We start from the raw sequence: 57671 nt of genomic DNA on the forward strand, positions 1-57671 counted from the left end.
GCCACACGCCTTGCCTATATGACCGATGAGGCCAAGGAAGGCCGTGATGCCTTTTTGGAAAAACGCAGGCCGGACTTTGATAAGAAGTGGTTGCCCTAGCCGTTTAACGCTACCCTAAAGCTCGGGATACAGCTACGAACTATGGTTAGCTGTCGTAAAAAATTATATATATTTGAGGTACTCCGCACATTCCTGTTACGGGATAACACCGACAAACAACCATTGTTATTCTAATTGATCAATGGGATAAGGATGACAAAATAGATTATATAATGAGTTGTGGCTAATTAAACGAATGAAAAGCATTTTAACGTACATATTGATTTTCTGCATTCTATTTGGTTGTAAAAAAGATGACGAATCGAGTACGTTTGAAAACACAAACGCACATATCGAATATTTCGGATTTACAATTGTCGACACATTTTGGGATGATCCAACCGATTCCGAAGTCAAAACCAATTACGCTGATGAAATCCATAACTTCAGTAACATAGCAGATATTTTAGTTGTGAATCCAAATGACAATATTGTTCAAAGGGCTCAAACCTTTGCAGATTTGGATTTAAAAGCAATTTTACACCTAAATGAATTGTTCTTTGAATTAATAGACAATAACAGTCCTTCAGAATCAAATTATGATTTAAGGACAGATTATCAGGAAAGATGGAATGAATTTAAAACTATAAATCAATCTATTATAAATAACAATTATGTTGGAACATTTTACATAGGTGAAGAACCAACTTGGAATGGAATAACTTTCACAGAATTAAATGCTGTAGCTCAACTACTGCAAACAGAATTTCCGAACATACCTACAATGATAATTGAAGCTTATCCATCTTTGAATGACTTACAAGTTCCAAAAACTATTGATTGGATTGGATTTGACCGCTATTTCGTTGAAAACCCTAATACAAATGTTCAATTTCAACAAGATTGGAATACATTAAAGTCAAAGCTGTCAAACCCAAATCAAAAGATTATGGTTATTCTAGACAGTCATTACATAAATTGGGCACACGGAGACTTTGGAAATATAGAGTTGACACGAATGAATATTGTTGCCCAAAACTATTATGAATTAGCAAAAAGTGATGAAAAAGTTATTGGAGTTTTAGGATACTTTTGGCCAAACGGATTTGACATTCCAGAATCAATTGGAGCTAGAGGAATGCCCCAAAACGTAAAAATGGAATACGAAAGAATTGGAAGAGAAATAACTGGTAAAAATAACTAGCCACAACAACGTATGTAGCTCATAGCTAATTAGTTGATTAATCAAAGTTAAGGCATATTTTGAAAGTCGCCAAATTTTTAAATTTGACGATTTCCAATAAAAAAGATAAATAGTAAAATTTAAAAATCTGGCTCGTGCTTAATCCGAAAACAATTTCATAATTTACACGCTACGAGCCATATACAAAACCGTTGGCATTAATTTAAGAAAAATGACCAAAGCGATAATAATTGTACTTCTGACCTCTTTGATTCTAGGCTGTACCGACATAAATCAGCAAGAAAATACAAATGCAAAATTAGAAGATTTACGCGCAGAAAACGATAGCTTGAAAAAAATAGTGGCGGATATAAATAACAAATATGTTTTTGACAGTATTAGTATAAGAGATATTCCCAGTTACATGAATACCTACGAATTGAACTCTAAAGTGAGTGGCGAAATTGTATTTGCAGGTTATAATATTAATAAAAATACAAATGTTATTTTGGTCGATAGTCTTTCTTTTAATCCAAAAAAGCTATACAACCCAGACACTCTGAGATTAAATAATGGCGGATTTCTTTATGAGACTGAACTAAGTGCTGACCGAATTTCTCTCAAAGGCATTATTGAAATGAAAAACGATTACGGAAAAGAATATGAAGGAATTTATAATACCGCAATCGGAGCGAAGAAAAACTAACGGCAACAATGCATCCTATGAAAAGCACTAGCACTGTTCTTTAATTAAAATCCCTAACTTTATAAAAAATTTGGTACAGCAATACGTAGTGGCGCCGGTGTCTTTCTCTTGCCAAAAAAGCTCGTAGGAGACAGGCGGTAGATTCGTACGCTGCCCTTCGACAGGCTCAGGAACCACGCTTTACACAAACCGAAGCTGCCGCCCTAGGCCCGCCGTATCATATGCAAACCCGTTGGCAGTAATTTTGAAAAAATGAAATGGAATAAACTAAGGAAAAGGATTGAAGATAACTTTGCTGAAAGTCTGAACAGCAAAGTTAAAATATACTTTACCAAATATACTTCTGATTATGATGCTGGCGATATGGCTAACAGAGCGTGGATAACCGTTGACGGAAAAGAAGTTGTAAATTTTTCAACTCTAGAGGCGTTTAATATAACTGGATGTGTTTACAATGCTACGACACCAACTGATATATGGAAAATCGACAAAAGTGAATTGAAAAGAGAAAATGGAAAATTGATAGCAAAAGGCGAATTTTCAGCTTTTGATTTTACAGAATGTTGCTTTGAGTTTTTGAATATGAGTATTGATGATGCCTTTAATCACGAAAGTGCTATTCTAAATTTTCTTGCCGTATTGGATAAAAGATTTGGTAAGAGAAGATTAAAAAAAACTGATTCTGAGGATTTTCATCCATTGGCTGAGTATTTTTTCAATCTGAGACTTGTAGCTGAGAATATAAAAACTACTGGCAACATCGCATAAAACAAACAAAACAACAGCCAACAAAATCAAGTCTGTAAATCAGGCAACCATTAGTTCCTCTGTCTCTTTTTCTTCCAGCTTTTCTTCAGCGAGTTGCTTTCGTATTTGTTTTACGGTAAGGGTGCTGCCATCGTGGCTCCACCCCGGAGGACCGAACACGTACATGAATTTGTGGTACCAGTTCTTGGATTTTTTCATATCCTGCCAAATATTCTGGTACTCGTGCATGAGGATGGTGTATAGGTTGTAGGAGTTGGGAGGGGTAGATACACCGTACTGTATTTCAATGGTATCATCCAGTTCTTTCCAAGTGCCAAAAATCTTATCGAAAATATTTAAAAATCCTCCGTGGTTTTTATCTATATACTCAATATTGCAAGCGTGGTGCACTTGGTGCATGGTGTGGGTATTGACAAACTTCTCGAGAAACCCCATGTTTTTGATGTACTTGGTATGTAACTGAAACTGCCAAAGTGCCTCAATCCCTAGACAAACCACCAACATTTCCGGCGGAAATCCAATGATGACGATCCATACATAGAAAAAGGGTTTGTACAGTAGGGTAAACCATCCGTTTCGTACCGCTGTGCCCAAATTAAAATTATGGGAGGAATGGTGCACAATATGCGCTGCCCAGAGAAAACGTACCATATGGTTCTGGCGGTGGAACCAATAATAGGTAAAGTCGTCCAGTAGCATACAAATAATCCATACGTACCAGGTATAGCCAAAGGACTCGTACCCCATAATGTTGGTACGCACCCCGTCCACGAGTGGATTAAAAATTTCGTACGCAAAGGTAAACACCACTATTACAGAAATTGTTTTAAGCAATGCTCCCAAAATAACCGAACCTATGCCAAGGGACACACTCGCTACCAAATCTTTCCATATATAAAGTTTCTTGTCATCAAATACTTTACTGTAGGTGAGTTCTAGAGCGATAAATGCCAAAAAACAAGGGACTCCATATACTAATGGGTTCGTAAAATCCATTTTTAAGAATTGTAATTATTAATTGCCGATACTGAAGATTGCAATATATAGCTTATAGGGGCAATACATAAAGTAACGTAAATTTCTTTTTTAACGATCCCAGAAAACAATAGTACCGAAGCAATTATAAAGAGGATACTTCCCTAACCACAAAAAACCCATCGTTTCCCTGTGATTGGTACAAGGGCATAAAAATATAGGCGTCCCACACGCTGTTTATTTGTCTTCCGTTTAAAAGTGCTAAGTGTTCCCCTTTTTTAATGGGCTGAAAATTCTCAAAACCTGGGCACATTTCAAACACATCACTTTCTTTCAACCCAAACCTGTGTACAATCTCCAGTGTTTTTTGGGGAGGGGTGCTGTTCATCAATTTTAGGACACTTGCAGGGATATCCCGTAGATCGTCAAAATTTAGCTCACAGGCTTCTTGTAGTGCTGTCCAGATTACCCCTTCGTGGTAGGTTTTACTGCTCTTGCTTTCGTGCTGTCCGGCTTCTACCGTAAACCCGGTAATTCCCTGCTCGCTCAGGTAGCCATCGATGGTTCCTTCTACCATGTCTGAAAATCCCCGAATCACATGGATAGGGAATTTATGCGCAAAGAAATCGTTATCCCCCTTGTCCTGAACGGAAATATACGGCAAGCTCTCTGAAGATGTGGTGTGGCAATCAATAAAATAGCGGTTTGTGTAGGGGATGGTCTCAAAATCTTCCAACAACTCGATCAGTTGGTGCATCTCTTTTTTTTCCTGTGTATCGGTCGCTTCTGTTTTAAGGTTTTCAGTAGTCCACGTTCTGTTAAGGTCTTCATCTATAAAGCGTACGTTATTTTTATAGGCGGCTACATTTCCCACAATACCCACAAGGGTTCCTGCCATTGGCGGGTTTTCTTTTTTCAGGGTTTTAAATATTTCTTCCAATGCTAATACACCACTGGGTTCGTTTCCGTGAACAGCCGCGGTGACCAAAAGCAGGGTGCCTTTGGTGTGGCCTGTATAGGTGCCTATAATTCTATCGTTATGCTTTGCTTGTTCAGTATCCATGTTTTTAATCCATAGTTGCCAGTTCCTTGTTGGTCAAGGTATCGCCATATAATTTTTTGTATTCCACTTTCCGTTCAATGGCCTTGATTACGGTGGTGGTAAAGTTGGGTAGCCCAATGGCTTCGCAATAATCCAATCCACCCGGGCTTAACACGTTAATTTCAATGAGTTTATCATCTACCACATCCAACCCTACAAAGAAGAGCCCGTCTGCAATGAGTTTAGGCGCGGTTACCGCTACGATACGCTCCATCTCCTTGGTAAGTTTTGCTTTTTTTGCCTTAGCACCCAGGGCAAGGTTGCTTCTAAATTCAGTTTTGTCACTGTTCACACGGCGTATCACTGCTTTTTCCCCATCTTCTTCCAGTACCTTCCCGTTCATAAGGATAATGCGAACATCCCCTTTGGAAACCTCGGGTAGAAATTCTTGGGCAATCACGTAGCCTTTTTCTGAAATGGTCTCAAAAATCTGGTTCAGGTTCTTTCGGTCCTTATCGATTAGATACACATCCTGTCCACCGGAACCTTCCAAGGGCTTCAACACCATTTTTTTTCCGGAATCTTCCCAAAACTTGTTAAGGTCTTCCATGCTTCGGGTAATCAAGCTATCGGGCTTGATGGTGGAGGGTAGTTCCTCAAAATATAACTTGTCTATAAAGGCGTGGGACATGGCAAAGGCATCATTCAATACCAGCACGCCTTCTTGCTGGATCATCCTGGCGAATGCAATCCCGCTGTGTTCTGCCCAGTGCCTATCGTCGGTCTCTTCGGTAGGGTTGTTCCTTAAGAACAGAACATCCAGATCGTCACTGGTGATCACCTTTCGCTTGCGGTTATCCTCTTGTACTTGTGTCCAGAATTCTTCGGCAGTCTTATATTCCAGTTTCTTTTTTACTCGCTTACAACGCATGCTCATGGGTGCATCGTGATGGAACACAAAATCTCCAACCCCCATAACATACAGTGTATGTCCACGCTCGTGAGCCTTTTTCATCAAAACTACCGAGGTTCCAACGGGTTCCGAAGCAATGTCGCTAATTACAAAACATATTTTCATACTATATCATTTTAGAAAGGGCGAGGCCTTTTCTCACTTTGTTTATTCGTCTGTCAAATTTTTTATTTTCAAAATATCGGGGTCGTAGTTTGGATGGCTTAACGAGACCACGATCGGTAAGGTCCTTGATCACATCTACGTGTTTAAGCGCAAACTTCCCTGCCAACAAGGGTTCCAATTGGCCACCCTGGGCAAGGTAATCCCTTAGTTTTACAAGTCCTTTTAAGTAAATAATATCCTTTAAAAAACCTCCTCCCTGAAACATCCTTGAGGTGATGTTAAAGGCGCGTTCTTTTGTAAAGTCGTATTTGGAATATAGCTTAAAGAACGTTTGGTGGAAATCTGCCCCGTCCAGTACTGCGGCACCGGCCACAACACGTCCTGCAAGGATACGCAACCGGTTTCCGGAGAGCGCACCACACAAATATTCTGAAAGTACTGCAATTCCCTCCTGCAGCGCATCGTAGTTTGCCAAGCCAGAAGCCAACTGACTCAAAGGCTGTTGTGAACCGTTGTAATAGGTGAGGGCGTGGGTACCAATCTCGTGCTGTATCAAGGCGGTAGCTTCTTTTTTGGTCATGGTGTAATCTGACGGCAGGTACAGTTCGCCTTTGCTTACCATCATTACGTTTACATCGTCCCGTATGTGTACTTTGCATGTAAAGTTTTCATCTTGCCCTCGGAAATAATCGAATTCCTTTTTGGCGAGTGTGCCAAACTGTTCGGTGGTAAGTCGTGCTTCTTTTTCCTTTTCGTGGTCTTCTTGTATGTTTTGCAGGATAAGTTCGGCCTCTGCCAGCACATTGTTTTCCAGTCCTTTGTACAGGCGTACGCTGCTGTAAAAAAAGTTTTTGGAGCCACGTTCCTTCAGCATGGTAAGTTCGTGGTCTATCTCTTCACGTTTTTCATCGAAAAGATACGAGATGGCGGGGTCGTCAATTTCGTCTATACGTAGGTTGTACAGTTTCCGCTTTAAGATATCGGGGTCTACGGGAAGTAGGCGGTAGTGGTACCTGTCCAGTTTCTTGAAATGCGAATTGAAAAACTGCTCCCGCAGGCTCTGTATGTTTACAGGGGCAACGAGCAGCAAAAACTGGTAACTCGTTTCAATCTTGGTAAGCTGCTTGTCTATCTTGAAGACCTCCTCGTGGATGTCACGTTTTCCCAGCGCGTTATAGTTGGCAATGTTGGAAGTTGTCTGTACACGCACAAATTCAAAAATGGCGCGTTGCAATGCTTTGATGAACTGGTCCCGAAAGCTTCGGAAATAGACAGGATACACATTCCCTGAGCTATCACGGTACACGGGTGGTACCTCCAGACCAATCAGGGTGCCTCCCTGTTCCTTGATGTTCTCAATATTGAAGATACGCTCGTCTTTTTCAGATTCGCGTTGTTTGGTTTGCTCGATACGTGCCCGGAGCTTTACGTTATACTCCCTGCTGTTTATCTTGAGGAGCTGTTCCTTCAGGATAGATAGTGAGACGGGCAGTTTGTGGGAAGGTCCTTTTATCACAAACTCGGTACTGTCCTGTGGGCCGCTATAGATTTCAACAACGATAAAGGACCCAAATTTTTCTGACATAAGCGCCGTGAGGTCGAACACAAACTTTTTGAAATATTCAAAATTAGATTGTCCCACCACCAAGTAGGAAGCCCCGCCACGCACTAACCGCCGGGTTGCCATGTCATTGGGCTGATCTCGATAAATGAGCAAGGAGGGGACATCGTGCTCCAAAAAAAGATAGCCGCCACTGGGCAGAGAAGTAACCGTGCGCTCACCCTCTTTTAATTGAGGGATAATATCCCCTAATCGTGGAAGTGATTCTTTGGAAATGGTCTGGGCGCTCATCTTTTAAGTAATATTTTAGGTTGAGATTTTAAAATACTTAAAAGTGATTACATGTACAGTGGTTTTTACGTATGTTTAACAGGAACGGTAAGGGTTTATGAAATTATTTTGAATTTTTAAACTGCAGCCATAGGAAAGCATAAAAATAGGACCGGCAGCAGGATTGAAGGGTTCTTTTGCTCATTAATAGGTCTTATAAGCTCGTATAAACCACATAGGAGAACTTTTTACCAATCCCATTGTGTTAAGAAATGTTACTTTTAAGGGGTTGTATCGGCTACTCGTTTAATTTTGTTGTGTAGGTTCCTAAAAATTCAATTACTAAAGTGGTTTCAGAATTACAGTTCATTAGAGATTATATTGAAGAAATAGCCCATATTTCAGATGGGGACTGGGATAATTTTTCTTCCCGTTTGCTGAAAAAAGAATACAAGAAGAAAACAGTTTTCCTGAAAGTAGGAGAAACCGAAAAATACATCAGCTTCGTTCAAAAAGGAGTCATCCGGTTCTATATTCCGAAGGAGTTTAAGGAAAACGAGGTTACCTTCGGGTTTTGCTTTAAAAACCAGTTTGTAAGTGCGTACGATTCATTCTTAACACAAAAACCCTCTTTGTACGAGCTGGAAACCCTTGCCGATACTACCTTGTACAGTATTTCGTATAAGGACCTGCAAGAGGTGTATAGAACAACGCAGATAGGAAATTTAATTGGCAGGCTCACAGCAGAGCGACTTTTTTATATCAAGTCCAAGCGAGAACAATCGCTGTTAAATGAAACGCCGGAGCAGCGCTATTTGAACCTGTTCAAGGAACGCCCGGAATTGATTCATGTGATTCCGCTTAAATATGTGAGCTCCTATATAGGCGTCACTCCCCAAGCATTGAGCCGAATTAGAAAACGAATTACTTAACCCAGGTTCATTGTTTGGCTACATTATTGCAACTAACTTTGTAAAAAAAAAGTTAGCATGACAATTATCATCTTTATAGTCATACTGTGGTATGGTGGTTTGTTTTTCCAGACCTTCTTTCTCCACAGGTATGCAGCACACCAGACATTTACCATGTCCAAGGTTGCCGAAAAAATTACCTTTATCCTAACCTGGTTCTTTCAGGGCTCCAATTATTTGAGTGCCTATGGCTACGGGGTGATGCACCGGATGCACCACGCCTATGCCGATACCAAGGACGATCCGCATTCCCCAAAATACGATGCCAGTGTGTTCTCCATGATGTGGCGCACCAAGACCATTTATAGCGATATAAACAAACAGAAGATTTTTGTAGAACCTAAATTTACCAAAAACGTCCCCCAATGGAAACGTTTCGATGCCTTTGCCAGTTCTTGGGTGTCGCGTATTGCTTGGGGAGCTGCATACGTTATCTTCTTTCTGTATTTCGCTACAGCTTGGTGGCAATGGTTGTTCTTGCCCATCGCCCTGTTTATGGCGCCCATCCATGGGGTGATCATTAATTGGTACGCACACATTTACGGGTATGTAAACTTTAGCTCGAAGGATACCTCCAAGAACCTGTTGCCGTTCGATTTCTTGATGATGGGCGAGGGGTACCACAACAACCACCACAAATATGCGAGCCGTTCTAATTTTGGTGGGGTGCGCTGGCACGAAGTAGATATTACCTACCAGATAATGCGTGTGCTGAATGCAATGGGCATTATTACCATGAAACGAACCCCAATTCCAGTACGAAGGGATTGACACCTCACAAACGAAAAAAAGCCTACATACATATGCAGGCTTTTTTTTATCATCTCAGTATCTAGCTTTCTCTAAGAAAGTACTTGAAACTCCTGTACCGCTTTTTCTATTTGCGTGTCTCCGGTAAGGATCTCGAAGGCTTGGTTTCTGGCCACATTGTTGTCCAGACTCTTTACCAGCGTTCGTGCTACGTCCCAACGTGGGATTTCGCCCTGTTCGTTCAGCTTTTTCTCCAGCTTTATTTTCCCGATCCCTTCGTTATTGGTCAACGAGCCGGGTCTTACAATGGTAAAATCTACCCCGCTGATGTCCAAATACTGGTCTGCATTGTGCTTGGCCTGCAGGTATTCCTGTATCTGGGTGGCTTCCTCGGGTTTGTCGGCTCCCATGGAGCTTAGCATCACGAATTTCTTTACCCGTTGTTTTTTGGAGGCGTCAATAAGTTTTTTGGCGCCTTCCTGGTCTACGTTGTGTACATCCTTTCCGCCAGATCCTGCGGCAAAGACCACCTTATCGATACCTTGGGTGGTGTTGGATACATCCTGGGTAAGATCGCCCCAAACGGTTTGTATCCCTTGTTGCTCAAACTGCGATTTTTGTTCCTCTTTTCGAACCATCGCAACGGGCTCATACTGTTGTGAGTCCTTTAGTAGGTTTACTACTTTTTGTCCTGTGGTGCCAGTGGCACCTGCTACTAATATCTTTTCCATACCACTAATGTACAGCAATGAGTAGGGAAGATAAAGGCTGTTAACGGTCTTTAACTTGCGAAATAATACTTTTTAGGGCAGTGTTAACATTAGGGAGGGTTTCGCTGCGGTAGCGTTGTATGAAGACTGGTTTTGAAGAACTGTGTTAGGGGTTTTTATGGGATGCGTTGTTATAAGTAGTTCTATCAATCGTACCTGTTAGTAAACCAATAAAAAATAATCAGCGCAATTACAGCAGAAACTAACAAGAATACGATTTCTACAGTTCGACTCCTTTTAGCTTTTTTACGAATTTCTCCTTTAATTTTTTCCAACTCAACAGGATCAACTTCGTCAAAGTAAATTTTGTCATCTTTTTTTGAACGCTTAATTCCATCGCCTTTTATTCGACCGTCTTTTCGTCTACGAAAATCCTCTTGCCGAGTTTTGTGCGCATTAAGTCTTCCTCCATCTACTGGCATTATTTTTTAATTACTTATAACGGTTGTGTATAAGAATAGTAGGGCTGAAAACAGACGCAAACCATTCGGATGAGCACAAGCCGAATTTTTAAATTTTACTTATTATTTTTTCTTTCTCAATAAGCCAAATTTAAAAATTTGGCGACCTCGCAAATGCGCCCGAACCATTCGGTTTTGCTACAATTGCCCTATTGTTTTTATACGATGTTGTAGCCAGTTTTTTCTCAGCCAAAATACCAATTTATAAATTCCAAATAGAATTATTGATAAAATTAAAATCAAACCCTCTGCTATTGGGGCGAGTCTTGAATATTCAGCACCTTCTATACCTGCCACATCATAAAAGTATTTTTGCTGTTTAACAATTTTACCTTTCTCAATCAAAAATTCATAAATGGGGTAATGGTCATTACTTAATTGCCCGCTCTTTACTGTTACAAAGAAATATTTATCGTCATATTCAAAAAGAGGATTTTCTATATTCTCTATATTTTCAGAGATTAAGTAGTCCACCTCCGGATTTGTTGCAAACTCGATGACTTGAATACTTAAGTTATTACCATATTCTTCATATCCGTTTTCGGGTTTTTCTAAGAATGAAGATTTAACGATTAGGTCATTGATTTCACGTAATTCCTTGTCAGTTAATTTTAGCTTTTGGTTGTTTACTATTTTTTTGTACGATGGTAAATTACCAATGTAGCCCAATGCCTCGAACTGCATAAAAGGTCTTTCAAAGTCTTTGTAATATAAATCCAAAAAATAGCCAAATTTTTTAAATTCTACGGTATCTCTTGAAATCTGGTATTTGTTTTTGTCAAATGTTTTTGACGCTCTCGTTATCGATAGTATTTCAGTCGAATTCTTTAACTCGGAAAATACCGATGGCCTTTTTATGATATAGCCCCAATAATTTTTGTTGAAGCCGTATCCTATAATTGACGATATGATTAAAAGTGGTAAAAAAAATTTCCCTAAATCATTTATGAATTTTGATTTGATTGCAAATGCAAATAAAATGCCTAAAATAATTGGTAAAATCAGCGTTAGAAAAATCCACGTCAAGTCATTTGAGAAATGATAGTGGAAGAAATTGTATAAGTCCGATGTGCCAATAACTAATAGTAATATCAGTCTTACTATGGAATAAAAGATGGATGCTTTGAATAATTTTTTTAAGAGTTTCAATTTATTCTTGAAATTTTTCTAAAATTGGCTACAACTCGTTATATCATAACATGTATCACGGCTATCCCGATAATTCTTTACCATAATCGCAAATAATTACCACGGTTATCTGTAAAACTATTAAAACCCAATAAACCACACCACAGGAAAAACCCTGTTTTTTGGGTTTGTGGGCGGGGTGTGGGATTTAGCTACGCTGAACTCTAAAGGTTTCTCCCTGCGGTTCGGAATGACAGGAGGCTTGGAGTTATAAGGGAATAGTGCTTACATTGGGAATGACGCTTGTTTAAATAAAACATACGCCACTCCCTATTCCTAAAAATGTATCCTTTTAAAGCTCAAAGCTCAAAGCTCAAAGCTCAAAGCTCAAAGCTCAAAGCTCAGAGCTCAAAGCTCAAAGCTCAAAGCCTAAAGCCCACAACACACAACATCAATACGCTTCCTCGTGTACATTCGCCACGGCACGGCCGCTGGGGTCGTTCATGTTCTTAAAGCTCTCGTCCCAATCCAGTGCTACTTGGCTGCTACAGGCTACACTTGGTACACTTGGTACGGTAAGGGCTGCGGCATCGCTTGGGAAGTGTTCCTCAAAAATGGTGCGGTAGTGAAACTCTTCCTTGCTCGTAGGCGTTTGGATAGGGAAGCGGTATTGGGCGTTGGCCATTTGCTCATCGGTTACTTCGCGGGCCACCATTTCCTTTAGGGTATCTATCCAACTGTAGCCCACACCATCGCTAAATTGTTCTTTTTGTCGCCAGGCCACGCTCTCCGGTAGCATATCGCCAAAGGCTTCGCGCAGGACCCATTTTTCCATGGCCTGTTTTTCCTTAGAGCCTTTTTTACCGGCAATGATCATTTTGTCCTTTGGGTTCAAACGCATGGCCACGTCCATAAACTCTTTGTCCAAGAAGGGTACACGGCCCTCAATGCCCCAAGAGGCAAGGGACTTATTGGCGCGAAGGCAGTCGTACATATGCAGTTTGTCCAGTTTGCGTACGTTCTCTTCGTGAAACTCCTTTGCGCTGGGTGCCTTGTGGAAATAGAGATAACCGCCAAAGATCTCATCTGCTCCCTCGCCGGAGAGCACCATCTTAATCCCCATGGCCTTAATGGCACGTGCCAAGAGAAACATGGGCGTGGAGGCGCGTATGGTGGTGATGTCGTACGTTTCTACGTGGTATATCACGTCACGTATGGCATCCAGTCCTTCCTGTATGGTAAAGTGTACCTCGTGGTGCACCGTGCCAATATGGTCTGCCACTTTCTGGGCGGCGGCCAAATCTGGCGAACCTTTTAAACCGATAGCAAAGGAGTGGAGTTGCGGGTACCAGGCGCCCTCGGTATCTCCGGTCTCTATGCGTTTGTCGGCGTACTTTTTCGCTAGGGCAGAGGTAATAGAGGAGTCCAGCCCACCGGAGAGCAACACGCCGTAGGGTACATCGCTCATTAACTGGCGGTGTACGGCCGCATCCAATGCGTTGCGCAAATCGTCTATGCTGGTTACATTGTCCTGTACGCTATCCCATTCCATCCAGTCGCGTTTCCACCAGCGTTTTAGTTCGCCATCGCTACTGTGTAGGTAATGCCCGGGAGGAAAGAGCTCGATTTTGGTACAGAAGCCCTCCAGGGCCTTTAGTTCGCTCGCTACGTAAAAGGTGCCGTCCTTGTCCCAACCCATATAGAGCGGGATAATGCCCATATGGTCACGGGCAATGAGGTATTCGTTCTTCTCTACATCGTACAGCGCAAAACCGAAAATGCCGTTGAGTTCATCCAAAAAGTCGGCGCCTTTTTCCTTATAGAGCGCAAGTATTACTTCGCAGTCGCTTTTGGTCTGGAAACTATATGTTCCCTCAAATTGCTTCCGTAGCTCCATGTGGTTGTAGATTTCGCCATTGGCGGCAAGCACCAACTTTTTGTCTTCAGAAAACAAGGGTTGTTTGCCCGAGGTAGGGTCTACAATAGCCAAGCGCTCATGGGCGAGGATGGCCTTTTTGTTATTGTAGATACCGCTCCAGTCCGGGCCGCGGTGTCTTAGGCATTTTGCCATGGTTAATAATTGTGGCCTTAGCTCCTCGGCTGGCCTTTTTAGATCGAATGCACATACAATTCCACACATGATTTTGGTTGTTTAGTTGATTGGTTAATTAGTTTAGTATTAACGATGGCCTTACCATCTATTTTTTGTTTTACACCCTTTCCTCTGGAGAGGGGCTGGGGGTGAGGACAAAAAAACCGCCAAGCTTTTAAGAAACTTGGCGGTTGCATATCGGGTACAAGTTTCTGTTACGTCTTGGCGTTGTTATTATTGTTATTATTATTGTTTGCTAAGATGAACATGTGCTTGTGTTATTTCTTAATTCTTTTCAATATTCTGAAAAATAGTTTGACTTTGCAAATAAAATTTCAGAATTGTGCGAAAATTCGGATGAATGTTCCAACTATTCGTTGAATTACGCTTTTACGCTTCCCGCTCGCAAAGCTCCTTCAATCTTTTTAAGGCCTTGGGCCAGGTTTCCTTGAAATAGTCTTCGTATTTTTTGGTTGTATCGGCACGTACTTTTAGTCGTGTACCATTTTCTATTGCTTCAAAGTGGTATTCCTCAAGCGCACCACTAAAGGACTCTGTACTATCGTCTTCAGTAACCACGCGACCGTTTTTAATGTAATCTTGGTGCTCTATACGTACAAGTTCATTGGGCTTGTGGTCCCGAATACGGCTGGACATGCCATTTAGGGTACCATCATCGTCTTTAGCGAGAAATTGAATGGTAGCCCCTTTTTCCCAAGAGCCTTGAAACCACGAATTAGGGTGGAATGCCGAAATCCAATCCTTGAAATGCTCTGTATCCAACATTGTGGTATGTACTGTTGCCACGGGTGCTTTGATCTCTATTTCGAAATGTAGCGTTTTCATTTTAGTCTCGCGTTAGAAATTAGAAACTTTGTTTTAATACTTGAAAACCAGTAATTCCTCTGGCAGGTTTTTCTTTGGGATACTAATGGCATCTACAGTGTAATATGCGTTTTGTATTCGTGTTTGATCTCTCAATTTTACTTTGTATAGCTGTCGCTTTGGGTTGTATAAGGTGATAAAATCGGCATGCTGAATCTCGAATTTATCATATTCTGCCCTTGTTTTCATTAAAATGTTGGAAGGGATTTCATCATCCTGTAAAAACTTGGAGTGGAAGAAGAGCATCCCGTTGGGAAGATAGGTGGCAAACTGGTTACTGGTGCCTCCATCGAAACTGAACTTGGACATATACCGCTCTGGAACAGAATCGGTTGCTGTTAATCCGCGGTCTACGTGCCATTCCCTTACATAACTGTTGGGGAAGTTCAGCTCTTGTGAGTCCCGTACATTTTGTGGAACCTCATTGGTTGAAATGGCGCTGGTCTCACGAGGTAGATCCTGTGAAAAACAACTAATAGAAAAAAGTGTAAATACTAGTAAAGTAATTTGTTTCATAGTGTTGTATTTAAGAAGTTTTCTCTAAGATACAACAACAATGGGCTGTTTGCTAGTATTTTAATACTACCTTAACTTTGGAAAATCGCTTGGGTTTGCTTCATGCATGATGGCATATACCTTTTCAAAAACGTCTTCTGCTGAAGGTTTGCTGAAATAATCCCCATCGGTTCCATACGCGGGACGGTGTGGTCTTGCCGTGAGCGTTTGTGGCTTGCTGTCCAAATACTGATAGCCGTTTTGGTTGTCCAAAATTTCCGAAAGTATGTATGCCGAAGCTCCTCCGGGTACATCCTCGTCTATCACGAGCAGGCGGTTGGTTTTCTTCACGCTCTCCACCATTTGTTTGTCCAGGTCTAGTGGGAGTAGCGACTGTACGTCAATAATCTCGGCGTCTATACCTACTTGCTGTAGTTCTTTTGCGGCCTCCTCAATAATTCGTAAAGTACTTCCGTAGGAGACCAAAGTGATATCGCTACCTTCCTTGATGGTTTCCACCACTCCAATAGGTGTCTTGAATTCGCCCAAATTGCTCGGCATTTTTTCTTTTAATCGATACCCGTTCAAACATTCTACGATAAGCGCAGGTTCATCGGTCTCCAACAGCGTATTGTAAAAACCGGCTGCCTTGGTCATATTTCGGGGCACCAAAATGTACATCCCGCGCAGTAAATGGATCAGTCCGCCCATTTGCGAACCGCTGTGCCATATTCCTTCCAGGCGGTGCCCACGTGTACGCACGATCAATGGTGCTTTTTGGGTGCCGTTGGTTCGGTAGCGAACGGTTACCAGGTCGTCGCTCATAATCTGTAAACAGTACAGGATATAATCGAGGTACTGTATTTCAGCAATAGGGCGCAGGCCACGCATAGCCATCCCAATACCTTGTCCCAAAATGGTTGCTTCACGAATTCCGGCATCACTTACCCGCAATTCGCCATATTTCTCCTGCATCCCTTCCAGACCTTGGTTTACGTCGCCAATCTCTCCAGCATCCTCTCCAAATATCAAGGCTTCCGGATATTTGTTGAAAATAGCATCAAAATTATCACGCAGTACCACACGGCCGTCTACTTCTTCGGTGCTATCATGGTATTTTGGTTTTACTTCTGAAATGGTCTTGGCATTTTTTTCCGCTTCGGAATAGAGATGTGCAGAGTATTTAGGCTGGATGGTCTCAAAATACGTATTGATCCAGTCCTGCAGTTGTCGTTTTTCCGAAGAATCCTCAGTAACCACATACCGTAATGCCTTACGGGTAGCTGCTGCTATGTTTCTACGGAGCGGTTCTTTTTCGGCAGCCAGTTCGTTCGCTATCTTTTCGATGAAATTTTTGTTGGCCGAAGCTTCAGTAACTTTTTTAAGTAGCGCTACGGCTTCTTGCTGTTCACGTTTTTGTGGCTCCAAGAAAGCATTCCATGCGGCTTTCTTCCCGTCACGAACTTGCTTTTTGATATCTTTTTCAATTGCTGAGAGGTCTTCATCGGTAGCAATATTATTCTCAAGCATCCATTGGCGCATCTGCACATTGCAATCGTATTCGGCTTCCCACTCCAGACGCTCCTTGCTTTTGTAGCGCTCGTGCGAACCACTGGTAGAGTGTCCTTGGGGCTGGGTGAGTTCCAATACGTGTATCAATACGGGAACGTGCTCCTCACGGGCAATCTTGGAAGCTTTTTGGTATGCCTCTATCAATTCTGGGTAGTTCCAGCCGTTTACTTTTATGATTTCGTAACCGTTCTCGTCCTCGGTACGTTGGAAGCCCTTTAAAATTTCTGAAATATTTTCTTTAGTGGTCTGGTGGCGTGCGTGTACCGAAATACCGTACTCGTCGTCCCAAACGCTAATTACCATAGGTACTTGCAATACACCGGCAGCGTTTATGGTTTCCCAGAACAGTCCTTCACTGGTACTGGCGTTACCAATGGTGCCCCAAGCTACCTCGTTACCGTTTATGGAAAAGTTGGTCTTGTTTCCAATGCCCTTCACATTTCTGAAGATCTTGGAGGCCTGTGCCAATCCCAGCAAGCGTGGCATCTGGCCAGCGGTGGGGGAAATATCGGCACTACTGTTTTTTTGTGCGGTTAGGTTTTTCCAGCTTCCATCCTCGTTCAAACTATGGGTTGCAAAGTGTCCGCCCATTTGGCGACCTGCACTCATGGGATCTGCTTCCAGTTCGGTGTGTGCGTAGAGTCCTGCGAAAAATTGTTGGATGGTAAGTTTGCCAATGGCCATCATAAAAGTCTGGTCGCGATAGTAACCACTACGCCAGTCTCCATTTTTAAAGGCCTTTGCCCAAGCAAGTTGGGGTACTTCCTTACCATCGCCAAAAATCCCGAACTTGGCTTTTCCGGTGAGTACCTCGCGACGTCCCAATAGACTACATTCGCGGCTGGTGACGGCAATTTTATAGTCGTTTAAAACTTCGGCCTTAAAATCGTCAAAAGATAATTCGCTGTTGGTCTGTGGGTTTGTTTGCATTGGGTAAAATATATGGTAAAGATCTTTTGCAAAAGTAGCTAAAAACCGCCAATGAAACAATGTTAAAGTATTAATGAATCTTCAACAAAAAGGTTCAGGGCGCATTATTTTTTTGAAAATTTCAACAATTTCAGCAAAACGATGCGAATCAATAAAATAAAAGGTAGCCCGTGTAGCAACACATCAAACCAATCTTTTGGTTTCATGCCGTTGGCTCCCCCGGCGATCCATCTTAATTTCCCCCAAAGGTGCGGCTCGGGGAAAAACGGGGCAAGGCCTAGCGTAAGACATACTAGGAGTATTAGTTTCCAATTGTTCCAGAAGTCCATTGTAAAAGATGTTGTTTAATACCAGCGTCTTGTGAACAACCCCAACAGTGTTTTGGGGCTCAGGGTAACTATAAAGCGAATCCGCTCTTCGTAATTGGGCAGTCCGGGCTCCCATCCCAAGTTGGAGTAGAGGGGGAGATAGATTTCAAAATAATCCATTAAAAGACTTATGCGTATGCCACTATCGTATACAAACCTGGGGTGCTGCCCACGGTTATCTATAAGGCCAACGTCTCCATAGGCGTAGATCCATTTCCAAATATTGGTGCTGGCATTAATGGTAGCCATCCATGTGTTAGAGAATGCGGGTTCCAGCTTACTCTTAAAACCTCCCTCGGCAATGATGAGCTGTTGGCTAAAGAGTCCTGTGTCTTCACTACGGCCATAGTAGTTATAGTCGAACATATAATCTGTGGGCCTATCCAGTGCAAAACTGAAAAAGTTGCTATCGCCATTGGTATCGTTGAACAAAAATGCCCCCGCAAAAGCCCTGACGTTAAGCTGGCGGTTGTTAAGGAATAGCTTTCGGTACTCAAAAGTAGCGTACAGCTTGCTGAATTTTTTTGAGACCTCATAATCTACAGTACCCCTAAAATAATTGATCAGATTAGGATTGGAATACACATACTGCGCATTGAACACACTGTAGTTGGGATCTTGGTCCGGATCGTTAGGGTTCTCGTCCCTAAATACATTTACGTTCCTTAGGTTTATATATTGCTTCTCATTGTCCCGCAGGTCGTCCGGTCTAAAGGCAAATACCATAAAGGGGGTGACCCTTTTGTAAAAAAGATCTACATCGTAGGAATAGTAGTTGCCTGAAATCCCGTACCGCATGGCATAAGGACTGTTTTCTGGCAATCGTTGGGTATAGGAGATAGAACCGCTTCCAATTATTGTTTTGGACTCGAAGCCAAATTGTGGTTCCAGCTTGTAGTGTATTCCTTTTGGCAGAACTGTTTTGTTGTATAGTTTCATCCCAACACTTATACCGTCGTAGAGGTTGTACTCAAAAATGGGCATAAAGAACAGTTGGTTGTATTTTGGATCCTCCACATCCTGGAATAGCCTGAATTGCAAGGGACGGTTTAGCAGTCCTTTTACAGCTTTGTAGTTGTTCCTGAGGTTGAACTCGGGTATTACCGCTTCATAATTGAGGGCCAATTTCCTCACATTTTGGGCCGGTAGGGTGATGGTTACGGTGCTGTCTATAGGAGCGGTCCATTTTTTGAACAGCACCTCTTTTTTGTTGAGCCCGTATACCGAAACTGGCATTGCATTGTCCTTCAGGTTTTTAATAGTGACCTCTAGGGAGTCGTCCTTCTTTTTAACCTTTTTTATCTTAAAATCTATAGTGGTCCGTTTGGCTACATATTCATCAAAAAACCAATGTACTGGCAAGGAGGTGTTTTGCTCGATTGTTTCCTCAAATGCTAAAGGTGTTATGGGCTTCAACAGGTTTTCAGCATAAAATTGTTGAATAGATTTCTCTAGTGCAGGTTTTTCGAGATAATCTGCTAGGTAGTGCAGTCCGTCACCTGCATAGTAATCTGAAGCTATGTTTTTGTTGAATTTTACCAAACTGTCCTTGGGCGTTGCCAGCGATTGGTGTAAATTGTTTCGAGCCATGTTCAGGTACAGCAACGGGTATTGGTCGTTAAACTCGAGATCGGCTGCGTGTGCCCATCGTATAATCCACCAGTTGCTCAAGCTCCCTATAATCTTCATATTGGGGTAGTAGGTATCAACATAATCTGTCATGAGGTAGATTTGAAGCGCACCAATCAACCAATGGTCCTCTCTCGGGTTAAGGGCCAATGTATTTTCAAGATAGTTACGGGTTATGGTCTTGAGCTGTTCCATATCATACTCAAAACCATCGGGGAAAGGGCTTATAAAATCTGGCAACTGGTTAAGGCCATACACGGGGGATTTTTTATAGGCTTCTTCGGTTGTCATCATCTTCGGAAATGGATAGGCTCCCAATTTTTTATCCAGAAAATGTACAATCCTATCCACTGCCAGCGCCTTCATGGGTGGGGTGACCTTGTTGTCCTTTAAGTTTGTTACAAGGGTAAGTTTGTCTGTTTCAATAGTTTCGAAAGTGGATTTTTTTTCAATATGAATGATGGCGTTCATTCTGTCTTCTCCCTTCAGCAAAACGGTTTTTGTTTCGTTAGAAGTAGTTTCTGAAACAGTCTCTTCGAAATTTGAGTTCACCGAATACCCTTTTGGGAATGTAAAGTGTATATTGAAATTGGTTGGTCGAAGAAAGAGATCGTCCGAATTTTTGTTGCTATAAGCTTTCCAACCACCATCGTATACAGCAGGGGATATAAACCAATACCGCAGTTTAAAATTACCGTTGTCGTCTACGCCGTAGCGGGTAAATTTATCGTCTGGCAATGTAACCGTGTACGCTATAGAGACGGAAACCTCCTCGTTGGGCGCAAGGGGAGTAGCCAGCGGAAATTTCAATATATCTACCGAAGCGCCTCGTTGCCAAGCTATATTCTCGGTTATGTTCCCCTCTTGGGATAGGGAGATTTGATGGATGTTCGTTCTTCCCCTTTCTTCTTTCTTTTCGAAATGGAAAGAGCTATCAAAGTTTTCTGCAAAACGTTTGGCCAGGGGCGTTGTCTTGGTGGAAAAACTGTTGGCCCAATCGTTAAAATAGAGCGTGTCCAGTGTGTTTTGGGATGTATTTCTATACAGGACTTCTTGCTGTATAGCGATACTTTCTTGCTGGGTATCGAGACTGGCATAAATAGTAATGTCATGCTGCGCGACCAAAGGGGCAGCTGCCAAAAAGAACAGAAAATAAAGTAACCAGCGCTGTATCAAGAATTCTTTAGGAATTTTAAGGTTTCTATGGTTGGCAGGTTGGTTTTAATATAGTACACCCCATTGGCGAGTGCTGCAATAGGTACGATAATTTCTTGGGCAGGGTTTCCATCCCACTGTAGTACCTTTTGTCCCAGCGTGTTGTAAATGGCAAAGCTGAAACCTGCATCGAGTGGCGCTGTGGAATGTATTTCCAGCTGCTTGCTTACCACAGTACTCTTTAGGGACAACAAAGGGCCAGGGGTGGCAAATTGTGTATTCCCCAGCACAATTTCTTGGTCGGTTTGCAACTGTAGTACCACGGGTAAATGGTCACTCATACTGAAAAGTCTATTGCGGATAATCTGGCCGAACTCTCCTGTACAATTTTCATTACTAATGCTTAAATCGTAGCAATTACCATTGTTTCCGAAGGCTTTATAGGTGTTCTCCACGTACTGAAGCTTGGGATTGGTAAGCATATTTTCTGAAAGCAAGATAAAATCGAACCTATCGTCCATACCGCCTCCAGCACCTGCTCCAAAGGTTCCTGCATCTTCACGGGTACTTTGTGTGTGCGTGGCCTGAAACGTATCGTTGTTGTGCCAATTCCCGGGCGTGTCAATAGGATCCTTTAGCACGATTGGGTTTGTGTTGTCCAGTAACTCGATATAAGCAGGCTCGTTTGAGTCGTATAGGTTTAAGTCTCCTGCAAACACCACAAATGCGTCTGGGGGAAGGGAGAGTAGGTCGTTGGTGAATTCGTTCACCATGTCCAGGCGAATGGCTTCGTTGCTGGCGCCATCACTGGATTTAAGGTGTGCCACGTAGAGATACAGAACTACAGGGTCGGTAGCCCCATTTACGGTATTCAGTTTAAGTTCATATTTGTTGATATCCCGTACCGAGGTCAATATGGTGGATGTATTTTCAAGTGTGAACTTGTCCCTCCTATAATAAAGCATTTGCTGAAGGGGCGACGTACTGGATTGATTGGTAAGATAGGGCGCCCTGTTGAAGGAAAGTGTTTCAAAATTTAAAGTCTCATTCAATAGTGTATCTGCGCCAGCTTCAGATTCCAACTCACATATCATAAAGATATCTGGTGGGAATTCTGCCACGATATCCCTTAAAATGATGAATCTGTTCCCAGGACTTGCCGAAGGAAATTCCAGCAGATTGTAAAACATTACATTAAGGTTTTCCTGCGCAATACCGGACAGGGAAACACTTAAAAAGAAGAAGGCAAGTACTAGTTTTTTCATATTTGGGATGTTATGCAGCTTGTTTAAAAGTTGGGGCTGTGATTGAATTTTTCATAAAAGTCGTTGAGCACTTGCAATACCTCATCCTCGGTATCTACAATGTGCACCAGGTCCAGGTCTTCTTTGCTTATGTTATTATTTGCTTCGAGCAGGGTAGAAGTGATCCAGTCCCAGAGTCCACTCCAAAAATCTGTATCTACAAGAATGATGGGGAACTTATCTATTTTGTGTGTTTGTATTAAGGTAAGAGCTTCAAAAAACTCGTCCAATGTTCCAAAACCACCGGGCATTACTACAAATCCTTGCGAATATTTTACGAACATTACCTTACGAACAAAAAAGTAATCGAAATCTATGCTCTTGTCACTATCAATGTAGGCATTGTCGTGCTGCTCGAAAGGTAAGGTTATATTGAGCCCAACCGATGTTCCGCCTGCTAAGTGCGCTCCTTTGTTACCGGCTTCCATAATCCCTGGGCCACCACCGGTTATAACTCCGTAGCCGTTTTCGGTAATTTTTTTGGCAATACTCTCTGCCAGTTTGTACTTGGCATCATCTGGCTTGGTACGTGCCGAACCAAATATGGAAACGCAAGGCCCAATGCGGCTCATCTTTTCGTAACCGTTCACAAACTCGCCCATAATTTTAAATATGGCCCATGAATCGTTCGTTTTTACTTCGTTCCAGTTTTTGTGCTGTGTTTCGTTTCTCATGTTATTTTAGTCTGTAGTCTTTTGTCCTTCACGGATAGATTGCAATATATACTATTCAGCATTAGTATCTACCATCTACCTTTGTTTCTGCTCTTTTCTGTCTAACCAGAAGGCCTTTAAATTTATTCATTATTTTTCCTCTAACCTCTAACCTCTAACCTCTAACCTCTAACCTCTAACCTCTAACCTCTAACCTCTAACCTCAAACCTCAAACCTCTAACCTCTAACCTCTAACCTCTAACCTCAAACCTCTAACCTCAAACCTCAATGTAACTCTTTTTCAAGAAATTTTGCCGTGAAGCCTTTCTTGTTTGCTATAATTTCTTCGGGAGTGCCCGTTGCCATTACCTTTCCACCTTTTTTTCCTCCTTCCGGGCCTATGTCTATAATATAATCAACGGTCTTGATCACGTCCAGATTGTGTTCAATGATAAGTACCGTGTTTCCTTTGGCGACCAATTTGTTTAGGACTATCAACAATACGCGGATGTCCTCAAAATGAAGACCCGTTGTGGGTTCGTCCAATATGTAAAACGTATTGCCGGTATCTCTTTTTGAAAGTTCCGTAGCTAGTTTGATACGTTGTGCTTCTCCTCCCGAAAGTGTTGTAGATTGTTGCCCTAAGGTAATGTAGCCCAATCCTACATCTTGAATGGTCTTCAATTTTCGGTATATCTTGGGGATATTCTCGAAAAATGGAACGGCCTCATTAATGGTCATCTCCAGAACATCGTAAATAGAGTTTCCTTTATAGCGTATCTCGAGCGTCTCCCTGTTAAAACGCTTTCCTTGGCAGGTCTCACATTCTACATATACGTCTGGGAGGAAATTCATTTCAATCACGCGCAAACCACCACCCTTACAAGCTTCGCATCTTCCTCCGGTAACATTAAAACTGAAACGCCCTGGTTTGTAACCACGTATCTGTGCTTCGGGAATCTTGGCGAACAGACTGCGTATTTCAGAAAAAACACCCGTATACGTTGCAGGGTTACTACGGGGTGTCCTACCAATGGGCGATTGGTTTATGTCTATTACCTTGTCTATATGTTTAAGCCCAATTATTTTTTTGTAGGGCATCGGTTTTTTTACACCATTGAAAAAATGTGCGTTCAAGATAGGGTAGAGGGTCTCATTGATAAGTGTAGATTTTCCACTTCCCGAAACTCCCGTTACGCCCACCATAGTTCCCAATGGGATAGTGATGTTTACGTCTTTTAGATTGTTTCCCGTGGCTCCCGTGAGGGTTAAAAATTTTCCATTACCTTTTCTCCGCTCTTTGGGGATGACTATTTCCTTTGTGCCGTTTAAATACTCTGCCGTTAATGTATGGTGGTTTAAAATTTCAGTAGGGCTGCCCTCGCTTACTATTTCTCCACCGTGTCTTCCTGCGCCAGGGCCAATGTCTATCACATAATCTGCACTCTCTATCATATCCTTGTCATGCTCCACCACAATAACCGAATTGCCAATGTCCCGCAACGAAATAAGCGACTGTATCAATTTTTCGTTGTCGCGCTGGTGCAGGCCAATGCTAGGTTCGTCCAAAATATAGAGAACGCCTACGAGTTGCGAACCTATTTGCGTAGCAAGACGTATACGCTGTGCCTCACCGCCAGAGAGTGATTTGGAGCTGCGGTCCAGGGCAAGGTAGGTCAAGCCTACATCTATCAAAAACTGAAGTCTAGAACGTACCTCTTTCAATATTTCTGAGGCAATCTTTAATTGGTTGTCACCTAAATCTTTTTCAATATCCTTGAACCATTCTGCAAGCTCGATAACGTCCATTTGGGCAAGCTGGGCGATGTTTTTTCCGTTCACCTTAAAATATAGCGATTCCTTACGTAGCCTAGAGCCACTACATTCGGAGCACGGTACCTTATCCATATACTCCTTGGCCCAACGTTCCAGCGATTTGGATTCGTTTGCCTCGTAGGTATTTTGAAGGAAGGTGGCTACCCCTTCAAACTCAATTTTATAATTTCTTGTAATGCCCAGTGTTTTCGATTCTACATCGAATTTTTCATGGCCCCCGTGAAAGATCATCTCCTTTGCTGCGGCAGGGATATCCTTAAAAGGATCTGTCAACTTAAAATTAAAACGCTGTGCGATTAACTCCAATTGCTTAAAGACCCAGTTGTTCTTTTGTGGCCCGTGTGGAGCCAAAGCTCCTTGTTTAATGGAAAGCGAATCGTCCGGAACCACTTTTGTAAGGTTTACTTCGTACAATTTTCCCAAGCCTCTACAGTTTGGACACATGCCTTTTGGAGAATTGAAAGAAAAATTGTTCGGCTCTGGGCTTGGGTAGGAAATCCCAGAGGTAGGACACATGAGCGAACGACTAAAAAACCGTACCTCGTTGGTCTCATTGTCCAACACCATCAATACATCGTCCCCGTGGTACATGGCGGTAATGATTGTTTCGGAAAGGCGCTTGTCATTATCGCTTTCTTCGGTAATCTTTAGCCTGTCTACAACAATTTCAATATCGTGCGTCTTGTAACGGTCTATGCGCATCCCCTTTATAATATCGAGCACCTCGCCATCTACCCTTACTTTTAGGAAGCCTTGTTTTGCGATATTTTCAAAAAGCTCACGGTAGTGCCCTTTTCGGGAACGTACCACCGGTGCCAAAACACTCACCTTTTTCCCTTTAAACTCCTCAATAATGAGCTCCTTTATTTGCTCATCGCTGTAACTCACCATTTTTTCACCCGTATTGTAACTATAGGCATCGCTGGCACGGGCATAAAGCAAACGGAGAAAATCGTAGATTTCGGTGATGGTCCCTACGGTGGAGCGCGGACTCTTACTCGTAGTTTTTTGCTCTATGGCAATCACGGGAGAGAGGCCTTCAATTTTATCTACATCGGGGCGTTCCAGATTTCCGAGGAATTGACGTGCATAGGCAGAAAAAGTTTCAATATATCGGCGTTGTCCCTCGGCATAAATGGTATCGAAGGCCAGGGAGGACTTTCCGCTGCCCGAAAGCCCCGTAATCACTACCAGCTTGTCTCTTGGAATGGTAACATCTATGTCTTTTAAATTATGGACACGAGCACCCAAAACCTCAATACAATCGTCATTTTTTTCCATAGTTTGCAAAGGTACTTAATTGAATTGGAAATAAGTAACAGGGTAGTAGTTGGTATTTTGAAATTTACTCGATTATCGAGATTTAAATGTTCCAAGACTTGCCTCGAAACCAAACGTTATTTTTTAATCGATGCCTAGCAGGCTTGCCCTGAACAATTTACGTTAATTTGTAGTTGGTGAGGTAGGTTTGGGACGAAGGCTGCACAATCATTCCGCGGACTTAAAATTTTGTATGTCCTCTTTTGAAATGCTACCGTCTATGGTAAGTTTATGGGAACTATCGTCACTGGTCAATACAAAGTCGCTCAAGCTACCATAGTGTTGTTGAATTAGATCTACAATTTTGGCCATGGATCTTTCATCGCCATCCATGGTAAGTTTTGCCTCTTGCTTATAGGTTTGGATGGTAAGTGGGATATCGATACACTCAATTTCTGAAGTATGCTGTAGTTCCTTTTTCTTCAGTACAACAAATTTAAAGTTTACATCAGCTTCTGTAAGGATTTTTTTTAGGGTTACTTCAGAGAGTTTCAGTTCTTCCCTATTGCTGTTTAATTGGAATGTCATAAAATTTATACTGTAATTAAACTTTTTCGCTAGCCCTGTAAAGATAATTAAGACTTGAAAGAAACCTTGGGTTTGACAAATAGCTTAGGTAAAATTTAACTTTTATATATAAATGATAAGCTTTTTAATCTAAAAAAGAGCGACCTAAATGTAGAAATGAAAATTAAAAGGTAACATCCATTTCACCATTTCGTATTTGCACTTCTACATTTCCATTGGTATCCGTAAAATTATACTGAAAATTGGCAACAATTCTACTGTCTGTATGAATAGTAGTATTTGTGTCTACATTACAAGAATTTGCTTGAGAGCAATAGTATTGATTTTCCAAAAAGAAAAATGTTTCCTGAAAAGTACCTGTTTCACCAACTTGCTGAGTAACCCTAATGTTATAACCTGAATTGTCAGGAAAATCTGCTGTAACTTGCCTTATAGAGCTGTTTGTGGGGCTTAATGATGTCTGTATATTTGTTAGCGAAACAGTCTCACCATTGATATCAAAAGTTATAAAAGACTCTTCCATTTGCCCCATATCATCGTCTGTAGGATTATTATTAGAAGAATCATCGTCCGATGAACAGGAAGAAATTACTGCAATTAAGAAAGAAAAATAGAAAATACGTTTTATAATAGATTGAATTACCATTTAATGAAAATTTTATATTTCTGTAGCAAATTTAAATAATCACTATGAAATCTCCCTGTTCAAGAACTGGAAAAATGTCGTGGAGATAAAGAAAATGGTACTCACGACTATAGAGAAGCTTACCACAAGGGTAATTATGGGCAGCCCCAACAACAAATACAGTAGCGGCAACAGGACACCAAACAAAGACATTGCAAGGAAAATTGCGTAAAGATATTTCATGATTCCCGGTAAGCCTTTACCCGCATTGTCCTGAAACTGGAACAGTTTTGGAAAAACCTGTTTATTCATATATTCCCCTAATCTGGCAAGAAAAACATCGTTGAAGGAAGAATCCTCAAAATGTTGGCTGTCTATGGAGTTTGCCAAGACTATAATTTTTTCCTGGTGTCTTTCAAAAACAGCATCTAGATCTAAAAAATCTTTGAATATGGCGAATTTGTAGCCAAAATAATACCAAAGGCCAGATCCGCATTTGTGCTCTAACCATTTTGACACGATCTCCTTGGGATATGCATTTGGGTAGCTAATATTTTCTGGAACCTTCTTTTCCTTGGGATTGAGGAGTAGTAAAGATTTCAGCTCTAGGTATAGATTTTCGGTATCCTCAAAATTGTTGTTTTCCTGCAGAAATTCTATTGCCAGTTTGGATTTCCCTTTGTAAAATTCCTTTACGTCAAAAAATGTGAGTCCTTCAAATTCATCATCTATGTATTCTTTGAGTCCGGGTGGCCACATTTTGGAACGGTACAGTATATCTACTATATTCCTGAAATGATGCATTTTTTGGGTAACTCCATCTAAATGGTTTACAGCATTGCTTCTAACGGATTTTAGCCGGAGCGTTGCACTGGCAAGGTATACCACGAGCAAAACTGCCACAAAACCACTTATGCCTATAAAAAGTGTTGCCAGATTGGTGAGCTGGTCTACAAACGCTGGGACGGTTGTTTTTTGCTGAAGGAGAAAAATTAGCGCAATACACAGAACCCCGCTAAATACCAATGGTATCACGGCATACAAATTTTGCACGGGCGACTTTTTCTTCATGTTACATAAGCTGCACAGTGGGGAGACTGCTTCTTGATATTCAGCAAGGTAGCTATTTTAGCTTTAAAAATAACTTAGATTCAAAATTGACCAAAATGAAAATAGGACCCTATCTTTTTTCACTCAATAAGTAGCTGAAATCAATATCAAAAATAAGTTTTTCAATCTGATTTTGTAGTAAAATACTTACATTTCGATAAGTGGTATCGTAAATACGGTTAACGGTATGTTTTACTCAGAAAATAGGGACATCAATAGCCCGCTGCTGCATCATCTCCCCTTGGATCTGCCCCTCCTTCCAGTGTTCCATCTGGTAGCACAAGAATAGCATCTACCTTTCCAATAGTGGGGTCTGCTTCCAAATTTTCGGGATAGCCTTTCGTGGTAAGATTTTCTTTTAATGCGGAAGGGAACCTGCCCTCCTCGTACCTAACCGCATCTGGCAGCCATTGGTGATGGAATCTTGGTACATTCACTGCTTCCTGCATATGCATATCAAATTCCCTTACATTAAGAATAGTTTGCAATACCGAAGTAATGATAGTTGCCCCGCCTGGAGTACCTACTACCATCCAAAGCTTTCCGTCGCGCTCAACAATGGTAGGTGTCATCGAGCTCAGCATACGTTTTCTAGGTGCAATGGCATTGGCTTTTCCGCCCACCAGCCCATACATGTTGGGTTGGCCGGGTTTTGCACTAAAATCGTCCATTTCGTTATTTAGGAAAAAGCCCAAATCCTTTACAAACAACTTGCTGCCATACCCCGAATTGAGTGTAGTGGTAGCCGACACTGCATTTCCATAACTATCTACAATGGAGTAGTGGGTGGTTTCCTCACTCTCAAACCCAGGTATGATACCGTAACCTATTGTTTGGGAGCTGTTTGCCTTTTCAAAACTGAAAGATTCCATCCGTTTGTTGAGATAGTTTGGGGACAAGAGCGAATCTACAGGTACTTCCACAAAATCTGGATCGCCTAGATAGTAGCTTCTATCTGCATACGCACGGCGTTCAGCTTCTGAGAGGAGTTGAATGTACTGTTCAGAATTATGCCCATATTCAGAAAGCGGAAATGGTTCCAGCATCGTTAAAATTTGCCCTAATGCCACACCACCACTGGAAGGTGGCGCCATAGAAATTACCCTTAAATCTTTATAGTTTAAAACTAGTGGTTCCCGAAATTCCGCCTCGTATGTTTTAAGATCTTCTAACGTAATGATACCTTCCCGTTGTTGTATAAAATCGACCAACGTTTCGGCAACGTTGCCTTGGTAAAAGCCTGACAATCCTTTTTGGGAGATGGTTTGTAATGTATTTGCCAACGCTTTGTTCCTAATGGTATCGCCTTCAACATACATTTTTGTGACTATGGAGGTCTCGCCACTTACTTCTTCAAAAATGGTGGCGTATTTGTGAAAACGTTCTGCCTGTTGTTTTGTGACCCTAAACCCTCTGTTGGCCAATTCAATCACAGGCTCTAAGATGATCTCCATGGGTAGCGAGCCCAATTTTTCGTGTACAGCGAACATACCTGCCACCGTCCCGGGCACCCCAACGGCCAACGCCCCTTGCTTGCTTTCTTGCGACCTGTAGGTTCCGTCCTCATCCAGGTACATATTTCTGGAAGCTTTTATAGGGGCTTTCTCGCGGTAGTCGAAACTTCCCAACTCGCCATATTGTGTTCGGTATACCATAAATCCACCACCACCTAGGTTGCCGGCGTAGGGATATACTACGGCCAGGGCCATTTCGGTAGCGATCATGGCATCAAAGGCGTTTCCACCTTTCTTGAGTATTTCTACACCAATCTTGGAGGCTTCCTCCCGTGCAGAGACCACCATAGCCTGTTGGGTCACTAGGCCTACTTTAGGGTACTCTTTTTCTTTGACTTCAATTGTTCCAGTACGGGTAGGGGACTCCTTACAGGAAAGGAATAGAAAGGAGGGTAGTAAAAAGAGGAGAAATTTCAGCTTCATAATTCCGATAGTTTTTGATGGGAAGCGGTGATAAGTTCAGCAAAAAAGGAGGTGAATTCGGCTTCAAATTCGGTATAGAATTCTTCAAGTTCCAACACGGCAAAATTCATCTTGGATCTCTTTTTTGTCCGGATGTTCATTTGGGTTAAAATGGTGCTTATTCCTTGGATGCTGGCGTAGCTCAACAACCAGTTATCTGAAATCATATACGGCATCATACGTTGGATACGGGTGGGCAATAGTTCAAAATTGGCACGCAGCATTTCGTAAAAATCATCTACATACTCCTCCAAGGGTTGCGGGTGGTACACATTCCAGTTTTTGGCCAAAAAATGGTCGTACAAGATATCCACGATCACACCGCTATAATGACCGTATTTTTTATGAAGCCTTGCGGTGCTTAGTCTCACGGTAGGGTGGGCATCGGTAAAACTATCTATAAACCTGTGCAACACTATTCCTTTCTGGATCTTTTTCGGGTACTTTAAATACTGTTTTCCCTTAATGCCGTCCGCAATAAAATTGCCTATGGTAATGCCTTCGTCCTCCCCGGAAAGGTAAATGTGTGCCAAAAAATTCATCAGGACAATTTACAAAATCGCTACACAATTTTGGCAATATAAAGTATCTTTGCCGTTGAAATCAATAAGGGACTGCACAACCGCTGTAAACGTTCAGTTTCAATATAGTTACACTTACATAAAACACTTTTCATGACCTTAATAAAATCTATTTCTGGAATACGAGGAACCATTGGCGGTCCACAAGGGGATAATCTAACCCCTGTTGATGCGGTATTATATGCTTCAGCATACGGAACTTGGGTACAACAGCAGCGCAATAAGGAATCACACAAGGTAGTTGTGGGGCGCGATGCACGTATAAGTGGCGAAATGGTACAGCAACTGGTCATGAACACCCTTGTGGGAATGGGAATACACGTGGTAGATCTTGGTCTTTCCACAACGCCCACTGTTGAAATGGCCGTTACGATGGAACACGCAGACGGGGGAATAATCCTTACCGCAAGCCACAATCCCAAACAGTGGAATGCCTTGAAACTCTTGAACAGTAAAGGCGAATTTTTAAATGCTGAAGCCGGACAAGAAATTCTTGACATTGCCGAAAGTGGTGCCATGACATTTGCCGAAGTGGACAATCTTGGAAAGATTACCCGCAACGATGCGTACATAGATCTGCATATTGATGAAATTCTCGCTCTTGATTTGGTGAATGTTCCAGTCATAAAAAAGGCAAACTTTAAGGTAGCGGTAGATGCCGTGAACAGTACGGGAGGGATTGCAGTACCGTTATTGCTGGAAGCGCTGGACGTAGAACCCGTAAAATTGTATTGCGAGCCTACAGGCCATTTTCCCCATAACCCAGAGCCTTTGAAAGAGCATTTGGGCGATTTGATGGAGTTGGTCGTGAAACAGCACGCAGATTTTGGTATCGTGGTGGATCCCGATGTGGATCGTCTTGCTTTTGTAGATGAAAAGGGCGAAATGTTTGGCGAAGAATACACCTTGGTTGCCGTAGCAGATTATATTTTGCGAAAAAACCCTGGCACTACCGTTAGCAATATGAGCTCTTCAAGGGCATTGCGTGATGTTACCGAAACACATGGGGGCACCTATACCGCAAGTGCTGTGGGAGAAGTGAACGTAGTACAGCAAATGAAAGACACCAACGCCGTGATAGGCGGTGAGGGCAATGGTGGTATTATTTACCCAGAACTGCACTACGGAAGGGACAGTTTGGTAGGTATAGCATTGTTCCTAAGCTTTCTCGCCGAAGAGAAAATAGCTGTGAGTGAACTGCGAAAGCGATACACCAGTTATTTTATGAGCAAGAAAAAAATTGAACTCACGCCACAATTGGATGTAGATGCTATTTTAAAAGAAATGGAAAGTCGCTACGCAAATGAACAAATAAACACCTTGGACGGCGTAAAAATAGATTTTGCTGAAAACTGGGTCCACCTACGAAAATCCAATACGGAACCCATTATTAGAATCTACACTGAGGCCAAGAGCCAAGAAGAAGCAGATGCCCTTGCCGATAGGTTTATTGGCGAGCTGAAGGAAATTGCAGGTTGATAGATCAAGTCCCAAATTTTAAAAAGCACCAATTTATTCGTAATCCTTTACCTTATCCCTGTACTTCCAGCGTTTGTGGGTCCATAGGTAGTAGGCAGGTTCGGCTTTTATCTGGTCTTCAACCATGGTGAGAAACTTGTCCGTAATCTCGTAATCTGGGTAGTCTTTAGGGTTTTTGGTAATGAGTTTTACATCGGCAGCGTAATGGCCACGTTTCACTTTGCGAACGTCAAGATAGATGACCGCCATATCGAATTTTTTGGCCAGCATTTCCCCACCAGTGAGTACTGGCACCTTAATGCCCATAAATTCCTGAAAGTGCTTTGCTTTCCAGTGTTTTGCTGTTTGGTCTGCAATAAATGCAAATATGCTCAACTCACCCCTTGAAATGGCAGCGCCCATTTTGTGCACCGTTTCCTTGGTATTGATGAGTTGGGAATTGTAACGGGCACGAATTTTTTTTACCAGCTTGTCAAAATATTCGTTCTCAATTCTTTTATATACTGCATAGCCTCTATGGTTCACAAATCGTTGTAGTACCACACTCCATTCCCAGCTGGCGTAATGTCCCATGAACATCATAATGTTTCGGTTTTCTTTTTCCAGTTCAAGGACCGTATTGATATTGGATATGGTGAAGCGTTTTTTCATCTCCTTTTCAGTTATGGAGAGGGACTTAATAGATTCCAACACCATATCGCACAGGTGTACATAAAACTCTTTCCGTATATCGTTGCGTTCTTTTTCAGAAATATGGGGAAGTGCCAGTTTTAGGTTTTCGGCCACTACTTTTTTTCGGTAGCCCACAAGATAGTAAACAAAGGAAAAGAGGATATCTGAAACTCCATACAGTGCCCAGAAGGGTAATTTGGAAATGATCCAGATAATTGGGTAGACTAAAATATAAACTAGACGTTGCATAGCGATTGTTACCGCAAAACTAACTAAATTTATTCCTTCCAATTAAAAATTTTTACATACATAATGCAGAACATAGATATTGTAACCATTGTTATTATTGCCGCAAACGTAATTATCTCTATGAAAGGGTTTAACGATTTTTCTTTTTTTGAAAAATATAAATTCAATATTGCCGGTATACGCCGCGGAGAGCAGATTAGGATGTTTACCTCAGGATTTTTGCATGTAGATTTTACCCATCTCTTGTTCAATATGCTCACACTTTACTTTTTTGCGCACGTTGTAATAGACGCTTTGGGAACCATTCAGTTTGTTTTAATCTATATTGCAGCGCTTTTGGTGGGGAACCTGCTGTCTTTCTATTTCCATAAGGATGAGTACCACTATAGCGCAGTAGGAGCCAGTGGTGCAGTAACGGGTATATTATATGCGGCTATATTGTTTTATCCAGATATGGGGCTGTACCTGTTCTTTATACCTATAGCCATTCCGGCATGGATCTTTGGACTTATCTATTTGTTATATTCTATCTATGGAATGAAGAGCAGACGTGGAAACATAGGCCACGATGCCCACTTTGGTGGTGCCATTGCTGGTTATGCACTCACGCTTGGTTTTGCCCCATTCCTTTTCCAAACCAATCTATGGATCGTTCTGGTACTGGCACTGCCAATTGTGCTTTTGTTCGTGTTGCATAAATTCGGGAAAATATAAAGACCTGCCCAAGCGGACAGGTCTTAAAAAACTTTTTTATGTGTGAAAGGCTACTCCAACAAGGAAGCAATCTTGTTCTCCAGAGCCGCTCCACGAAGGTTTTTGTCTATAATTACACCATTCTCGTCCAGCAAGAATGTAGCTGGTATAGAACGAACATTGTATTGTCTTGCAATGGGATCTTGCCAGAATTTTAGGTTGGATACATGGTACCAGTCCATATTATCATCGGCGATGGCTTGTTTCCAACGGGCTTCTTGTCCTTGGCGGTCCAAGGAAACACTAATAATATTAAGACCTTTGTCGTGGTACTTTTCGTAAACCTTTACCACATTGGGGTTTTCTCTTCGGCAAGGCTTGCACCAAGATGCCCAAAAATCTATAATGGTGTATTTCCCAAGGGCGTCGCTAAGGGCAAGTTGTTCACCATTGGGCGTGGGGGCCGAAAAATCAGGAGCTTTGGCACCAATGTCGGTAGCGCTCATAGATTCTATGGCCTTACTTATCTTAGAAGCAGTGGCAGATTCTTTCATCTTTGGGTCAAGCCCATCCAGTGCAGCTTTTGCTTCGGTTGCCGTCATTTGTTTTTTGTTCAACATTTCAGAAATAAGCATCACAGAGAAAACGGAGTTTCCATTTTCAGCAATGAAATTTTTCTTATAGGCATTTTCATCTTCAGTAATCTTGCTGCTTTCCTGTTGTAGTTGGGCTACTCTAATACCATCCTGTTGTTGTTGTGCAGTTCGGTATTCCTTCATTAGCTCTTGCCTGCGTTCGCCAAAGTCTGTAACCGTTTGCACAAACTCACGGTAGGAGTCGTTTTGCGGGCTTCCCGTAACGTAGGAAGACTGTATGCTATCCTTGTAGATGGTAACCTGTAAATCTTCATTTTCGGGAAAATAGGCTACAGTACCACTTTTGCCTACCTGAAGGTAGTTAATAGTGGCCATATCGTTTTTAGGATACGTAGCCGTAAAACTACCGTTGGTAATTGTAATGGTATCTATAACGCTGGGCTGGTTACTTATGGGGTTGATTTGGTTTACCAGGATTTGGGTACCATCGTCAAAACCTTGGGCTGTACCAGAAATTTTAAAGGAATCAGATTCGTTTTGGCAAGCAACCAAAAGGGCGGTTGCACATATAAAAAGTATTTTTCTCATAATGCTTGATAATTTCAACAAAAGTAAAGGTATTTTTTACTGAAAAAAAACGATTGGGCATAATTGTTAATTGTGTGATAATTGTACATTTCGTCATAAAAAATTGTATATTTTTACTAGATAAATACTTGACAGTTAAAATGAAAGATATAGGAAGGGATTTTCCGCTGGACATAAACATAAGTTTTAAGGTTTTGTTTGAAACCTACGAGGCTAATTTATCCACTGGCAGTGAGTTACAGAAGAAGCGTGCCAAGGAGGTATTGGCCGTTGCCAAAAAATACCCCATACTCTCCGAAGGCTTTACTACCGAAAAGCAGATAAACAAATTGCGCAAGCAGATAGATTTTGTATTGGAAGATCTCTTTGCATCGGTCCTGCAGACCAACGAAATAAAAATTGCTGGAGCACCTTTCCAGTCAACACCATTTAAGACCACCGCACGCTATGACGCCATTAAGGCCAATGCAGATAGTTCCTATGAACTGCAACTGACCGATATGACTGACGAAGAGTTTTATATCCTTGGCTGTAGCTTGATATTGAAAGGCTATTACGGGTATAATATAGATTTTAGAAGGCCCTATTTTTATAACATTCCAGACGCCAATGGTATTACAAGATGGTACAAGGTACTGTACAATGCAGATTTTGGCTTTATTGAAAAAACTGACGCATCAGTAGACATTACCCAAAAGGACGTGTCCGAACTTTTGGAAAACTACAACAATATAGAGCTCTGGAAGGAGAAATTCCCTCCAAATTCTTGGAGATACTCCGGTTTTGTTATTGCGAATATGTACGATGCCACTGGAGATGTATCCTTATCCAACTTTAAGACCAGTCTTTTGGCAAATGAAAGCAAGAAAGACGAAAACTTTATAGACGAGTTTGAGGGTATCTTGAAGTCGCTCTTCAGCATCCAAGACTTAAAAGTGGGCTTTAGTATGTTCAATATTGAAGAAGATACCTTTGAGCAGCCAGATACTTTGGAGAAAAGCTATATCCTGCAAGGAAAAAAGAAAGAAAAATGTACTACGGCCTTATGTGAGGCCTCTTACTATACACTTTTCAAGAAGAAACAGTTTTATTGCATTGCAGATGTAGAGCGGCACGCAAATTTGTATCCAGACAACCAGCTATATAAAAAATTGCACAAACAACAAGTTGCAAGTGCCATTATAGTTCCCATTGTGGATAATGAGATGTTATACGGTGTGCTTGAGATTGTATCCACTATCCCAGAAGCACTCAACTCTATTAACGCAAACAAGCTGCATGATGTGCTGCCAAATTTGGTAGACTCGGTAAAACGGGCCAAAGAGCGCAAGGAGAACGAGATCGAGTTGATGATACAGGAGGAGTGTACCGCAATACACAGCAGCGTACATTGGAAGTTTAAGCAAGAGGCAGAACGTGTAATCAATGCACAGGCCACTGGAAACCAGGCTTATTTTAGGGAAATTGTTTTCGATAATGTCTACCCACTTTACGGGCAAATAGATATTAAGGGCTCTTCAGAAGCAAGGAACGCAGCAACTAAGAAAGATTTATCGCTTCAATTGGAGTACGTTCAAAAGATCATTAAAAAGATCTCTTCAGTAGAACAACTGCCTATTTACGAGCAGCTGGAATTCAGGATTTTAGATTTTCTTGAAGATTTCAACGAGGAAGAACTCAAGGTAAACAGCGAGAGACAAGTATTACAATTTCTGAAATATGAAATTGTTCCATTGTTCAAACACCTTTCAAAAAAGAGTGCTGCCCTTAAAGATATGATTGCCGAATACTATGAAATGGTTGAAAATAGCTCTGGATTGGTATACATGCACCGAAAGGATTACGATGAATCTGTAACCCTTATCAACAAGCGTATGGCTTCGATTATAGACCGAAAGCAGCGTGAGGCACAAGCAATGTACCCCCATTATTTTGAGCGTTTTAAAACCGATGGGGTAGAGCATAGCCTCTATATTGGCGAGGCGATTACAAAGGGGAAAAATTTTCATAAGATTTACCTCTATAACTTACGCCTTTGGCAATTACAGTTAATGTGCGAGATGGAAAACGCCTTCTACAAACTGAAGAAGAACCTACCCATAAAACTAGATGCTGCCTCTATGATCTTAGCGTTCAACTCTTCCCTTTCACTACGCTTCAGAATGGACGAGAAACGTTTTGATGTAGATGGCACCTATAATGCCCGGTACGAAGTAGTAAAGAAAAGGGTAGATAAGGCAAATATTAAAGGCACAGAGGAAAGAATTACCCAATCCGGGAAGCTATCTATTATCTATTCCCAAAAAGAAGATGAGAAGGAGTATCTGAAATATATTTCGTTTTTACAGCACAAAAATATGCTCGACAAAGATGTTGAACTTGTTGAGGTAGAAGATCTCCAGGGGGTTACCGGCTTAAGGGCCATTAGGGTTTCGGTGTTGTACGAGACTGGTTCCAAAAATGACCAGAAGGAATATTATACCTATCAAGACCTTATGTCCCAGCTTGAAACATAAGATCTCTATATAGTAGATTGTTACTGCTGTGTTGGCGGTACAATGTTGTTTGTTACCTCTTCCACTCCAACAGGATCGAACACAGCAAACGATACCCCAAAAGCGATAATAGAAATAATAATCCCTATTACAAAAATAGTATAGGTCCATCGTAGGATCCGGTATTTTCTATCCAGCACTTTTCCTAAGAAATACAAGTCTTTTGTCAGGGAAGAATATACGTAGTTACGGTCTTTGAGAAGCTCATCGATTGCCCATTGATATTGCGATAGCTCCATACGGTGAAAATTCCCGAAAAAGGTCAGGTTTACGCTTTTATTCTTTACGTCTTCCTTGGTAAATTCACCTCGTGTAACATTGGGTCTGGTCGCAATCACCGCCAAAACCATGGTAATAGTACTGGAGACCACAAATATAGCCGAAGGTATAACCAAATACGGGTTGGAGTCCAGCTTGGACAATAAATTGGACAGCACCAATGAGATGATAATGGCGTTGACCGATAAAAGGATATTTGCCTTTGTATCGGCAATATCACTAAGCTTTATGTGGTTTCTAAGTGCGGTCCTGTAAAAGGTTTGTATGCCGCGCTCTGGGCTCAAATCTTTGTATTTTGCCTTTAGTTGCGCCTTTAGTTCTTCTTTTTTTAATTTCTTCTTGTCTTTTTTACGGTCCTTGAGCAAATCGGCGAGATTGTTCTCTTTTTCTTTTTGCCAATTCTTGAGCGCATAATCACTATAATATTGGTGTTTTTCAGAAAGGACCTTAATGTTCTCATCCCTCCATTCGCGAGGGGTATATTCTTCTATATCCTGTAATAGATATTCTTGTCTTAAAAACTCGCTGGCTTCTTTAAAGTACTCTTTTCCAAAGTGTGAAGCGTCTGCATCACGAATCATTTCTTCAAGCTTTCCTTTAGGGTCGTCCTTAAATTTTGTGGCCATGATACAATTTTCAACCCCTTCAATAATATCCTTTTCTACATTTTCCTTGGCTAGGAACTCCTTTGCAATCTTTACGCTTTCCTCCTCATGGCCATCTCTTGTATGTATGTAGCCAGTGTCGTGTAATAAAGCGGCTAAACGAAGTATCAATGCATCCTTTTCGGAAACTTCAGTGTTTTCAATAATTTCGTTGATGCTTTTAAAAACCCTCTTGGAATGGGTATAATTATGGTAGGTAAAGGAATTGGGTAGTTTATCTTTAAAAAGATTTAAGATAAAATTGTCTGCCTTTTCAATAATTTCACTCATAAGTTAATTTTGATATTCCAAATTACTAAAAAAAAATACTATTAGTACGTGAAAGCACCGCTAAATTAACAGCAATATAACGTTTTAAAATAGCTGATACTCGTAATTTAGCGCAAATGAACTTTTTTATGAAGCTAAGGGTATTTCCATTTTATTTCCTCTTTATTTTATTTTTCTATAGCTGTGCTACCTACAGCCCCCAATACAGAGATACCGAAATTACCTACACATACCCCTCAGATAAATCCATTGAGCAAACATTCTATCTTATTGGCGATGCAGGGAAATCACCCATAGGCGGAATGAGCGATGCACTTACAGCATTCAAGAATTATATAAAAGACAAGGATACCGAAGGAAACTACGCCATATTCTTGGGAGATAATATCTACCCAGACGGCCTACCACCAGAAAACTCTCCAGACAGGGATAGAGCTGCATATATGCTGGATGCCCAAGTAGCCTCCATGGTCAATTTTAAGGGGAATATATTCTTTATCCCGGGGAACCACGATTGGTACAACAACGGTCTGGAAGGTTTATTACGGGAACAAGAATACTTGAAACAAAAAATGTCCGGCACCGAAGTATTAAAACCCTCCAACGGCTGTCCTTTGGAAAGTATTTCTGTGTCTCCTAATATTCAACTAATAATGATAGACTCCCAATGGTATCTTGAAGATTGGAACCTGCACCCCAACATCAACGAAAACTGTGAGATAAAGTCTAGAGAGAAATTCTTTATAGAACTAGAGTTGGAATTAGAAAAAAACAAGAACAAGAACATCGTGTTCGCAATGCACCATCCTATGTTTACCAATGGTACGCACGGTGGCTTTTTTGGGGCCAACAAACATTTGTACCCTACACAAAAAAAAATACCCTTACCGGGCTTATCTTCTCTTGTGGCCCAAATACGCGCCCAGGGTGGAGTCTCTGTTCAAGATAGGTACAACGAGCTCTCCAACAAATTTATGAACCGATTGGCAACGGTGGCCAGAAATTTTGATAATTTGGTATTTGCCTCGGGCCACGAGCATACATTGCAACACATTGAGCAAGGTGGGCTGGTCCAGATATTGTCAGGCTCAGGTGCTAAAGCTGGTTTTGCGGCATTGGGAAAGGACGGTTTGTTCAGTTATGGGGGACAGGGATTTGCGGTGTACGATGTGTTTACCGATGGGTCTACCTACGTACGCTATTTTGGTGTGGGCCAAGAAAAGCACCCCAAGCTCCTTTTTGAAAAACAAATATTTAAAGCCAAGGATAGTTTTAACTTGGCAACCTTGCCACGACAGTTCCCTGAGACCATAACCACCCCTATCTACAAACAGGACAGCATTAACGAGGCGCTTTTTTTCAAAACAATTTGGGGTAAAAAATATAAGGATGCCTATGCAACTCCCATTTCAGCCAAAGTGGCAAATCTCGACTCCCTCTATGGTGGGCTTACAGTGGTACGGGAGAACAACACAAAAGACTATAAAAACTTAATACTTAGGGACAGGGCCGGAAACCTGTACAACTTGCGCGCGCTTCAAAAGCAGGCTTTAAAAGTTTTGGATAGGCGTGACATCGTAAAAAACGAGAATCCGGAAAACCAAGATGTAGATGAAGATCAAAACACAGATTTTACAACCCCCGAAACATATGGCTCTGAATTTTACACAGCATCACACCCCTATGCTACACTGGCTATTCCAACGCTTGCAGATAGCATCAATATCTTTCAGAACAGACCCAATTTAATTTACGTTCCAAAACAGAGAGCATTAAAAAATTACAATGCAGATTTTGGGGACGAATTGTACTATATCTCTGTGGCACCTTCAGAAAACAATGAGGGAGACCGTATCTTTCAGTATGCCCGCGATATTGAGACCACGGACGATATCTTGTTGAAATTACGAAAGGCGAACAATGTAAAGATAGACGAAGAGACCTATATCAAGGCAAGGCTGTTCGATATGCTAATTGGAGATTGGGACCGTGAGCCGGACCATTGGAGATGGGCCTTGTACTACACCAAGGGCAATGACAGTGTGTACGTGCCCATTGCGCGAAACCGTAACGATGCCTTTGCCAGTCTGGACGGAGATATACTGGATGTTGCCAGATCTATCTTCGGAAGTAGTCATCAGCGCCATATATATACTGAAAATTTAACCGATTTTAAATGGTTCAACGCAGAAGGGATCATCTTGGATAGGGCCTTGTTACAAAAGTCCAATAGCTCTCAATGGAAGTTTGTAGCAGAAAAAATACAATCACAGCTAACAGATGAAGTGATCGACATTGCCTTCGATAATGTACCCATAGCAACGAGGGACGAATCCTTGGAAGAAACCATAACCACCCTAAAGGCAAGACGAGATAACCTAGTTACAATTGCCCAAGCCTATTACAAATACCTTAATGAGTTACGTACGATCAAAGGAACAGACGGGGCCAATTATTTTGAAATAACCCGAAACGGGGACGGCAGTACAATTGTTAAGGAATTTGATTATATAAATACAACTAAAGGCACACTTCAGAAAGAAGTGACCTATTACGAAGACCAAACCAAGCAAGTTTGGGTCTATGGCTTGGGTGGCGATGATTATTTTGAGGTAAACGGTACTGGGAAAGGACACACATTGGTTAGGATGGTAGGCGGTCACGGCCATGATACCTATACCATAAAAAACAGCCACCGTACCCGGGTGTACGACCACAAGAGTAAACCCAATACCGTGGCTGAAAAAAACGGTGCCGTGGTTCGTTTAACAGACCTGTATACTTTAAACACCTATGACTATAGGAAACAAGTGGGCAGTGAAAACAATTTTACCGCTACCGCTGGATACAACCCAGACTACGATGCGCGTGTGGGCCTGCAATATACTTACGAGATAAATGGGTTTAGCCGTAATCCCTTCTCCAAACGACACCGCTTAAACGCAAATTATTATTTTGGCACCACGAGTTTCGATCTTGCCTACCAGGGTGAGATAGCAAACCTTTATAAAACATTCAATCTTAGTTTTGGCGGTAGGGTAACCAGCCCCAACTATGTATTCAATTATTTTGGCTACGGAAACGAAACTAAAAATCCACAAGAAGCGCTTGGCTTCGATGCCAATAGGGTAGAGGTACAGACATTTAGCGGAAACATTGGGTTGTTGCGTAACTCCTATTTTGGTAGCTTTTTTAAACTGCAAACCAGGCTGGAAGCTATTACGGTAAACAGTACTATTACAGGAATTGAAAACCCCGAGAACGCAGCACTTCCAGAAGATACAAAATACTATGGAACCCTTGAAGGAATTTATAGCTACCGAAGCTTCGATAATGCACGCAATCCCTCTCGTGGGATGTTGTTCGATTTAAACTTGGGCATCACCGAAAATTTTGAGGAAATGGAACGTGTTTTCGGATTTTTGCATACAAGGTTAGGGTTTTATAACAGCTTGACATCCAACGAAAAATTAGTCCTGCGCACCAATGTACAGGGGCAGTTCAATTTTGGGAACAGGTTCGATTTTTACCAAGCTGTAACATTGGGAGGGTCCAACGGGCTACGTGGTTTTAGGCAGGACCGTTTTGCAGGTAAATCCAGCTTGGTGGGCAGTGCAGATGTAAGATACAGTTTTGGTGAGTTTAGGATAGAATTATTCCCTATGCAAGTTGGGGTTTATGGTGGAGCAGATCTTGGTAGGGTTTGGACTCCTTCAGGTAGTTCACAACGCTGGCACAATAGCTATGGAGGGGGGTTGTGGCTAAATGGACGTGGAGGCCTAACATTTACTTCAAGCCTTTTCCACTCTACCGAGGATACCCGCTTTGTTTTTGGTCTTAATTTCGGTTTTTAATATATAACTATGCTGAATAAATACGCCCCAATATCGATCATACTCTGTGCTTTTCTGTTTCAGTCCTGCGCCATTAGGGGTATTATGTTGGATGAAGATAGAATTGAAAACGAGACCTACACTAATTCAGAAACTTCAAGATCTTTTTTCATAGCAGGAAATACATACAAGAGTGACCCGGAATTTACGAAGGTATTTACGAAAGCAGTCCTAGAGAACCCTGCCAAAGAAAAACGTATCCTTTTTGTAGGTAACAATATCAAGGGAAAGGACTCAACTGCGATAATTAAAGATCTTAACGATAAGGCAGCTTTAATACAGTCTTCTAAAGCCAATGTGCATATTATTCCTGGCAAATTTGAATGGAAATACGACAAGTTGAAGGGCCTAGAGTTTATGGAAGATTATCTAGAAGAAAAGCTTCAAACCGAAACAAATTTCATGACCCCTAATAATGGCTGTCCGTTGGAGAGCATTGAAATAGGGGAGGACATACAGCTCATAGTGATAAACTCACAATGGTATATTGAAAACTGGGACTCACACCCTAATTTTAATGATAAATGCCAAATCAAGACTCGTGAAAAATTTCTGGCCGAGGTAAAAGGGGAAATAAAAAAGAGTGCCAACAAGTTGATTTTGGTCGCTATGACACATCCAATCTTTACCAATGGGTATCACGCAGGCCGCTTTTCGTTTAGGGACCATATTTTTCCATTACAAGGTAATATTCCGCTGCCCGGCGTAGCATCTTTAGTAGCAGAGATCAGGTCACAGGGCGGTATCTCAACCCAAGATAGATTCAATAAGAGATACAATGAAATGGCTTCGGAATTACGGAACATATTTAATGAACCGGACCATAGGATTTTATTGATTTCTGGTTTGGAGCAGAACCTTCAGTACATAGAGCAGGATCCTTTCAAGCAAATTGTTTCTGGAGGCGGGGGAGAGACCAAACCTGTGGGGATAAGTGATAATGGGATTTTCTCCTACGGCGGAAATGGGTTTGCAAGAGTAGATGTTCTGGAAGAGGGGAGCGTTTGGGTTTCCTATTATAAAACTTCGGCAACCACTGATGCCGAAAGAATTTTCACCCATAACATTTTCGATGCAGTAGAAAAACCCAATCTGGATACCATACCCTCAAAATTTCCCGAATACGTTGAAGCCTCTGTATACGATGAAGAGGCTGTAGAAAAAACTGATTTCTTCAAGTCGTTCTGGGGAGCGCATTACCGTGAAGTCTATGGCACAAAGGTAAAGGCCAAAACAGCGGTTTTGGACACGCTCTATGGTGGTCTGGAAGTAGTACGTCCAGGCGGTGGTAACCAGACCAAATCCCTGCGGTTAGTGACTAAGGACGGGAAGGAGTACAATATGCGGGCCCTAAAAAAAAGCGCTGTACAATTTTTGGAAAATACCGCATTTAAGGGCGTAAACGGAGAAAAGTACTTTACCAACACTGTCCCAGAAGATCTTATTTTGGACTTTTACACTGCGGCCCATCCTTATGGGGCTTTTGCCATACCCGAAATCGCAAAGGCAGCACAGGTTTTTTATACCACTCCAGAGTTATACTACGTCCCCAAGCAAGAGCGTTTGGGAAAATACAATGAGGAATATGGTGACCAGCTTTTTATGATCGTTGAGCGCCCTACCGATGATTTTAAAAACCGAAAGAGTTTTGGCTATCCCGACGATGTTGAGAGCACGGACGATTTATTGGAAACACTGCGTGACGATGAAGATTACATACTCAACGAAGAAGCTTACATCCGTGCCCGTATTTTTGATATGCTTATAGGCGATTGGGACAGGCATAGCGACCAGTGGCGCTGGGCAGAGTTTGAAAATGAAGATGGAAAAAAGGAATTTGTCCCAATCCCTCGCGACCGTGACCAAGTATTTGCAAATTTTGATGGGAGGTTTTTGGATGCCCTCAGGAATATAATGGGTAGTGTGAACCAATTTGGTGTTTATGGTGACGATATAAAAGATGTAAGATGGTTTAACGAAGCTGGAAGCAAATTGGACAGGGCACTTGTAAAAAGAAGTGATAAAAGCGTTTGGCTGGAACAAGCCACCTTTTTACAGAACGCCATAACTAGGGAGACCATAAATAAGGCTTTCATGGATATTCCTATTGAGGTTCAGGATACAACCATAGCCAAGATAAAAGAGCATTTTCTCGCTAGAAAAGAAAATTTAGCTTCAATCGTGGAGCGGTACTATGATGAATTTATAAAATTCCAGATGCTTACTGGGACCGACAAGGATGATTATTTTGAAATATTCCGTAACGGTGATGGCTCTACAGAAATTTCAGCATATAGGATAAAAGATGGCGAAAAAGGCGAACAGCTTTTTAAAAGAACCTTCAGCAGTGAAGCAACAAAAGAGATATGGTTGTACGGGCTGGATGACGATGATGTTTTTGAGGTAACCGGAAATTCAAAAAAGCCTATACTTATTAGGATTATAGGCGGACAGAACAAAGACACCTATAGTATCGAAAAAGGTAAAGGGATTAAAGTGTACGATAGGAGAAGCAAGAACAGTACTATAAAAAATCGTGGAGGGGCACATTTTAGGTTTACAAATTTCTACCAAGCAAACCTGTACGATTATAAAAGGAAACCTACAAAGAAAAGTACTTTAGGCCTTAGCCTTATAAATAATCCCGATGTAGGAAACGCAATTGGTCTAAGCTATCAAAAAGATGTGAACGACTTTATAACCAATCCCTACGGAAGAAGGACCATCCTGAATTTTAATTACCAAACCATCACGCAAGGAATACTGCTTTCTTTCCAAAAAGGATACGCTGCAATTTTTGGGGACGCCAATTTAGTTTTTGATGGAAAGTTTACCTCACGGAACTATACCGAAAATTTCTTCGGTTTTGGTAATGATACTGAAAATAGGGATGACACTTTAAGCCTGGATTTTAATAGGATTAACCTAAGCTATATCAATGGCGGTGTTGGTTTGGAACGAGACTCAGATTATGGAAGTTCCTTTCAATTTAAAGTACTTATTGAAACGGTTGAAATAATTAAAAATGGTGATAACTTTATCAATCAGCAACTTACTGATTCTTTTGGGGAAAGAAATTATTTTATCAAACCAAGCGTAACCTATAAATTTGAGAATATAGATGAAGGGCTTGTGCCCACCAAGGGAATGTTGTTCGCAACTACAATTGGCGGTATAGATGCTTTTGAGAACAACAACCTTACAGGTTTTCTTGAGAGTACCCTAACTTTTTACAACTCTTTGTTGAGTAACAATAGGCTTATACTCAAGACCCATGCACAAACACATTTGCTTGTGGGCGATACACCTACATTTTTCCAAAGTCCGCAGCTAGGCGCACATAATGGACTTAGGGGATATAGAAATGAACGTTTTACAGGAAGACATGCCTTTTTGGGGAATGCAGACGTAAGTTACCGGTTTCAACAAATGAAGACGTTTCTGTTTCCGTTGGCTCTGGTGGTGTATGCCGGGTATGATGTAGGGCGCGTTTGGGTTCAAAATGATACCAGTGACAACTGGCACACCTCATACGGAGGGGGATTGCGTTTGCGGTGGACAAATTCCATACAAGCCAATATTAGCACATTTTATAGTGAAGAAGGGACACGGTTGCAGTTCGGTTTTAATTTTTCATATTGAGTGTTAGCTCATATACGTTTCCGCCAAGCACACCATTTTGCTCATCAGCGATATAGAGTGTAGTGTCGTTTTTAAAACAAACACTTTCTTTTTGGGAATGGTGGCCCAGGTCAATTTCTTGTATGCTACCACTAAAGAAATTATCCCCTTTATAATCTTGGAGCACCCAAACTCTTGAAAACCCCTGCAGTACTACCATTCCGGTATTAAAGTTTATAGTGGCGCCCGTAACTTGGCAATGTTTCTTGTCGTCACAAGTTTTGTAGGTGCTCACTACTTTTGCGGTGTGATGTCCTGGAGTTGCAGGAAGTTTGTAAAGTTTTACGGTACCGTCAAATTTTGAACTTCGGTTTCTGGTAAACAGGTAAAAATTATTTTTATAAAAAATAAAACCCTCCACATCAAAATTGCGGTGTTTTTTCTTGGGAGGAAACTCGGTTTGATCCTCTAAGGTAAAAGTAGTGGTGTAAACGGTTATCTTTTCTTTTTCTTCTGAAACGTTAGGCACCTTATAGATTGCCAACTCCTTGCGCTTGTTCTTGTTGTTGCCAAAATCGCCAATGTAGATATTTGCTTGTGTATCTGCGGCCAGATCTTCCCAATCTTCATTTGTAATACCGTGCAAGTTCAAAACTTTTTTGATGCTTTGCGATTTTGCGTCAAACCCGAACAAAGTGGCATCGTTGTGCGAGTCTGAAACCGCCCAAATAAGTTCACTTTGAGGTATCTGCTCAATCCCGCTGATCTCCTCTAGGGAGGCAGGTACGGACGCTATAATCTTTAACTTTCCAAAATCTTGGCAACCCACAAGGGCAAACAAGCCGATACATAGAATAAAAAACAATCGCATAGTATAAAATAAAAACCTCCCAAGGGTATGCGGACATAGCTGGGGAGGTTTTGGGTTTTGTGAAATTACTTGGCCTCTGGGTGCGTACTGGAAGTTTGCATGGCCCAGGCATCCAACATCCAGCTTGTTTTTTCTAGGTCTGCAATATAGCCGCCTATCAGGTCGATGGTGCCCTCGTCGTTCGCTTCTTCGGCCTTTTCTATTACCGAACGCATTTGCTTGAGCATAGCGCCATGATCTTTTAGAAGGGTTTTCACCATTTCGGTATCCTTCATTTCTGAAGGTGATTCCTTCAAGTTGGAGATTTTCAAGTAGTCTGAATAATTGCTCACGGGCTGGAATCGTAGCGTAAGGATTCGTTCGGCAATTTCGTCAACCTTCAGTTTTGCATCGTCATACAATTCTTCAAATTTCTCGTGAAGTACAAAGAAGCTATTACCTACTATGTTCCAGTGGAAATTACGTAGTTTTTGATAGTACAAATGATAATCTGCCAAGAGGATATCCAGTTCTTTGGCAGTTGCCTTAATTTTTTCTTTATCTAAGTTCAAGTAATTCATATTTAGTAATTTGTGTTAAGTTATATACAAAGATAAAGGCTGTAAATCCCAATACCAATTAAATACAAAGCTTTGGATTTTTTTTAACTGAATGCACTGTCATTTTAAGAAAAACATGACACTTGTAAATAACTCTGAATCATTAGTTATTTGCTTTTTAAAATAGTATTTTTGCCGCTTAAAGAAAAAGAAGTGAAAGAGTTGTTGATTACGGCCATTAAAGCCGCTATACTTGCGGGCAAGGAGATTATGGAGGTTTATGCCACAGATTTTAATGTGGAACAAAAAGGAGACGATTCGCCTTTAACCTTGGCCGATAAGAATGCCAACGAGGTGATTAATTCGTTTTTGTTGAAAACGAACATCCCAATAATAAGCGAAGAGAATAGGCAAACAGACTACCAGATACGAAAAAACTGGGAACAGTGCTGGATTGTAGATCCGTTGGATGGCACCAAGGAATTTATAAAGCGAAACGGCGAGTTTACCGTAAACATAGCGCTTGTTAAAAATGGTATCCCATTGTTGGGGATAATTTATGTACCTGTTTCAAAAGAATTATATTTTACAAACTCTGTAGGTACAAAAAGTTTCAAATATGTGGTAGATGATACTCTGGAGCATTACAGATATATTCTTGATAATGCTGAAGAAATACACCCCACAACCTCTAAGCAACCCCCTATAAAAGTAGTAGGGAGCAGGTCCCACTTGAACGAGGACACAAAAAATTTTATAGCTTCTCTTACCGAAGAAACAGAAATAGTGAGCAAGGGAAGTTCGTTGAAATTTTGTCTCGTAGCCGAAGGTAAGGCACACGTGTACCCTAGGTTTGCCCCAACTATGGAATGGGATACTGCAGCAGGCCATGCAATATGTAAAGCCGTAGGTGTAGATGTTGTGAAAACAAAAACAGGAAAGCCGTTAAAATACAATAAGGAAGACCTGTTGAACCCGTATTTTTTGGTGCAATAGGTTATGGCAGATAGCTCTTACAAACGCCATTTGGCCAAAACGATAACCTGGCGCTTGGTAGGTACCATAGATACCATACTTTTGTCGTGGTTTGTAACTGGCGATTTGTTTACAGGGCTACAGATTGGTCTTGCCGAAACAGTGACCAAACTTATACTGTATTTCCTGCACGAACGGGTTTGGTACAAAATAAACCTGGACAAGGACGGCAGGACACTGGACAGCCGCAAACGTCACTTGGCTAAAACGGTTACGTGGCGGTTTATTGGTACTTTGGACACCGTTGTGTTAGCTTGGATAATCTCTGGCAACCCATTGTCTGGATTAAAGATAGGTTTTGCCGAGGTCGTGACCAAGATGTTACTGTATTACGTTCACGAACGTGTGTGGTATAAAATAGACTTTGGTCTTTCAAAAAGAAAAAATAAAGAATGAAGAATATAGTTCCGCATCACTTTAGTGTTTCAAGGGAGCAACGGGCACTCCAAATGGGCCACGGTGCTTTTTTAATCTGGTTTACGGGACTATCGGGTTCAGGTAAATCTACCATTGCCAATGCCGTGGAGGAAGCACTCTTCAAAAAAAATATACACACCTATACCTTGGACGGCGATAACGTACGCAAGGGGTTGAACAACAACCTGTCCTTTTCCCCAGAAGATAGAACTGAAAATATCCGTCGCATCGCGGAAGTCTCAAACTTAATGATCGATGCAGGGTTGGTAGTACTGGCAGCATTTGTTTCACCCTATGCTGAAGACAGGGCAAACATAAAAAATATAGTGGGGCACGATAACTTTGTTGAAGTTTTTGTGAATACCCCGGTAGAAGAATGTGAGCGTCGTGACGTAAAAGGACTGTACGCCAAGGCAAGGGCCGGTGAAATAACTAACTTTACAGGAGTGAACGCTCCTTACGAAGCCCCCGTGGCTCCAGATGTACAAATAAATACCATAGAAACAACTGTTGAAAATGCCGTAGACATCATTCTACAGCACATAGACAAAAAACTACATACCAATGGGTAAGTATTATTTAAATTATCTAGACGAATTAGAATCTGAAGCTATCTTCATACTCCGTGAAGTATGGGCCCAGTTTGAGAATCCCGTGATCCTTTTCTCAGGTGGAAAGGATTCAATTTTGGTCACACACTTGGCCAAGAAGGCATTTTATCCTTCAAAAATTCCATTTCCTTTAATGCACGTAGATACAGGGCACAATTTTCCTGAGACCATAAAGTTTAGGGACGATCTTGTACAATCCCTAGGGGTAAAATTACTAGTAGGTTCAGTACAGGAAAGTATAGACCAAGGTAGGGTAGCTGAAGAACGTGGAAAAAATGCTACGAGAAATGCATTGCAAATTACCACTTTGTTGGACGCTATCGAGGAGAACAAGGTAGATTGCGCCATAGGTGGTGGTAGAAGAGATGAAGAAAAAGCCCGCGCCAAAGAACGCTTCTTTTCACATAGAGACGATTTTGGACAGTGGGACCCCAAAAACCAGCGACCAGAACTGTGGAACCTGCTTAACGGGAAACATTTTGAGGGCGAACACTTTAGAGCATTCCCTATAAGTAACTGGACCGAGATGGATGTATGGAATTATATTCTGAGAGAAAATATACAAATACCTTCTCTATATTTTGCCCATGAGCGCGAAGTTGTGTGGAGACAGGACTCTTGGATACCGGTTTCAGAATTCCTGAAATTGGAGGAGGGCGAAAAAGTGGAGACGAAAAAGATACGTTTCAGGACTTTGGGCGATATCACCATAACAGGTGGGATAGAATCTGATGCAGATACCTTAGAAAAAATCGCTGCTGAGGTTTCAGCAATGAAACAGACCGAACGCGGTAACCGTAGCGACGATAAACGAAGCGAAACAGCTATGGAAGACCGGAAAAGGCAGGGATATTTTTAACAAATATAGAATCCCCCCTTTGAAGGGGGGCTAGGGGGATGTTTCAATCATTTAACAACACCCAATCAACAAATTACCTAAATAACTATGAAATTAGAAACAAACCAATTATTAAGATTTACCACGGCAGGAAGTGTGGACGATGGTAAAAGCACCCTTATTGGGCGTTTGCTCTATGATAGTAAATCTATATTTGAAGACCAACTGGCAGCCGTAGAAACCACCAGTAAGCGCAAAGGGCATGAAGGTGTAGACCTCGCACTGTTTACCGATGGGCTTAAGGATGAAAGGGAACAAGGTATTACCATAGATGTGGCATACCGATACTTTACCACGCCAAAACGTAAATTTATCATCGCCGATACCCCTGGGCATATACAATACACCCGGAATATGGTTACAGGTGCCTCTACTGCAAATGCTGCACTTATACTAATTGATGCCAGGCACGGTGTAATTGAGCAAACAAAGAGACACGCGTTTATTGCATCGTTGTTGCAAATTCCACATGTGATCGTTTGTATAAATAAAATGGACCTTGTGGATTTCTCTGAAAAGGTGTACGACGAGATTGTTTCACAATTTGAGAGTTTTGCTTCAAAATTATATGTGAAGGACATTCAGTTTTTACCCATAAGTGCATTGCTGGGCGATAATGTAGTAAACCGAAGTGAGAACACACCTTGGTATAAAGGAGCTCCATTGTTATACACCTTGGAAACACTTCACATAAGTAGCGACCTCAATAAGATTGACGCACGTTTCCCCGTTCAAACAGTGTTGAGGCCACAGTCCGAAGAATTTTTGGACTACCGTGGTTATGCAGGAAGAGTGGCAAGCGGAATCTTTAGGCCCGGTGATGAAGTAGCTGTACTGCCCTCTGGGTTCACATCTACCATCAAGACCATCGATACCCTTGAGGGCGAGCTAGAAGAGGCGTATGCTCCTATGTCGGTTTCCATTACCCTAGAGGATGATATAGATATAAGCCGTGGCGATATGATCGTAAAAAAGAATAACCAGCCAGAGCCTGTGCAGGAATTTGACGCAATGCTATGTTGGTTAAACGATGCTCCAGCGCGTCCACGAGCAAAATACACCATCCTGCACACCAGTAACGAGCAAAGGGCCATGATAAAAGAAGTTATCTATAAGATAGATATAAACACCTATGCTCGTGAAGAGGAAGACAAATCCTTGGAGATGAATGCCATTGCCCGTGTTAAGATACGTACCACGCGCCCCTTAATGATGGACGAGTACAGGGACAACCGTGTAACCGGTAGTTTTGTACTTATAGATGATGCCACGCACGAAACGGTCGCTGCGGGGATGATAATGTAGGGTTCTAAATAACGGTATGTCATTACGGAAGAAATCTATTTCCAGTTTTTTTTGGGCTGCACTAGAGCAGATGGGAAACCAAACCATAAGCTTGGTTGTCTCAATAATCCTGGCAAGGATCTTATTGCCTAAGGATTTTGGGCTTATAGGCATGATACTTATTTTCATGGCTATAGGGAAGGCAATTATAGATTCAGGGCTTTCGCAATCACTTATCCGTTCAAAAAAGGTTACCAATGTAGACTTTTCAACCGTGTTTTTTTTCAATGTATCATTGAGTTTTATACTTTATGGTGCGTTGTTTTTTTTGGCCCCTTTGGTATCCCAGTTCTATGAAGAACCTATCTTGACCAGTATTATAAGATGGTATTCTTTGGTATTCATCTTAACGGCTCTTGGCTCTATCCAGCAAACACGATTTATTAAAACCCTTCGTTTTAAAGTATTTTTCAAGATAGCGTTTCCTTCTATCTTGCTAGGTGGCGGAATAGGGGTTTTTATGGCATTAAACGATTTTGGGGTATGGAGCTTGGTGGCAAGCGCTGTTTCCCAAGCTTTTTTTAACACTGTGTTTTTGTGGATATTCTCTAATTGGAGACCAAGGCTCGTATTTTCTTTAGCGCAATTCAAAAAGCATTTTAATTATGGATATAAACTAACCATGTCCAGTATTATAGATGTGGGCTATAGGAATATTTATGCGGTACTCATAGGTAAATATTATTCTGCAAGGGAATTGGGATATTATAACCGGGCAGACACATTGCAACAACTGCCCGTTGCAAATATTGGCGCCATTCTAACGAAAGTTACGTTTCCTGTTTTTGCCAAGGTACAGGACGATAATGTAAAACTTAAATATGCAATCAAGCTTATCATCAAGTCCGTAACCACAGTTCTGGCTCCTCTGTTATTATTGGCAGCGGCATTGGGAGAACCGCTCTTCAGGTTTATCTTAACAGAAAAGTGGTTGCCTGCTGTACCTTATTTTCAAATTCTGTGCTGGGCCGGAATATTATACCCCCTCAATGCCAATAATCTCAACCTATTGAAAGTAAAGGGCAGGAGCGACCTTTTTTTACGTTTGGAAATTATCAAGAAAGGATTGGGTCTCTTGCTTATATTCATAGCGTTTCCCTATGGTATCAAAGCCTTGTTGTATACAATGGTCGTTAATTCAGTAATTTCATTTTTTATTAACTCTAATTTCACTAAAAAATTTATAAATTATAGTAGTTTTGAACAGTTGGGAGACATTCTTCCGCTTATAGTCCAGGCTGCGATAGTTGCTTTTTTGGTCTATGTTGCTGACACTAATTTTCAGCACTATATTAACAGTGATGTATTGAGGATATTGTTGTGGGGTACTGCTGGGACTTTAATGTATGTAGCTACACTACAAATTTTTCAGAAATCCTTTATCAAACAGGCCATTAGCTTTTTCAAAAATCAATGATACACGTAACAAAGACATTTTTTCCACCAATCGAGGAATACCAGTCCCAAATAAAGAGAATCTGGCAAAACCAATGGCTTACTAACCGTGGAGCACTTGTGCAGGAACTGGAAGAAGGCATTGAGACCAATTACAACACCCCACCATTAATTTTAACCAGCAACGGTACGGTGCCCCTGCAAATAGCGTTACGATTAAAAGGCAAACGAGGCGAAGTGATTACTACACCCTTTAGCTATGTGGCAACAACAGCTTCTATCGTCTGGGAGTACTGTACCCCCGTTTTTGTGGATATTGACCCAGAAACCTTCTCTATTGATGAAAAACTAATTGAAGCAGCCATAACACCCAACACAACTGCCATAATGCCCACACACGTCTTTGGAAACCCCTGTGATGTAGAAGCTATCGATGCCATAGCGTCAAAACATAACTTGACGGTTATCTATGATGCAGCCCATTGCTTTGGAGTGTTGTACAAAGGAAATTCTATCTTTTCTTATGGCGATATAAGCACCTGTAGTTTCCATGCCACCAAACTGTTCCACACGGGTGAGGGTGGTGCTATCTTTTGTGGGGACAAGGACCTTTTCGAGGTGATAGATTATTCACACAAGTTTGGGCACGATGGACCACTTGAGTTTAAAGGGCTTGGGGTAAATGCAAAAATGAGCGAATTACAAGCAGCTATGGGATTGACTGTCTTGCCGTATATGGACAATATTATATCCCACCGTAAAAAAGTTGTTGGGAAGTATATGGAGCTGCTGGATTTTTCAATTCTGAAAACAATGAAGATCCGTCCTAATACTGAGTGGAACTACAGTTATTTCCCCATTGTTTTTCAAACAGAAGCACAGCTAGTGGTTGTGGAGAAAGCCTTACAGGATAATGGAGTTATACCAAGGCGCTATTTCTATCCTTCGTTGAACAAGTTGCCTTACGTAAAAGAAATAAAAATGCCAGTTTCAGAAAAAATCGCGAAAACCATTTTATGCCTGCCCTTGAGCCATGAAATTTCACTGTCTGAAATTGCAAGAATCTCCAACATCATAAATTCAGCATTATGAAGGTAGCGGTTATGCAACCCTATATTTTTCCTTACCTAGGATATTTCCAATTAATAGCCGCGGTTGATGCCTTTGTGTTCTACGATGATGTTAACTATATAAAAGGTGGGTGGGTAAATAGAAACAGAATCTTGGTTCATGGCAACGAAAAGTTTATTACGTTCCCTTGTGATAAGGCGAGCCCAAATAAGCTTATTTCTGAAATTGACCTTGTGGTCAAGCATCCGCTCTTCAAAAAACAGTTGCGTACCATAAAACAGAGCTATAGGAAAGCTCCGTATTTTGATAGTGTCTTTCCGCTAATAGAATCAATTTTTGATGATCGCCCCGAAAAACTCTCCGAGTTTGCCATGTTGGGCATAGAGCGTATTTTAGACTTTCTGGATATTTCTAAGGAATTGTATGTATCCTCTAAGAACTTCAACGATACGAAGGATTTTGATCGAACAGACAGACTCATCGAAATTTGTACATCATTAAAGGCAGACACCTATATAAACAGTGCAGGTGGTAAGGAGCTATATTCAAAAAAGGATTTCATGGAACATAACATTCAGCTTAAGTTTTTAATTCCCGAATTGACCGAATATGAACAATTTAAGCAAGAGTTTGTGCCCGGACTCTCAATTATTGATGTGCTCATGTTCAACTCCAAGGACAAGGTTGTGGATTTAATGAAAAATTATTCCTTAGAGTAATATGAAAAAAATTGCCATACATAGTGTGCCGCGTTCTGGATCCACTTGGTTGGGTTCTATTTTCGACTCACATCCCAATACTGTGTACAGGTTCCAACCATTATTCTCCTATGCGTTTAAATCTTTTTTGGACGAAAATGCTTCAGAAGAAAGGATCGAAAGATTTTTTGATGATATCTTGAAGACAAAGGATCCTTTTATCTGTCAGGTAGAAGCCAAGGAAAAGGGAATAATACCCACCTTTAAAAAGGAAGGGACAGAAGTGGTAGTTTATAAGGAAGTTCGATACCATAATGTTTTGAAAAACATGCTTGAAACATCGCCCGATGTTTCGGTAGTTGGGTTGGTTAGGAATCCTCTCGCAACACTTAATTCCTGGTTAAGGGCTCCCAAAGAATTTAAACCCGAATTGGGCTGGAAAATAGAAGAGGAGTGGCGTTGGGCTCCAAAAAAGAATCTTGACCAAGCGCATGAGTTTAACGGCTACGAAAAGTGGAAAGAAACTGCGTCGCTGTTTGAAGGTTTAAAGAGTGAATTCCCAGATAGGTTCTATCTCTTGCGTTATAGTGACCTGTTAAAGAATACAGAAGGATCCATAAAAAAGCTTTTTGAATTTTTGGATATTTCAGTAACAGAGGAGGTCCTTGGTTTTTTGGACGAAAGCAAGAACACACAGCAAAAGGATAGTTACAGCGTCTTCAAAACAAAAAAAAATGACGCTTCCTGGAAACAAAACCTACCTGAGTATATTATAACTCATGTACTAAACGACTTAAAAGGAACCGCTCTTGAAAAGTATCTGGACTGAGATGGATTTTACCGCTTTTAAAAAAAAATATCAAAAAAAACAGGTTAGGTGCTTTCCCAATAGTGTAACCCCCAACCCGTTAGTGAGTGTATGTTTACAAACGTACCAGCACGAAGTATTTATTGAGGAATGTATTGAAAGTGTTTTAGCACAAGAAACAAATTTTGAATATGAAATAATAATCGGAGAAGACGCGAGCAAGGACAGGACCCGTGAAATCTGTAAAGAATACGCTCAGAAATACCCCGATAAAATAAGACTTTTACTGCATGAAGCGGATAATAAAATTAGTATTGACGGTAGAGTAACAGGCCGTTTCAATTTTCTTTATAAAATCTATGCTTCGAGAGGTAAATATATTGCACATATAGATGGAGACGATGTTTGGAAGGATAAATACAAACTGCAGAAACAGGTAGATTTTCTAGAACAAAATCCAGATTATATCATGAGTTTTCACGATACATCGGTTATCGATGAAAATGGAATTGTTTTAGAGAGTAACCTTCTTGATTATAAAAAATCAACATTTTATCCCGTCGACATCATTCCAGGTCTGCTCATACCCACGAGCTCCATTGTGTTTAGAAATTGCATTGACAGTTTTGAAAAAGAATTTGTAGGAATTATGAATGCAGATACACTGCTTTTATCAAAGCTGGCCAACTATGGTAACGCATACTACCATAGCGATATTAAAAATAATTATTATCGTCACCATGGTGGTGGACTATGGAGCAAGGTCCCGTCACTTCAGAAAAAAAGGAGTAGTTTAAAAACCTTTCTGGCACTAAAAAAACTATCCAAAAAGAAATACTACACTCAATTGAACAGAAAAATTGCTTCTTTGCACTTAGAGTTGATGAGGCTTTCACCAAAATTCTCAGGCACATTGAAACATACTGTTCTTTTACTGAAATTTCTTTTTTTTTATACACTCAATCGTTTTTTTAAGATATACCTTTAACTAAGCCTATGATTAGTGTAGTAATACCACTCTTTAACAAGGAAAGTTATATTTCCGACACCCTGCAATCTGTACTGGCACAAACTTTCTCAAACCTTGAAGTGATCGTTGTGGATGATGGCAGTACGGACGGTTCGGCTACTATGGTAAGGGCAATAAATGACCCTAGAGTGCAATTACTTGAAATTGAAAACAGTGGTGTTTCTATGGCCCGTAACACTGGTATTACAACAGCTAAATACAATTGGATTGCTTTCCTAGATGCGGACGACCGGTGGGCACCTACATTTTTAGAGGAAATGGTACAGGCCATCGAAGACTACCCAAATGAAAAAATATTTGCAACAGGGAGAAGCATGGTATTCACCAATATAGAAGAACGGTATGCAAACACTATTATTCCCGCACAAGGTACAACGGGTTTAATAAGCTACTTTGAGGTTATCACAAAGGACCTGCCCCCTGTAAACTCTTCGAATGTGCTTATTTTAAAACAACTGTTTCAAAAGAGGGGATTCTTTAGAGAAGGAATGCGACAGCATGAGGATCACGATCTATGGATACGGCTCTGTGCCAAGCACAAGGTTGTGTTTATAAACAAAAACCTTTCATTTTATAAAAAAGATATCGCAAACAGTGCATCCCAGAGCGTTTATATTGCAAAGGATTTTATT

46 protein-coding genes (1 of these 46 cut by a window edge) are annotated in these 57671 nt (G+C 41.3%); 21 read left to right on the plus strand and 25 right to left on the minus strand.

All coding sequences use genetic code 11. The annotated features are described in order from the left end of the window. Positions 1 to 295: 295 nt before the first annotated feature. From C8D94_RS08385 to C8D94_RS08395, 3 genes are all read left to right on the plus strand, one after another. Positions 296 to 1243 carry a hypothetical protein gene (locus C8D94_RS08385; protein WP_115123468.1) on the plus strand — a complete coding sequence of 316 codons (948 nt, stop codon included), beginning with the start codon at positions 296 to 298 and terminating at the stop codon, positions 1241 to 1243. Positions 1244 to 1454: 211 nt separating this feature from the next. Next, positions 1455 to 1928 (plus strand): hypothetical protein, encoded by a 474-nt coding sequence (locus C8D94_RS08390; protein WP_115123469.1) that lies wholly within the window; start codon positions 1455 to 1457, stop codon positions 1926 to 1928. A gap of 252 nt (positions 1929 to 2180) precedes the next feature. After that, entirely contained in the window at positions 2181 to 2696 is a 516-nt protein-coding gene (locus C8D94_RS08395; protein ID WP_115123470.1) for an SF0329 family protein, read from the plus strand. A 39-nt stretch (positions 2697 to 2735) separates the two neighbouring features. On the opposite strand, the gene C8D94_RS08400 is transcribed toward C8D94_RS08395, so the two are convergent. The 4 genes from C8D94_RS08400 to C8D94_RS08415 form a co-directional block, all read right to left on the minus strand. Further along, positions 2736 to 3692 carry a sterol desaturase family protein gene (locus C8D94_RS08400; protein ID WP_115123471.1) on the minus strand — a complete coding sequence of 319 codons (957 nt, stop codon included), beginning with the start codon at positions 3690 to 3692 and terminating at the stop codon, positions 2736 to 2738. Positions 3693 to 3816: 124 nt separating this feature from the next. Further along, on the minus strand, positions 3817 to 4734 hold the full coding sequence (locus C8D94_RS08405) for a M14 family metallopeptidase (protein ID WP_115123472.1): 918 nt from the start codon (positions 4732 to 4734) through the stop codon (positions 3817 to 3819). A gap of 4 nt (positions 4735 to 4738) precedes the next feature. Beyond that, positions 4739 to 5791: a glutathione synthetase gene (locus tag C8D94_RS08410; RefSeq protein ID WP_115123473.1), complete on the minus strand. Its 1053-nt coding sequence runs from the start codon at positions 5789 to 5791 to the stop codon at positions 4739 to 4741. Position 5792: 1 nt separating this feature from the next. Beyond that, complete coding sequence (locus C8D94_RS08415) at positions 5793 to 7643, minus strand: flavohemoglobin expression-modulating QEGLA motif protein (protein ID WP_115123474.1); 1851 nt, start codon at positions 7641 to 7643, stop codon at positions 5793 to 5795. Positions 7644 to 7969: 326 nt separating this feature from the next. On the opposite strand from C8D94_RS08415, the gene C8D94_RS08420 reads away from it, so the two are divergent. After that, on the plus strand, positions 7970 to 8554 hold the full coding sequence (locus C8D94_RS08420) for a Crp/Fnr family transcriptional regulator (RefSeq protein ID WP_115123475.1): 585 nt from the start codon (positions 7970 to 7972) through the stop codon (positions 8552 to 8554). Between the two features lie 57 nt (positions 8555 to 8611). Continuing rightward, a complete protein-coding gene (locus tag C8D94_RS08425) occupies positions 8612 to 9364 on the plus strand; it encodes an acyl-CoA desaturase (protein WP_115123476.1) in 753 nt (250 codons plus the stop codon). Between the two features lie 71 nt (positions 9365 to 9435). Here the strand turns inward: C8D94_RS08425 and C8D94_RS08430 are convergent, their stop codons facing one another. The 16 genes from C8D94_RS08430 to C8D94_RS08510 form a co-directional block, all read right to left on the minus strand. Further along, a complete protein-coding gene (locus tag C8D94_RS08430) occupies positions 9436 to 10074 on the minus strand; it encodes an SDR family oxidoreductase (RefSeq protein WP_115123477.1) in 639 nt (212 codons plus the stop codon). Positions 10075 to 10259: 185 nt separating this feature from the next. Then, complete coding sequence (locus tag C8D94_RS08435; RefSeq protein WP_115123478.1) at positions 10260 to 10535, minus strand: hypothetical protein; 276 nt, start codon at positions 10533 to 10535, stop codon at positions 10260 to 10262. 177 nt (positions 10536 to 10712) lie between these two features. Then, on the minus strand, positions 10713 to 11723 hold the full coding sequence (locus C8D94_RS08440) for a hypothetical protein (RefSeq protein WP_147278521.1): 1011 nt from the start codon (positions 11721 to 11723) through the stop codon (positions 10713 to 10715). Positions 11724 to 12153: 430 nt separating this feature from the next. After that, positions 12154 to 13842, minus strand: coding sequence for an asparagine synthase B (gene asnB / locus C8D94_RS08445; RefSeq protein ID WP_115123480.1), 1689 nt, complete (start codon positions 13840 to 13842; stop codon positions 12154 to 12156). A 342-nt stretch (positions 13843 to 14184) separates the two neighbouring features. Further along, positions 14185 to 14640: an SRPBCC family protein gene (locus tag C8D94_RS08450; protein WP_115123481.1), complete on the minus strand. Its 456-nt coding sequence runs from the start codon at positions 14638 to 14640 to the stop codon at positions 14185 to 14187. 33 nt (positions 14641 to 14673) lie between these two features. Further along, positions 14674 to 15195, minus strand: coding sequence for a hypothetical protein (locus tag C8D94_RS08455; RefSeq protein ID WP_115123482.1), 522 nt, complete (start codon positions 15193 to 15195; stop codon positions 14674 to 14676). A 66-nt stretch (positions 15196 to 15261) separates the two neighbouring features. Next, on the minus strand, positions 15262 to 17676 hold the full coding sequence (locus C8D94_RS08460; RefSeq protein ID WP_115123483.1) for a thiamine pyrophosphate-dependent enzyme: 2415 nt from the start codon (positions 17674 to 17676) through the stop codon (positions 15262 to 15264). Positions 17677 to 18020: 344 nt separating this feature from the next. Continuing rightward, positions 18021 to 20849 (minus strand): gluzincin family metallopeptidase, encoded by a 2829-nt coding sequence (locus C8D94_RS08470; RefSeq protein WP_115123485.1) that lies wholly within the window; start codon positions 20847 to 20849, stop codon positions 18021 to 18023. After that, on the minus strand, positions 20846 to 22093 hold the full coding sequence (locus tag C8D94_RS08475; protein ID WP_115123486.1) for a hypothetical protein: 1248 nt from the start codon (positions 22091 to 22093) through the stop codon (positions 20846 to 20848). Before C8D94_RS08475 ends, C8D94_RS08470 begins: the two co-directional genes overlap by 4 nt. 23 nt (positions 22094 to 22116) lie before the next feature. Beyond that, positions 22117 to 22806: an LOG family protein gene (locus C8D94_RS08480; RefSeq protein ID WP_115123487.1), complete on the minus strand. Its 690-nt coding sequence runs from the start codon at positions 22804 to 22806 to the stop codon at positions 22117 to 22119. A 265-nt stretch (positions 22807 to 23071) separates the two neighbouring features. After that, complete coding sequence (gene uvrA / locus C8D94_RS08485; protein ID WP_115123488.1) at positions 23072 to 25903, minus strand: excinuclease ABC subunit UvrA; 2832 nt, start codon at positions 25901 to 25903, stop codon at positions 23072 to 23074. A 207-nt stretch (positions 25904 to 26110) separates the two neighbouring features. Then, positions 26111 to 26470, minus strand: a complete 360-nt coding sequence (locus C8D94_RS08490; RefSeq protein ID WP_115123489.1) for a hypothetical protein — start codon at positions 26468 to 26470, stop codon at positions 26111 to 26113. A 163-nt stretch (positions 26471 to 26633) separates the two neighbouring features. Then, complete coding sequence (locus C8D94_RS08495; RefSeq protein ID WP_115123490.1) at positions 26634 to 27116, minus strand: hypothetical protein; 483 nt, start codon at positions 27114 to 27116, stop codon at positions 26634 to 26636. Positions 27117 to 27158: 42 nt separating this feature from the next. After that, positions 27159 to 28166, minus strand: a complete 1008-nt coding sequence (locus C8D94_RS08500; protein WP_115123491.1) for a hypothetical protein — start codon at positions 28164 to 28166, stop codon at positions 27159 to 27161. Positions 28167 to 28417: 251 nt separating this feature from the next. Beyond that, positions 28418 to 30142: a gamma-glutamyltransferase gene (gene ggt, locus C8D94_RS08505; RefSeq protein ID WP_115123492.1), complete on the minus strand. Its 1725-nt coding sequence runs from the start codon at positions 30140 to 30142 to the stop codon at positions 28418 to 28420. Then, a complete protein-coding gene (locus C8D94_RS08510) occupies positions 30139 to 30723 on the minus strand; it encodes an acyl carrier protein phosphodiesterase (protein ID WP_115123493.1) in 585 nt (194 codons plus the stop codon). Before C8D94_RS08510 ends, ggt begins: the two co-directional genes overlap by 4 nt. Positions 30724 to 30855: 132 nt before the next feature. Here C8D94_RS08510 and glmM point away from each other — a divergent pair, with 132 nt between their 5' ends. After that, entirely contained in the window at positions 30856 to 32241 is a 1386-nt protein-coding gene (glmM, locus tag C8D94_RS08515) for a phosphoglucosamine mutase (RefSeq protein WP_115123494.1), read from the plus strand. 33 nt (positions 32242 to 32274) lie between these two features. On the opposite strand, the gene C8D94_RS08520 is transcribed toward glmM, so the two are convergent. Further along, complete coding sequence (locus tag C8D94_RS08520; RefSeq protein ID WP_115123495.1) at positions 32275 to 33162, minus strand: lysophospholipid acyltransferase family protein; 888 nt, start codon at positions 33160 to 33162, stop codon at positions 32275 to 32277. A gap of 63 nt (positions 33163 to 33225) precedes the next feature. Between C8D94_RS08520 and C8D94_RS08525 the strand changes: the two genes are divergently transcribed. Next, positions 33226 to 33876: a rhomboid family intramembrane serine protease gene (locus tag C8D94_RS08525; RefSeq protein WP_115123496.1), complete on the plus strand. Its 651-nt coding sequence runs from the start codon at positions 33226 to 33228 to the stop codon at positions 33874 to 33876. A 50-nt stretch (positions 33877 to 33926) separates the two neighbouring features. Here C8D94_RS08525 and C8D94_RS08530 read toward each other — a convergent pair whose 3' ends face one another. Beyond that, on the minus strand, positions 33927 to 35039 hold the full coding sequence (locus C8D94_RS08530) for a TlpA disulfide reductase family protein (protein WP_115123497.1): 1113 nt from the start codon (positions 35037 to 35039) through the stop codon (positions 33927 to 33929). A 140-nt stretch (positions 35040 to 35179) separates the two neighbouring features. On the opposite strand from C8D94_RS08530, the gene C8D94_RS08535 reads away from it, so the two are divergent. Then, positions 35180 to 37555, plus strand: a complete 2376-nt coding sequence (locus tag C8D94_RS08535; protein ID WP_115123498.1) for a GAF domain-containing protein — start codon at positions 35180 to 35182, stop codon at positions 37553 to 37555. Positions 37556 to 37575: 20 nt separating this feature from the next. Here C8D94_RS08535 and C8D94_RS08540 read toward each other — a convergent pair whose 3' ends face one another. Continuing rightward, the gene (locus C8D94_RS08540; RefSeq protein WP_115123499.1) at positions 37576 to 38808 is read right to left on the minus strand and encodes a Pycsar system effector family protein; all 1233 of its coding nucleotides are present in this window, start codon (positions 38806 to 38808) and stop codon (positions 37576 to 37578) included. Positions 38809 to 38924: 116 nt separating this feature from the next. Between C8D94_RS08540 and C8D94_RS08545 the strand changes: the two genes are divergently transcribed. Next, complete coding sequence (locus C8D94_RS08545) at positions 38925 to 42662, plus strand: metallophosphoesterase (protein WP_115123500.1); 3738 nt, start codon at positions 38925 to 38927, stop codon at positions 42660 to 42662. Positions 42663 to 42671: 9 nt separating this feature from the next. Further along, entirely contained in the window at positions 42672 to 46343 is a 3672-nt protein-coding gene (locus C8D94_RS08550) for a BamA/TamA family outer membrane protein (protein WP_147278522.1), read from the plus strand. Here the strand turns inward: C8D94_RS08550 and C8D94_RS08555 are convergent. Together C8D94_RS08555 and C8D94_RS08560 are read right to left on the minus strand one after the other, a co-directional pair. Beyond that, positions 46327 to 47193, minus strand: coding sequence for a hypothetical protein (locus tag C8D94_RS08555; protein ID WP_115123502.1), 867 nt, complete (start codon positions 47191 to 47193; stop codon positions 46327 to 46329). The two genes, C8D94_RS08550 and C8D94_RS08555, sit on opposite strands and share 17 nt — an antisense overlap. A gap of 65 nt (positions 47194 to 47258) precedes the next feature. Further along, on the minus strand, positions 47259 to 47753 hold the full coding sequence (locus C8D94_RS08560) for a Dps family protein (RefSeq protein ID WP_115123503.1): 495 nt from the start codon (positions 47751 to 47753) through the stop codon (positions 47259 to 47261). Positions 47754 to 48002: 249 nt separating this feature from the next. Here C8D94_RS08560 and cysQ point away from each other — a divergent pair, with 249 nt between their 5' ends. The 11 genes from cysQ to C8D94_RS08615 all read left to right on the plus strand — a co-directional run. Next, entirely contained in the window at positions 48003 to 48728 is a 726-nt protein-coding gene (gene cysQ, locus C8D94_RS08565) for a 3'(2'),5'-bisphosphate nucleotidase CysQ (RefSeq protein WP_394340212.1), read from the plus strand. Between the two features lie 3 nt (positions 48729 to 48731). Further along, positions 48732 to 49163 (plus strand): DUF2061 domain-containing protein, encoded by a 432-nt coding sequence (locus C8D94_RS08570; RefSeq protein WP_115123504.1) that lies wholly within the window; start codon positions 48732 to 48734, stop codon positions 49161 to 49163. Then, positions 49160 to 49756 (plus strand): adenylyl-sulfate kinase, encoded by a 597-nt coding sequence (cysC, locus tag C8D94_RS08575; protein WP_115123505.1) that lies wholly within the window; start codon positions 49160 to 49162, stop codon positions 49754 to 49756. Before C8D94_RS08570 ends, cysC begins: the two co-directional genes overlap by 4 nt. Next, positions 49749 to 50654 carry a sulfate adenylyltransferase subunit CysD gene (gene cysD / locus C8D94_RS08580; protein ID WP_115123506.1) on the plus strand — a complete coding sequence of 302 codons (906 nt, stop codon included), beginning with the start codon at positions 49749 to 49751 and terminating at the stop codon, positions 50652 to 50654. Before cysC ends, cysD begins: the two co-directional genes overlap by 8 nt. Before the next feature lie 87 nt (positions 50655 to 50741). Beyond that, positions 50742 to 51998: a sulfate adenylyltransferase subunit 1 gene (locus C8D94_RS08585; protein ID WP_115123507.1), complete on the plus strand. Its 1257-nt coding sequence runs from the start codon at positions 50742 to 50744 to the stop codon at positions 51996 to 51998. 16 nt (positions 51999 to 52014) lie between these two features. Continuing rightward, positions 52015 to 53454: a lipopolysaccharide biosynthesis protein gene (locus C8D94_RS08590; RefSeq protein WP_115123508.1), complete on the plus strand. Its 1440-nt coding sequence runs from the start codon at positions 52015 to 52017 to the stop codon at positions 53452 to 53454. Further along, positions 53451 to 54524 (plus strand): DegT/DnrJ/EryC1/StrS family aminotransferase, encoded by a 1074-nt coding sequence (locus C8D94_RS08595; protein ID WP_115123509.1) that lies wholly within the window; start codon positions 53451 to 53453, stop codon positions 54522 to 54524. The genes C8D94_RS08590 and C8D94_RS08595 overlap by 4 nt, the downstream gene beginning before the upstream one ends. Then, positions 54521 to 55222 carry a WbqC family protein gene (locus C8D94_RS08600; RefSeq protein ID WP_115123510.1) on the plus strand — a complete coding sequence of 234 codons (702 nt, stop codon included), beginning with the start codon at positions 54521 to 54523 and terminating at the stop codon, positions 55220 to 55222. Before C8D94_RS08595 ends, C8D94_RS08600 begins: the two co-directional genes overlap by 4 nt. Before the next feature lies 1 nt (position 55223). Further along, entirely contained in the window at positions 55224 to 56030 is an 807-nt protein-coding gene (locus tag C8D94_RS08605) for a sulfotransferase family protein (RefSeq protein ID WP_115123511.1), read from the plus strand. Beyond that, positions 56011 to 56997: a glycosyltransferase gene (locus C8D94_RS08610; protein ID WP_147278523.1), complete on the plus strand. Its 987-nt coding sequence runs from the start codon at positions 56011 to 56013 to the stop codon at positions 56995 to 56997. Before C8D94_RS08605 ends, C8D94_RS08610 begins: the two co-directional genes overlap by 20 nt. 8 nt (positions 56998 to 57005) lie before the next feature. Beyond that, a protein-coding gene (locus tag C8D94_RS08615) for a glycosyltransferase family 2 protein (RefSeq protein WP_115123513.1) crosses the window boundary here: on the plus strand, positions 57006 to 57671 show its 5' portion. It continues 258 nt past the right edge of the window; the window shows 666 of its 924 coding nt (coding positions 1–666); it begins with the start codon at positions 57006 to 57008; its stop codon lies off the right edge, out of view.

Origin of the sequence: Marinirhabdus gelatinilytica, assembly GCF_003353425.1 — a bacterium.
Lineage (GTDB): Bacteria > Bacteroidota > Bacteroidia > Flavobacteriales > Flavobacteriaceae > Marinirhabdus > Marinirhabdus gelatinilytica.

Excerpts from the sequence above, each read along its gene's own strand:
- C8D94_RS08385 (WP_115123468.1), top strand. The coding sequence starts at position 296 with ATGAAAAGCATTTTAACGTACATATTGATTTTCTGCATTCTATTTGGT.
- C8D94_RS08390 (WP_115123469.1), top strand. The coding sequence starts at position 1,455 with ATGACCAAAGCGATAATAATTGTACTTCTGACCTCTTTGATTCTAGGC.
- C8D94_RS08395 (WP_115123470.1), top strand. The coding sequence starts at position 2,181 with ATGAAATGGAATAAACTAAGGAAAAGGATTGAAGATAACTTTGCTGAA.
- C8D94_RS08400 (WP_115123471.1), bottom strand. The coding sequence starts at position 3,692 with ATGGATTTTACGAACCCATTAGTATATGGAGTCCCTTGTTTTTTGGCA.
- C8D94_RS08405 (WP_115123472.1), bottom strand. The coding sequence starts at position 4,734 with ATGGATACTGAACAAGCAAAGCATAACGATAGAATTATAGGCACCTAT.
- C8D94_RS08410 (WP_115123473.1), bottom strand. The coding sequence starts at position 5,791 with ATGAAAATATGTTTTGTAATTAGCGACATTGCTTCGGAACCCGTTGGA.
- C8D94_RS08415 (WP_115123474.1), bottom strand. The coding sequence starts at position 7,643 with ATGAGCGCCCAGACCATTTCCAAAGAATCACTTCCACGATTAGGGGAT.
- C8D94_RS08425 (WP_115123476.1), top strand. The coding sequence starts at position 8,612 with ATGACAATTATCATCTTTATAGTCATACTGTGGTATGGTGGTTTGTTT.
- C8D94_RS08430 (WP_115123477.1), bottom strand. The coding sequence starts at position 10,074 with ATGGAAAAGATATTAGTAGCAGGTGCCACTGGCACCACAGGACAAAAA.
- C8D94_RS08435 (WP_115123478.1), bottom strand. The coding sequence starts at position 10,535 with ATGCCAGTAGATGGAGGAAGACTTAATGCGCACAAAACTCGGCAAGAG.
- asnB (WP_115123480.1), bottom strand. The coding sequence starts at position 13,842 with ATGTGTGGAATTGTATGTGCATTCGATCTAAAAAGGCCAGCCGAGGAG.
- C8D94_RS08450 (WP_115123481.1), bottom strand. The coding sequence starts at position 14,640 with ATGAAAACGCTACATTTCGAAATAGAGATCAAAGCACCCGTGGCAACA.
- C8D94_RS08455 (WP_115123482.1), bottom strand. The coding sequence starts at position 15,195 with ATGAAACAAATTACTTTACTAGTATTTACACTTTTTTCTATTAGTTGT.
- C8D94_RS08460 (WP_115123483.1), bottom strand. The coding sequence starts at position 17,676 with ATGCAAACAAACCCACAGACCAACAGCGAATTATCTTTTGACGATTTT.
- C8D94_RS08475 (WP_115123486.1), bottom strand. The coding sequence starts at position 22,093 with ATGAAAAAACTAGTACTTGCCTTCTTCTTTTTAAGTGTTTCCCTGTCC.
- C8D94_RS08480 (WP_115123487.1), bottom strand. The coding sequence starts at position 22,806 with ATGAGAAACGAAACACAGCACAAAAACTGGAACGAAGTAAAAACGAAC.
- uvrA (WP_115123488.1), bottom strand. The coding sequence starts at position 25,903 with ATGGAAAAAAATGACGATTGTATTGAGGTTTTGGGTGCTCGTGTCCAT.
- C8D94_RS08490 (WP_115123489.1), bottom strand. The coding sequence starts at position 26,470 with ATGACATTCCAATTAAACAGCAATAGGGAAGAACTGAAACTCTCTGAA.
- C8D94_RS08495 (WP_115123490.1), bottom strand. The coding sequence starts at position 27,116 with ATGGTAATTCAATCTATTATAAAACGTATTTTCTATTTTTCTTTCTTA.
- C8D94_RS08500 (WP_115123491.1), bottom strand. The coding sequence starts at position 28,166 with ATGAAGAAAAAGTCGCCCGTGCAAAATTTGTATGCCGTGATACCATTG.
- ggt (WP_115123492.1), bottom strand. The coding sequence starts at position 30,142 with ATGAAGCTGAAATTTCTCCTCTTTTTACTACCCTCCTTTCTATTCCTT.
- C8D94_RS08510 (WP_115123493.1), bottom strand. The coding sequence starts at position 30,723 with ATGAATTTTTTGGCACACATTTACCTTTCCGGGGAGGACGAAGGCATT.
- glmM (WP_115123494.1), top strand. The coding sequence starts at position 30,856 with ATGACCTTAATAAAATCTATTTCTGGAATACGAGGAACCATTGGCGGT.
- C8D94_RS08520 (WP_115123495.1), bottom strand. The coding sequence starts at position 33,162 with ATGCAACGTCTAGTTTATATTTTAGTCTACCCAATTATCTGGATCATT.
- C8D94_RS08525 (WP_115123496.1), top strand. The coding sequence starts at position 33,226 with ATGCAGAACATAGATATTGTAACCATTGTTATTATTGCCGCAAACGTA.
- C8D94_RS08530 (WP_115123497.1), bottom strand. The coding sequence starts at position 35,039 with ATGAGAAAAATACTTTTTATATGTGCAACCGCCCTTTTGGTTGCTTGC.
- C8D94_RS08535 (WP_115123498.1), top strand. The coding sequence starts at position 35,180 with ATGAAAGATATAGGAAGGGATTTTCCGCTGGACATAAACATAAGTTTT.
- C8D94_RS08540 (WP_115123499.1), bottom strand. The coding sequence starts at position 38,808 with ATGAGTGAAATTATTGAAAAGGCAGACAATTTTATCTTAAATCTTTTT.
- C8D94_RS08545 (WP_115123500.1), top strand. The coding sequence starts at position 38,925 with ATGAACTTTTTTATGAAGCTAAGGGTATTTCCATTTTATTTCCTCTTT.
- C8D94_RS08550 (WP_147278522.1), top strand. The coding sequence starts at position 42,672 with ATGCTGAATAAATACGCCCCAATATCGATCATACTCTGTGCTTTTCTG.
- C8D94_RS08555 (WP_115123502.1), bottom strand. The coding sequence starts at position 47,193 with ATGCGATTGTTTTTTATTCTATGTATCGGCTTGTTTGCCCTTGTGGGT.
- C8D94_RS08560 (WP_115123503.1), bottom strand. The coding sequence starts at position 47,753 with ATGAATTACTTGAACTTAGATAAAGAAAAAATTAAGGCAACTGCCAAA.
- cysQ (WP_394340212.1), top strand. The coding sequence starts at position 48,003 with ATGGAGGTTTATGCCACAGATTTTAATGTGGAACAAAAAGGAGACGAT.
- C8D94_RS08570 (WP_115123504.1), top strand. The coding sequence starts at position 48,732 with ATGGCAGATAGCTCTTACAAACGCCATTTGGCCAAAACGATAACCTGG.
- cysC (WP_115123505.1), top strand. The coding sequence starts at position 49,160 with ATGAAGAATATAGTTCCGCATCACTTTAGTGTTTCAAGGGAGCAACGG.
- cysD (WP_115123506.1), top strand. The coding sequence starts at position 49,749 with ATGGGTAAGTATTATTTAAATTATCTAGACGAATTAGAATCTGAAGCT.
- C8D94_RS08585 (WP_115123507.1), top strand. The coding sequence starts at position 50,742 with ATGAAATTAGAAACAAACCAATTATTAAGATTTACCACGGCAGGAAGT.
- C8D94_RS08590 (WP_115123508.1), top strand. The coding sequence starts at position 52,015 with ATGTCATTACGGAAGAAATCTATTTCCAGTTTTTTTTGGGCTGCACTA.
- C8D94_RS08595 (WP_115123509.1), top strand. The coding sequence starts at position 53,451 with ATGATACACGTAACAAAGACATTTTTTCCACCAATCGAGGAATACCAG.
- C8D94_RS08600 (WP_115123510.1), top strand. The coding sequence starts at position 54,521 with ATGAAGGTAGCGGTTATGCAACCCTATATTTTTCCTTACCTAGGATAT.
- C8D94_RS08605 (WP_115123511.1), top strand. The coding sequence starts at position 55,224 with ATGAAAAAAATTGCCATACATAGTGTGCCGCGTTCTGGATCCACTTGG.